Annotated in this window: 52 protein-coding genes; 28 read left to right on the forward strand and 24 right to left on the reverse strand. The window is 70.9% G+C overall.

The window, feature by feature from the left end; genetic code table 11:
• Nucleotides 1–297: 297 nt before the first annotated feature.
• Nucleotides 298–711 carry a gamma-glutamylcyclotransferase family protein gene (locus ABZS97_RS19435; protein ID WP_356139440.1) on the reverse strand — a complete coding sequence of 138 codons (414 nt, stop codon included), beginning with the start codon at nt 709–711 and terminating at the stop codon, nt 298–300.
• Entirely contained in the window at nt 708–1070 is a 363-nt protein-coding gene (cutA, locus tag ABZS97_RS19440; protein WP_356139442.1) for a divalent-cation tolerance protein CutA, read from the reverse strand. Before cutA ends, ABZS97_RS19435 begins: the two co-directional genes overlap by 4 nt.
• A 174-nt stretch (nt 1071–1244) precedes the next feature.
• Here cutA and ABZS97_RS19445 point away from each other — a divergent pair, with 174 nt between their 5' ends.
• Nucleotides 1245–2906 carry a M4 family metallopeptidase gene (locus ABZS97_RS19445; RefSeq protein ID WP_356139444.1) on the forward strand — a complete coding sequence of 554 codons (1662 nt, stop codon included), beginning with the start codon at nt 1245–1247 and terminating at the stop codon, nt 2904–2906.
• An 88-nt stretch (nt 2907–2994) separates the two neighbouring features.
• Here ABZS97_RS19445 and ABZS97_RS19450 read toward each other — a convergent pair whose 3' ends face one another.
• Both ABZS97_RS19450 and ABZS97_RS19455 read right to left on the reverse strand, forming a co-directional pair.
• The gene (locus ABZS97_RS19450; RefSeq protein WP_356139447.1) at nt 2995–3438 is read right to left on the reverse strand and encodes an ASCH domain-containing protein; all 444 of its coding nucleotides are present in this window, start codon (nt 3436–3438) and stop codon (nt 2995–2997) included.
• A 105-nt stretch (nt 3439–3543) separates the two neighbouring features.
• Nucleotides 3544–4188: an NAD(P)H-dependent oxidoreductase gene (locus ABZS97_RS19455; RefSeq protein ID WP_356139449.1), complete on the reverse strand. Its 645-nt coding sequence runs from the start codon at nt 4186–4188 to the stop codon at nt 3544–3546.
• 313 nt (nt 4189–4501) lie between these two features.
• Between ABZS97_RS19455 and ABZS97_RS19460 the strand changes: the two genes are divergently transcribed.
• A complete protein-coding gene (locus ABZS97_RS19460) occupies nt 4502–5047 on the forward strand; it encodes a hypothetical protein (RefSeq protein ID WP_356139451.1) in 546 nt (181 codons plus the stop codon).
• A gap of 113 nt (nt 5048–5160) precedes the next feature.
• The gene (locus ABZS97_RS19465; protein ID WP_356139453.1) at nt 5161–5823 is read left to right on the forward strand and encodes a class F sortase; all 663 of its coding nucleotides are present in this window, start codon (nt 5161–5163) and stop codon (nt 5821–5823) included.
• A 51-nt stretch (nt 5824–5874) separates the two neighbouring features.
• Here ABZS97_RS19465 and ABZS97_RS19470 read toward each other — a convergent pair whose 3' ends face one another.
• From ABZS97_RS19470 to ABZS97_RS19485, 4 genes are all read right to left on the reverse strand, one after another.
• On the reverse strand, nt 5875–6657 hold the full coding sequence (locus tag ABZS97_RS19470; protein WP_356139455.1) for a TSUP family transporter: 783 nt from the start codon (nt 6655–6657) through the stop codon (nt 5875–5877).
• Between the two features lie 60 nt (nt 6658–6717).
• Entirely contained in the window at nt 6718–7374 is a 657-nt protein-coding gene (locus tag ABZS97_RS19475) for a response regulator transcription factor (protein ID WP_356139458.1), read from the reverse strand.
• A gap of 64 nt (nt 7375–7438) precedes the next feature.
• Entirely contained in the window at nt 7439–8719 is a 1281-nt protein-coding gene (locus ABZS97_RS19480) for a sensor domain-containing protein (protein ID WP_356139460.1), read from the reverse strand.
• A 48-nt stretch (nt 8720–8767) separates the two neighbouring features.
• Nucleotides 8768–9277 (reverse strand): sensor domain-containing protein, encoded by a 510-nt coding sequence (locus ABZS97_RS19485; protein WP_356139462.1) that lies wholly within the window; start codon nt 9275–9277, stop codon nt 8768–8770.
• 290 nt (nt 9278–9567) lie between these two features.
• On the opposite strand from ABZS97_RS19485, the gene ABZS97_RS19490 reads away from it, so the two are divergent.
• The 5 genes from ABZS97_RS19490 (at nt 9568) to ABZS97_RS19510 (ending at nt 15286) form a co-directional block, all read left to right on the forward strand.
• Nucleotides 9568–10800, forward strand: coding sequence for an FAD-dependent oxidoreductase (locus tag ABZS97_RS19490; RefSeq protein WP_356139463.1), 1233 nt, complete (start codon nt 9568–9570; stop codon nt 10798–10800).
• Nucleotides 10800–13418, forward strand: a complete 2619-nt coding sequence (gene nirB / locus ABZS97_RS19495; RefSeq protein WP_356139465.1) for a nitrite reductase large subunit NirB — start codon at nt 10800–10802, stop codon at nt 13416–13418. Before ABZS97_RS19490 ends, nirB begins: the two co-directional genes overlap by 1 nt.
• The gene (gene nirD, locus ABZS97_RS19500; RefSeq protein WP_356139468.1) at nt 13415–13765 is read left to right on the forward strand and encodes a nitrite reductase small subunit NirD; all 351 of its coding nucleotides are present in this window, start codon (nt 13415–13417) and stop codon (nt 13763–13765) included. Before nirB ends, nirD begins: the two co-directional genes overlap by 4 nt.
• An 89-nt stretch (nt 13766–13854) precedes the next feature.
• On the forward strand, nt 13855–14439 hold the full coding sequence (locus ABZS97_RS19505; RefSeq protein ID WP_356139470.1) for a TetR/AcrR family transcriptional regulator: 585 nt from the start codon (nt 13855–13857) through the stop codon (nt 14437–14439).
• 82 nt (nt 14440–14521) lie between these two features.
• Nucleotides 14522–15286, forward strand: coding sequence for a glucose 1-dehydrogenase (locus tag ABZS97_RS19510; RefSeq protein ID WP_356139472.1), 765 nt, complete (start codon nt 14522–14524; stop codon nt 15284–15286).
• A gap of 181 nt (nt 15287–15467) precedes the next feature.
• On the opposite strand, the gene ppdK is transcribed toward ABZS97_RS19510, so the two are convergent.
• Both ppdK and ABZS97_RS19520 read right to left on the reverse strand, forming a co-directional pair.
• Nucleotides 15468–18233, reverse strand: coding sequence for a pyruvate, phosphate dikinase (gene ppdK / locus ABZS97_RS19515; protein WP_356139474.1), 2766 nt, complete (start codon nt 18231–18233; stop codon nt 15468–15470).
• A 405-nt stretch (nt 18234–18638) separates the two neighbouring features.
• Complete coding sequence (locus ABZS97_RS19520) at nt 18639–19868, reverse strand: ROK family protein (protein ID WP_356139476.1); 1230 nt, start codon at nt 19866–19868, stop codon at nt 18639–18641.
• A 293-nt stretch (nt 19869–20161) separates the two neighbouring features.
• Here ABZS97_RS19520 and ABZS97_RS19525 point away from each other — a divergent pair, with 293 nt between their 5' ends.
• Nucleotides 20162–21685 (forward strand): hypothetical protein, encoded by a 1524-nt coding sequence (locus ABZS97_RS19525; protein ID WP_356139531.1) that lies wholly within the window; start codon nt 20162–20164, stop codon nt 21683–21685.
• Complete coding sequence (locus tag ABZS97_RS19530; protein WP_356139478.1) at nt 21682–23619, forward strand: glycogen debranching N-terminal domain-containing protein; 1938 nt, start codon at nt 21682–21684, stop codon at nt 23617–23619. The genes ABZS97_RS19525 and ABZS97_RS19530 overlap by 4 nt, the downstream gene beginning before the upstream one ends.
• 568 nt (nt 23620–24187) lie before the next feature.
• On the opposite strand, the gene dusB is transcribed toward ABZS97_RS19530, so the two are convergent.
• Nucleotides 24188–25348, reverse strand: coding sequence for a tRNA dihydrouridine synthase DusB (gene dusB / locus ABZS97_RS19535; protein ID WP_356139480.1), 1161 nt, complete (start codon nt 25346–25348; stop codon nt 24188–24190).
• Nucleotides 25349–25456: 108 nt separating this feature from the next.
• Here dusB and ABZS97_RS19540 point away from each other — a divergent pair, with 108 nt between their 5' ends.
• Nucleotides 25457–26902: an MFS transporter gene (locus tag ABZS97_RS19540; protein ID WP_356139482.1), complete on the forward strand. Its 1446-nt coding sequence runs from the start codon at nt 25457–25459 to the stop codon at nt 26900–26902.
• On the opposite strand, the gene ABZS97_RS19545 is transcribed toward ABZS97_RS19540, so the two are convergent.
• Nucleotides 26891–27877, reverse strand: coding sequence for a helix-turn-helix transcriptional regulator (locus tag ABZS97_RS19545; RefSeq protein ID WP_356139484.1), 987 nt, complete (start codon nt 27875–27877; stop codon nt 26891–26893). The two genes, ABZS97_RS19540 and ABZS97_RS19545, sit on opposite strands and share 12 nt — an antisense overlap.
• 125 nt (nt 27878–28002) lie before the next feature.
• Between ABZS97_RS19545 and ABZS97_RS19550 the strand changes: the two genes are divergently transcribed.
• From ABZS97_RS19550 to ABZS97_RS19560, 3 genes are all read left to right on the forward strand, one after another.
• Nucleotides 28003–29430 carry an MFS transporter gene (locus ABZS97_RS19550; protein ID WP_356139533.1) on the forward strand — a complete coding sequence of 476 codons (1428 nt, stop codon included), beginning with the start codon at nt 28003–28005 and terminating at the stop codon, nt 29428–29430.
• A 92-nt stretch (nt 29431–29522) separates the two neighbouring features.
• Complete coding sequence (locus tag ABZS97_RS19555) at nt 29523–30044, forward strand: MarR family winged helix-turn-helix transcriptional regulator (protein WP_356139486.1); 522 nt, start codon at nt 29523–29525, stop codon at nt 30042–30044.
• 76 nt (nt 30045–30120) lie between these two features.
• Complete coding sequence (locus ABZS97_RS19560) at nt 30121–30327, forward strand: hypothetical protein (RefSeq protein ID WP_054235491.1); 207 nt, start codon at nt 30121–30123, stop codon at nt 30325–30327.
• Between the two features lie 130 nt (nt 30328–30457).
• On the opposite strand, the gene ABZS97_RS19565 is transcribed toward ABZS97_RS19560, so the two are convergent.
• Complete coding sequence (locus ABZS97_RS19565) at nt 30458–31840, reverse strand: glycine--tRNA ligase (RefSeq protein WP_356139488.1); 1383 nt, start codon at nt 31838–31840, stop codon at nt 30458–30460.
• A 131-nt stretch (nt 31841–31971) separates the two neighbouring features.
• On the opposite strand from ABZS97_RS19565, the gene ABZS97_RS19570 reads away from it, so the two are divergent.
• From ABZS97_RS19570 to ABZS97_RS19585, 4 genes are read left to right on the forward strand one after another with little or no spacing between them, the layout of a single operon-like run.
• Nucleotides 31972–32928, forward strand: a complete 957-nt coding sequence (locus ABZS97_RS19570) for a zinc ABC transporter substrate-binding protein (RefSeq protein WP_356139490.1) — start codon at nt 31972–31974, stop codon at nt 32926–32928.
• A gap of 25 nt (nt 32929–32953) precedes the next feature.
• Nucleotides 32954–33751, forward strand: coding sequence for a metal ABC transporter ATP-binding protein (locus tag ABZS97_RS19575; RefSeq protein ID WP_356139491.1), 798 nt, complete (start codon nt 32954–32956; stop codon nt 33749–33751).
• The gene (locus ABZS97_RS19580; protein WP_356139493.1) at nt 33751–34659 is read left to right on the forward strand and encodes a metal ABC transporter permease; all 909 of its coding nucleotides are present in this window, start codon (nt 33751–33753) and stop codon (nt 34657–34659) included. The genes ABZS97_RS19575 and ABZS97_RS19580 overlap by 1 nt, the downstream gene beginning before the upstream one ends.
• Nucleotides 34660–34717: 58 nt before the next feature.
• The gene (locus ABZS97_RS19585; RefSeq protein WP_356139495.1) at nt 34718–35134 is read left to right on the forward strand and encodes a transcriptional repressor; all 417 of its coding nucleotides are present in this window, start codon (nt 34718–34720) and stop codon (nt 35132–35134) included.
• 19 nt (nt 35135–35153) lie between these two features.
• Here ABZS97_RS19585 and ABZS97_RS19590 read toward each other — a convergent pair whose 3' ends face one another.
• On the reverse strand, nt 35154–35714 hold the full coding sequence (locus ABZS97_RS19590; RefSeq protein WP_356139497.1) for a YcxB family protein: 561 nt from the start codon (nt 35712–35714) through the stop codon (nt 35154–35156).
• 274 nt (nt 35715–35988) lie between these two features.
• On the opposite strand from ABZS97_RS19590, the gene ABZS97_RS19595 reads away from it, so the two are divergent.
• Nucleotides 35989–38385 (forward strand): M4 family metallopeptidase, encoded by a 2397-nt coding sequence (locus ABZS97_RS19595; RefSeq protein WP_356139499.1) that lies wholly within the window; start codon nt 35989–35991, stop codon nt 38383–38385.
• Here ABZS97_RS19595 and ABZS97_RS19600 read toward each other — a convergent pair.
• Genes ABZS97_RS19600 through ABZS97_RS19625 form a run of 6 tightly spaced genes read right to left on the reverse strand, consistent with a single transcriptional unit; the run spans nt 38372 to nt 41599 of the window.
• Entirely contained in the window at nt 38372–38920 is a 549-nt protein-coding gene (locus ABZS97_RS19600; RefSeq protein WP_356139501.1) for a YcxB family protein, read from the reverse strand. The two genes, ABZS97_RS19595 and ABZS97_RS19600, sit on opposite strands and share 14 nt — an antisense overlap.
• 4 nt (nt 38921–38924) lie before the next feature.
• Entirely contained in the window at nt 38925–39776 is an 852-nt protein-coding gene (locus ABZS97_RS19605; protein ID WP_356139503.1) for an isoprenyl transferase, read from the reverse strand.
• 35 nt (nt 39777–39811) lie between these two features.
• Nucleotides 39812–40558 carry a DNA repair protein RecO gene (gene recO / locus ABZS97_RS19610; RefSeq protein WP_356139505.1) on the reverse strand — a complete coding sequence of 249 codons (747 nt, stop codon included), beginning with the start codon at nt 40556–40558 and terminating at the stop codon, nt 39812–39814.
• Nucleotides 40555–40710: a hypothetical protein gene (locus tag ABZS97_RS19615; protein ID WP_356139506.1), complete on the reverse strand. Its 156-nt coding sequence runs from the start codon at nt 40708–40710 to the stop codon at nt 40555–40557. Before ABZS97_RS19615 ends, recO begins: the two co-directional genes overlap by 4 nt.
• Nucleotides 40711–40732: 22 nt before the next feature.
• Nucleotides 40733–41347, reverse strand: coding sequence for a DUF1266 domain-containing protein (locus ABZS97_RS19620; RefSeq protein ID WP_356139508.1), 615 nt, complete (start codon nt 41345–41347; stop codon nt 40733–40735).
• Between the two features lie 36 nt (nt 41348–41383).
• Nucleotides 41384–41599, reverse strand: a complete 216-nt coding sequence (locus ABZS97_RS19625; protein WP_356139535.1) for a hypothetical protein — start codon at nt 41597–41599, stop codon at nt 41384–41386.
• Nucleotides 41600–41938: 339 nt separating this feature from the next.
• On the opposite strand from ABZS97_RS19625, the gene ABZS97_RS19630 reads away from it, so the two are divergent.
• Together ABZS97_RS19630 and ABZS97_RS19635 are read left to right on the forward strand one after the other, a co-directional pair.
• The gene (locus ABZS97_RS19630) at nt 41939–42772 is read left to right on the forward strand and encodes a helix-turn-helix transcriptional regulator (RefSeq protein ID WP_356139510.1); all 834 of its coding nucleotides are present in this window, start codon (nt 41939–41941) and stop codon (nt 42770–42772) included.
• Entirely contained in the window at nt 42754–43053 is a 300-nt protein-coding gene (locus tag ABZS97_RS19635; RefSeq protein WP_356139512.1) for a DUF397 domain-containing protein, read from the forward strand. Before ABZS97_RS19630 ends, ABZS97_RS19635 begins: the two co-directional genes overlap by 19 nt.
• Here ABZS97_RS19635 and ABZS97_RS19640 read toward each other — a convergent pair.
• On the reverse strand, nt 43020–43676 hold the full coding sequence (locus tag ABZS97_RS19640) for a response regulator transcription factor (RefSeq protein WP_356139514.1): 657 nt from the start codon (nt 43674–43676) through the stop codon (nt 43020–43022). The genes ABZS97_RS19635 and ABZS97_RS19640 overlap by 34 nt on opposite strands.
• Nucleotides 43673–44881, reverse strand: coding sequence for a sensor histidine kinase (locus tag ABZS97_RS19645; RefSeq protein WP_356139516.1), 1209 nt, complete (start codon nt 44879–44881; stop codon nt 43673–43675). The genes ABZS97_RS19640 and ABZS97_RS19645 overlap by 4 nt, the downstream gene beginning before the upstream one ends.
• 133 nt (nt 44882–45014) lie before the next feature.
• Here ABZS97_RS19645 and ABZS97_RS19650 point away from each other — a divergent pair, with 133 nt between their 5' ends.
• Together ABZS97_RS19650 and ABZS97_RS19655 are read left to right on the forward strand one after the other, a co-directional pair.
• Nucleotides 45015–45929: an ATP-binding cassette domain-containing protein gene (locus ABZS97_RS19650; protein WP_356139518.1), complete on the forward strand. Its 915-nt coding sequence runs from the start codon at nt 45015–45017 to the stop codon at nt 45927–45929.
• Complete coding sequence (locus tag ABZS97_RS19655; RefSeq protein ID WP_356139520.1) at nt 45926–46771, forward strand: ABC transporter permease; 846 nt, start codon at nt 45926–45928, stop codon at nt 46769–46771. The genes ABZS97_RS19650 and ABZS97_RS19655 overlap by 4 nt, the downstream gene beginning before the upstream one ends.
• On the opposite strand, the gene ABZS97_RS19660 is transcribed toward ABZS97_RS19655, so the two are convergent.
• Nucleotides 46746–47195: a protein phosphatase gene (locus ABZS97_RS19660; protein WP_356139521.1), complete on the reverse strand. Its 450-nt coding sequence runs from the start codon at nt 47193–47195 to the stop codon at nt 46746–46748. The two genes, ABZS97_RS19655 and ABZS97_RS19660, sit on opposite strands and share 26 nt — an antisense overlap.
• 35 nt (nt 47196–47230) lie before the next feature.
• Nucleotides 47231–47971, reverse strand: coding sequence for a FadR/GntR family transcriptional regulator (locus ABZS97_RS19665; protein ID WP_356139537.1), 741 nt, complete (start codon nt 47969–47971; stop codon nt 47231–47233).
• A 275-nt stretch (nt 47972–48246) separates the two neighbouring features.
• On the opposite strand from ABZS97_RS19665, the gene ABZS97_RS19670 reads away from it, so the two are divergent.
• Genes ABZS97_RS19670 through ABZS97_RS19690 form a run of 5 tightly spaced genes read left to right on the forward strand, consistent with a single transcriptional unit; the run spans nt 48247 to nt 54850 of the window.
• Complete coding sequence (locus ABZS97_RS19670; protein ID WP_356139522.1) at nt 48247–49878, forward strand: ABC transporter substrate-binding protein; 1632 nt, start codon at nt 48247–48249, stop codon at nt 49876–49878.
• Nucleotides 49879–49896: 18 nt separating this feature from the next.
• Nucleotides 49897–50859: an ABC transporter permease gene (locus ABZS97_RS19675; protein ID WP_356139523.1), complete on the forward strand. Its 963-nt coding sequence runs from the start codon at nt 49897–49899 to the stop codon at nt 50857–50859.
• Nucleotides 50856–52847, forward strand: a complete 1992-nt coding sequence (locus ABZS97_RS19680) for a dipeptide/oligopeptide/nickel ABC transporter permease/ATP-binding protein (protein ID WP_356139524.1) — start codon at nt 50856–50858, stop codon at nt 52845–52847. The genes ABZS97_RS19675 and ABZS97_RS19680 overlap by 4 nt, the downstream gene beginning before the upstream one ends.
• Nucleotides 52844–53905 carry an ABC transporter ATP-binding protein gene (locus ABZS97_RS19685; RefSeq protein WP_356139526.1) on the forward strand — a complete coding sequence of 354 codons (1062 nt, stop codon included), beginning with the start codon at nt 52844–52846 and terminating at the stop codon, nt 53903–53905. The genes ABZS97_RS19680 and ABZS97_RS19685 overlap by 4 nt, the downstream gene beginning before the upstream one ends.
• A gap of 9 nt (nt 53906–53914) precedes the next feature.
• Nucleotides 53915–54850 (forward strand): dihydrodipicolinate synthase family protein, encoded by a 936-nt coding sequence (locus tag ABZS97_RS19690; protein ID WP_356139529.1) that lies wholly within the window; start codon nt 53915–53917, stop codon nt 54848–54850.
• Nucleotides 54851–55000: the final 150 nt, after the last annotated feature.

The following is a 55000-nucleotide window of genomic DNA, read 5'->3' on the forward strand; positions in this document are numbered from 1 at the left end:
GGCACGGCACGGGGTGCGGCACGCGGCACGGCACGGGGTGCGGCACGCGGCACGCGGCACGCGGCACGCGGCACGCGGCACGCGGCACGCGGCACGCGGCACGCGGCACGGGCGCAGCACAGGGTGCGGCACGGGCGCAGCACAGGGTGCGGCACGGGGTGCGGCACGCGGTGCGGGCCCACCCACAGCCGTCCCACCGTTCTTCACCCACGCCGGGATCGCCACCACCCCGGCCACGGCGCAGCCGGTCCGCGTCCCTTCCCCGGGCCACCTGCCCAACTCCGGCCGAGGCGTAGTTCAGCCATGGGCGGCCCGCCAGTCGCCGCCCTCGATCAGCCTGCCGCGCGCCCGGAGTCGGGCGGCGACGGCGGGGGCGGCCACGTACACCCAGGCGCGCACGTCCGTGCCGTCCGGGCGCTCGACCTCCCGGGCCACCCGCTCGTACAGGTTGCCGGGGCCGCCCGGCACGAACTCCTCCAGCCGGTCGAGCGCACCGAGCAACTCCTCGTACGCCTCGGGCAGGGCGGTCACCAGTTCCCCGCACACCACCCCGCCCGGTTCCTCGACGGCGTACGGATAGCCGGGCCCGTCGTACAGCACCGCGCCGGTGAGCCGTCCGGGCTCCTCGGCCGCCGTACGCTCGCGCAGGAAGAGGTCGTGGTTGTGCTCGCCGGGGAGCAGGGTGCCGTAGACGAAGAAGGGCACGGTCACCCGCCAGCCTCCCCGGCGGCCTCCGCGGAAGCCTCCTCGGTGGTCTCCTCCTCGACCCACCGCAGATAGTCGGCGCTCCCCCGCACGATCGGCGTCGCGATGATCTCGGGGGTGTCGTAGTCGTGCGCGTGGCGCAGATACGACTCCAGGTCGTCATAGCGCGCGGCGGTGGTCTTGAACAGCACCTGCCACTCGGCGGCGGTCTCCACGACCCCCTTCCAGCGGTAGACGGACGTCACCGGCCCCGAGATCTGCGCGCAGGCCGCGGCCCGGGTCTCCACCGCGCCCCGGGCGAGCGCCTCCGCCTTCTCCGCGGCATCGGTGGTGGTCAGAACGGTGAGCCAGTCGACGGTGGCCATGGTCGAACTCCCTTCAAAGCCTTCGCAGAAACGATTCTCGCTCCCCAAACACCGCCAGACACCCACACACATCCGCCAGTGCGCGCTATGGACATGACATGTCATGGCCCCTTAACTCTCAGTCGACATCAGCGCCGCCCCCACGCGCCCCGAGGCGCCTTCCCGAGGAGACCGATGAGTCGGACAGGGCAGATACCGCAGATACGGCACATCCGAGGTTCTCGTCTCGCCGCGGCCGGCGTGGCCGTCACCACGGCCGCACTGCTGACCGCCGCGCTCTCCCCCGTCGCCACCGCGGCCGACAGACCGACCAGGGCCACCGCGCTCGACAACGCGGCGTCGGTACTCGTGGACTACGCCGCCCGTCTGGGCCTCACCTCCGCGCAGGGCACCGCGGTCCGGGACGTGGTCGTCGACGCGGACGGCACCCAGCACGTCCGCTACGACCGCACGTATCGCCAACTCCCGGTGCTGGGCGGTGACTTCGTCGTCCACCTGGCACCGAACGGCTCCTACCGCAGCGCCGACCGCGCCACCCGGAGCCCGCTCTCCCTCTCCACCGTCACGCCCGCGCTCGCCGCGCCGAAGGCGGCCGACCTCGCGGTGAACGCGCTGCGCGCCGCGAACCTCGGCGAGACGCTGAAGAAGGTGACCGCCAAGCCCCAGCTGGTCGTTGACGCCCTGCACGGCGCGCCGAAGCTCGCCTGGCGCACCGAGGCGGTCGCGCAGGACTCGCTCGGCAACCCGGTCGCGCGCACCGTGCTCACCGACGCCCGCACGGGTGCCCAGATCGACGCGTGGGACAGCATCGAGACGGCGACGGGCGACGGCAAGTCGCTGTACGGCGGCACGGTTGCGCTGGAGACGACCCTGTCCGGGTCGACGTACCAGCTGAAGGACCCGACGCGCGGCAACACCTATACCGGCGACGCCGCGAACAAGACGGACCTGTGCATCTTCGGGATCTGCATCAGCCGGGCCCCCGCGACGCTGTTCACGGACGCGGACAACCACTGGGGCACCGGGACGACGGCGGACCGCTCCACCGCCGCCGTGGACGCGCAGTACGGCACGAACGTGACCTGGGACTACTACAAGAACGTGCACGGCCGCAGCGGCATCGCGGGCGACGGCAAGGGCTCGTACAACCGCGTCCACTACGGCACGAACTACAACAACGCCTTCTGGGACGACAGTTGCTTCTGCATGACGTACGGCGACGGTGACGGGACCACGCTCGGCCCGCTCGTCGGGCTCGACGTGGCCGGACACGAGATGTCGCACGGCGTGACGTCGAAGACCGCGGCGCTGACGTACTCGGGCGAGTCCGGCGGCCTCAACGAGGCGACGTCCGACATCTTCGGCACCCTCGTCGAGTTCTACGCGAACAACTCCTCCGACCCCGGCGACTACCTCATCGGCGAGAAGATCGTCCGCTCCGGCTTCGGCAAGCCGGCCCTCCGCTTCATGGACAAGCCGTCGAAGGACGGCAACTCGGCGGACTGCTGGAGCAGTTCGGTCGGAAACCTGGACGTGCACTACTCCTCGGGCGTCGCCAACCACTTCGCGTACCTGCTCTCGGAAGGCAGCGGCGCGAAGACCGTCAACGGCGTCAACTACGACTCCCCCACCTGCAACGGCTCGACGGTCAACGGCATCGGCCACGACAAGCTCGGCAAGATCTGGTACCGCGCCCTGACCGTCTACATGACGTCCTCGACGAAGTACGCGGCCGCCCGCACGGCGACCCTGAACGCGGCGAAGGACCTGTACGGGGCGGGCAGTACGGAGTACAACGCGGTGGCGGCGGCGTGGAGTGCGGTGTCCGTGAGCTGACCGACCCCGCGAACAACGCCCTCGGGAGCAGCCCGGGACCGCTCCTCGCGACGCAGTGCGCGAGGAGCGGTCCGCTGCGACCCTCCGCTCAGTCCGTGTCGGAACAGAGGTCCTTGACGACGCGGAAGCGTTCGAGGACGGTCAGGGTCGTGTCGTCGACGGTGAAGCCGGGGTCGTCCATGGCCGCGCGCATCTCGTCGCTGTGCCAGAACGACTCATGGTTCGCCCGCCATTCGGCCACGTCGGCGTCCCCCTCGCCCTCGTCCACCACATGGGCGAAGTCCACCTCCGCGAGCGGCACGACCCGGATGCCGGTCGTCTCGATGACCGCGACCGCGCGATCGTCGGAGTCCACCACGACCGAGCGGCTCCCGACTTCGGGCAGCGGATCACCCTCGTGCTCATAGTCGGCGACGAGCCCCGTCGTGGAGGTCTTCGAGCCGTCGAGAATCGCCGCGACGAGACGGTCGCGCAGCGGCCCGGGGAAGCCGAACTCCGCCTTGCGGAGGGAGGAGATGGGGTCGGATGTCATAGGGGCACGGTAGCCAGTCGGCCCGCGCGGGCCACATCGGTTTTACGGCGGGCCCGAGCCCTGCTTGTGAGCCCCCTGCGAAGAGGCCTCCACCGCGAACAAGCCCTACGCCGCGTAGGACCGCACCCCCCGAGCGTCCCTCAGCGCCCGCCCCCACCACACCAGCTGGTCCAGCATGGTCTTCGCCGCGGCGGCCGGGGCGACGGTGTCGCGAGGTCGGCCCGTTTCGTCGAAGAGGGCGCTCGCCCCGTGGAACGACACCGTGTCGCGGACCGTGACCGCGTGGAGTTCGGCGAAGACCTGGCGGAGGTGTTCGACGGCGCGGAGGCCTCCCGAGATACCGCCGTAGGAGACGAGGGCGACGGGTTTGGCGCGCCATTGCGTGTAGTGCCAGTCGATGAGGTTCTTCAGGCCCGCGGGGAAGGAGTGGTTGTACTCGGGAGTGAGGACGACGAACGCGTCGGCGGCGTCCAGCTTCGGCGTGACCTCGGCGAGCGCGGCGGACGCCTCGGGCGAGCGGGCGAAGCTCATCGGGAGCGCGACCTCGGCGACGTCGATGACATCGACTGCGAGATCGTCGCGCTCGCGCACCTCCCCGAGCAGCCACTCGGCGACGACGGGACCGAAGCGGCCCTCGCGATTGCTGCCCACGACGACGGCGACGCGCAGCGGGCCCGGGGATGCGGAGGAAGCGGAGGAACCGGAGGAGGCCTGAGAAGCGGCGGAAACGTCCGCGGTGTTGTTCTTCATGCCGCCCAGCCTCGTACCTCAATCAACCTTGAGGTCAAGCCCGCCCCGCCGCCCCCCGGTCACCCGTTCACACGCGCCCCCCTCGCCCTTCGGGTTCTCCTCCCCGGCCCCTCTGCCGCACGCCGATGACCTGCTGGAACGGCCCGGCGCCCGCCGCCCGCACGCCCGCCCTGACGCCCGTTCACATCATTTCTGACGCACCCTCAGGAAGCGGACCCGCCCATGTGCCACTTACCTCGGTAGGACAGGGGCACGACCGACGCAGTGGCACATGGGGGTGCCGCGGGCCGCGCCCTCTCGGAGGAGCACCACGATGCGACGCACCGCCAGACGTACCGCCGGACGTCTCGCCCGGCCGCTGACCGGTACCGCGCTCGCCTTCGCCGCCGCGGGCCTCGCCGCCGCGCCCGCGTACGGCGGCGACACCGGCACCCTCGAGGTGTACCCCTCCACCGTCGTCCCGGGCGGGGAGGTCACGGTGAACACGGCGGCGTGCGGTGCGGACGGCACGGCGGCGGGCGACGCCAGCGCGGTGGGCGCGGGCACGTTCACCCTGGCGCCGAGCACGCACCACGAGGACGCGGTCGGCCAGTTCAAGGTGCCGCCGAGCGCGCAGCCGGGGACGTACGAGATCGTCGTGAAGTGCTCCGAGGGCGACACGCAGGTCACGGGTGACCTGATGGTGACGCTGACTTCCACGAAGGAGCAGGTGCACCCGAGAGGAAGTGTGAAGACGGGGGTCGGCGGCGCACTCGGCCCCGACCCCGTGCAGACCGCGGCGGGAGTGGCGGCGCTGGCCGTCGCCGCCGCGGGCGGTACCTGGCTCCTGCATCGCCGGGCGAGAGGCGACGGGATCTGACGGACACCCTCCGCTGTCCGTCCACCGGTACCGCCATCCCCTCCCCCTCCGGGTCCGACGCCCCTCGCGGCCCGGAGGGGGCGCGGGACCCAGTGACCCCAGAGGAGGAACACGTGCGCAGGTTCGGCAACACCGCCATAGCTTCCGTCACGGTGGTCGCCCTCTGCACCGGCGCATGGCTGCTGCGCAGCGGCGCCCAGACGCACGCACCGCCGCAGCCGTCGGCCGCGCAGGCGTCCACCGCACCGGGCCCGGGCACGGGCGGCACCGGCCCGGGCACCGATCACGGCGGTGCCCACTCCCACAAGCCCTCCGCGCTGCCCCCCTCCCCGCCCGACCGCATCCGCATCCCCTCCATCCATGTGAACGCCCCGCTGATGGGCCTCGGTCTCACCCCGCAGGGCAGCCTGGACGTCCCGCCGGCGGCGAAGAAGAACCTCGCGGGCTGGTACGAGGCCGGCACCACCCCCGGTGAGACGGGGACCGCGATCGTCGCGGGGCACGTCGACAACGCCGAGGGTCCCGCCGTGTTTTACGACCTCGGCGCCCTGAAGAAAGGAAGCACGATCGAGGTGGAGCGCCGCGACGGCGGCACGGTCCGCTTCTCCGTCGACGCGGTGGAGGTGTACGACGCCCGGAACTTCCCCGACGAGAAGGTGTACGGCGCCGCCCACCGCCCCGAGCTGCGCGTGATCACGTGCGGCGGAGGCTATTCGAAGGCGACCGGCTATCAGGGGAACGTCGTCGTCTTCGCCCACCTGACGGGTACGCACTGACCCGCTGACGGGCACGCACTGACCCGCTGACGGGCGCCCGCTGCCCCCGCGTCAGGCCACCCACTGGTTGTACGCAAGGTTCGCCACCAGCGCGAACACCACCGTCAACAGCACGACCCGGACGAACCCGCTCCCCTTCTTCAGGGCGGTGTGCGCGCCCACCATGCCGCCGACGAGGTTGAACACGGCCATCAGCGCGGCGAGCTGCCAGAACACCGTGCCCTTCCAGGCGAAGGTCGCGAGGGCTCCGGCGTTGGTGCAGCAGTTGACGATCTTGGCGGTGGCGGAGGCGGTCACCAGGTCCAGGTGGAGGAGCGCGGTCAGCGCGAGCACCAGGAACGTACCGGTGCCGGGCCCGATGAGACCGTCGTAGAAACCGATGCCGAGGCCCGCGAGACCGATGGCGGCGAGGATGCGGCGTGCGGAGACGGGCGCGGTCGAGGGTGCGGTGCCGAAGGCGGGGCGCAGGATCACGAAGGTGCCGACGCCGAGCAGCACGACCATGACGACCGGCTTCAGTACGTCGGTGCTGAGGCCGGCGGCCACGAACGCGCCGGCGGTGGAGCCGGCGAGCGCGGCGAGCCCGATGCGTACGGCGATCCCCACGTCGACCCTGGTCTTGCGCGCGTAGGTCACGGCGGCGCCCGAAGTGCCGACGATGGCCACGGCCTTGTTGGTGCCGAGGGCGAACGACGCGGCGGTGCCGCCGGGCAGCCCGAGCAGCAGCACCGGGAGCAGCAACAGCCCGCCGCCCCCGACCACGGCGTCGATCCAGCCGGCCGCGAGCGCGGCGACGCACAGCAGAACGACCATGGTCAGCGATATGTCGGGCATGATCGCGACCCTATGGACGGGATAGGTGTGCCGTCCATGAACCTGAGGGTCTTCTGAGGTTCAGCTCGCCGTCTCGGAGGCCTTGAGATAGCGCAGCACCGCCAGCACCCGCCGGTTCCCCGTCTCCGAGGGCGGCAGGTCGAGCTTGGCGAAGATGTTCGCGATGTGCTTCTCGACGGCTCGCTCGGAGACGGTGAAGGTCGCGGCGATGGCGTGGTTCGTGCGGCCCTCGGCCATCAGCGCGAGCACCTCGCGCTCGCGCGGGGTGAGCGTGTCCAGGGTCCTGGCCCGGCGGCTCGCGCCGAAGAGCTGCGCGACCACCTCGGGGTCGAGGGCCGTACCGCCCCCGGCGACCCGCTCCATCGCGGCCACGAACTCGCCGATGTCGACGACCCGTTCCTTCAGCAGATACCCGAACCCGGCGGGGTCGCCGAGCAGCTGGGCGGCGTACGCGGTCTCCACGTACTGCGAGAAGATCAGCACCCCGAGGCCCGGGTGATCCCGCCGCAGCCGTACGGCGGCCCGGACGCCCTCGTCGGTCTGGGTGGGCGGCAGCCTGATGTCGACGACGGCGACGTCCGGGCCGTGCTCGGCGACGGCGGCGAGCAGCGCCTCGGCGTCCCCGACGGCCGCCGCGACCTGCACACCGCGCAGCTGAAGGAGCTGGACGAGCCCGTCACGCAGAAGGGCCGAGTCCTCGGCGATGACGACGCGCACGGAAGCTCCTGTTCAGATGTACGGCCCAGGTGTACGGCCCAGGTGTACGGCTCGGATCCATGGGTCAGGCGTACGGCAGCTCGACGGTGACCACCGTAGGCCCTCCGGGCGGGCTGTCGCAGGTAAGTGTGCCGTCGACGGTGCGGACCCGGGTGAGCAGCCCGGTCAGCCCCGAGCCCGCGCCGATGACGGCACCCCCGCGCCCGTCGTCGTGGACGCGCAGCCGCAGCAGCCCGTCCCGGGCGGTCACCTCCACCGCGACCGTGGACGCCCCGCTGTGTTTCGTGGCGTTGGCGAGGAGCTCGGCGGTGCAGAAGTAGGCGATCGACTCGACGGCGGGGCTCGGGCGGTTGTCGATCCGGGCGGTGACCTCGACGAGGAGGGCGCTGTCGGCGGCGAGGGTGGCGAGGGCGGTGTCGAGGCCCTGGTCGAGTACGGGCGGGTGGATGCCCTTGACCAGGTGGCGCAGGTCGGCGATGGCCTGGGTGGCGTTGCCCTGCGCGGTGTCGACGACGGTGAGGAGCCGCTCCGGGGAGGCGCCCGCCCCGATCAGCTCGCGGATCATGGTGAGGTGCATGGCGAGGCCGACGAGCCTGGCCTGTGCGCCGTCGTGCAGGTCGCGTTCGATGCGGCGCAGGGTCGCCACCGCGTCGTCGACGGCGTCGGCGCGGGTCTCCTCCAGGGTGCGGATGCGGCGGTCGGCGGCGTCGGGGCCGAGCAGGGCGGTGAGCAGCAGGCGGTGCGGAGTGAGCGCCCTGCCCAGCAGCCAGGAGGCGGTGGCCAGGAGCAGCAGGCCGAGGGCGACGGGGATCAGCCAGCGCGGCCAGGAGTCCACCTGGAAGCCGAAGAACTCCAGCGAGACGCGCCGCTGCGTGCCGTCGGCAGCCCGCTCAGTCTGGTAGTTCCACCGTTTGAACAGCGGATGCAGGGTGAGCAGCACCCCGTAGGCGTAGCCGACGACGACGGCGACGTACGCGAGGACGCCGGTGAAGGGCGTCGTCAGCGCGCAGGCGACGGCGCGCCATCCGGTGCGGTCGGCGAGCACGGCCCGCCGCCAGCCCAGCAGCCCGGTGCTCGCGCGCCGCTCCGGCTCCTCGATCTCCCACCCCAGCAGGCGCCGCGCGAGTGCGCGTTGCAGCCTGCCCAGCGCGAGCGCTCCGCGCACGGTGGCCGCGACGAGCCACAGCCCCAGGGTGGTCACCGACAGGACGCCGCCGACCAGCAGCCCGGCCAGGGTCAGGGAGAACCCGGCCAGGGCGAGCGGAAAGGCGATCACTCCGTACAGGAGCGCCGCGAGGGCCCTGCGCCCGAAGGGGAAGGCCACGAGTGCGCGAAGGCGGTGCATGTCATCAACCTAGGAGAGACGGTCCGGGAGGGGTCCGAGTCGGACGGCCTACGAGAGGAGCGCCCTCGCGAGGCGGGCCTGCACGGCTGCCATTCCCCGACCCACCCACGGCATGATCAGCAGGAAGCCGAGCCCGCCGACGACGGCGTGGAAGGCCCAGGCGCCCGCGAAGGTGGGGCCTCCCCAGGCGTCGGAATAGTCGGAGCCCGCGCGCAGCGGCCAGCCGAGGTTCATCGGGACGATGGACCAGCCGTACACGGTGACGGCCAGCACCAGGAGGTTGAGCGGCGTCGCGACCAGGGCATGCACCAGCCCGCGCCCCGTGCCCCGGACCTCCACGCCCAGGAACCGCCGGACCAGCTCCCGCTGCCGGCGCCCGCCGCTGCGCCCGACGAGGGAGAGTGGGACGCACGCCACACCCACCGGCAGCGCGAGCAGCGCGTAACCGGCCCGGCGCCACGTCCCGGCGGTGAACGGTTCGCGCACGAGCCGCCAGGCCCGCAGCGAGGCGGTGTCGCGAACCGGGGTGCGAACCTGGAGGTTCCGGGTGGCGGTCATGGTGTGTCCCCCTGGTGAGAGTCGGGTGTGAGCCGGGCGTGAGCTGGTGGGATCCGACCTCTCCAGGGTTCCGTCCGCGCGGGCCGTACACGATGGTGCCTGCACGGAACCCGTCGGTTCGGTTAACCCCACCCCGTACCTCCCCGGCGTATCCCGCCGCACCTCACAGCACGCCACCGGCGCGTGTCCCGAACCCTCACACTCCCGTCGTGCTCTCGCTGAGGGCAGCGTTCCTCGTGGGAAACAGAGGTGATGCTGCCGGGTAACACCGGCATCGCACGCTGCGGTACATGACCTCGAATACGCGTGTGGTGGTGATCGGCGCCGGGCTCGCGGGCGTACGTCTCGCCCGGCGACTGGGTGAGCTCGGCGTGCCGGCGCTGCTGGTCGGCGAGGAGGAGCACAGCCCGTACAACCGGGTCCTGCTCGCCGAGGTGCTGGCCGGCCGCTACGCCCCCGAGGTGATCGCGCTGCCGACGCCCGCGCAACTGACCCGCGCCCGGGTGGCCGGCATCGACCGTGCCGAGCGGCAGGTGACGTGCGCCGACGGTTCGGTGATCGGATACGACACGCTCGTGCTGGCCACCGGCTCGAACGCCGTGCTTCCGCCCCTGCGCGGCCTGTTCACCCCCGACCACGAACTCCCCGACGGCGTCCACGCGTTCCGCACGATGGACGACTGCCTGGGCCTGTCGAAGGCCGTACGGCCGGGCATGCGGGCGGTCGTCATCGGCGGCGGGCTCCTCGGGGTGTCGGCCGCCCGTGCGCTCGCCGAGCGCGGCGCGCAGGTCGTCCTCGCGCAGCAGTCCGAGCGGCTGATGGAGCGTCAACTCGACCCCGGCGCCTCCCACCTGGTGCTGCGGCACCTGGAGGAGCTGGGCGTCGAGGTGCACACGGAGTGCCGGGTGCGCGACGTGCGCTGCGTCGGCGGCATGGTCCGTTCGGTCGAGATGGCCGACGGGTACGCCCTCGACGCGGACCTGGTGGTCCTCGCCTGCGGGGTCCACCCGCGTGTGGGCCTCGCGCAGATCGCCGGGCTCGATGTCCGCAAGGGCGTCGTGGTCGACGACGAACTCCGTACGTCCGACCCGCACATCCGGGCGATCGGCGACTGCGCGCAGCACGCGGACACGGTGTACGGGCTCGCGACTCCCGCCCTCGAACAGGCCGATGTACTGGCCGAGTTGCTGGCGAGCGAGGCCGGACACCCCGCGAACGGGACCGCCCGCTACACCGGCACCCGTTCCCTGACCCGGCTCACCCTGGCCGGCCAGGACTTCCTGGATCTCGCCGCCTTCGGCGAGCCCACCCCGCGTCCCGGCGACGACGTGATCCAGCTCGCCGACGCCACGCGCGGCACGTACCGCAGGGTCGTCGTCCGCGACGACCGCCTGGTCGGCGGCGTACTCGTCGGCGAACTCGGCACCGTCGGCGCGCTCGCGCGCGCCTGGGAGGGAGCAGAGCCGCTCCCCTCCGACGGCGGCCCTCTGCTCCACCTGCTCACCAACGATGGAGGCTCCTGATGACCACGACCGCAATTGTTGGGGACCAGCCCCGCCCCACGATCGTGCTCGTCGGCCATGGCATGGTCGGCCAGCGCTTCCTCGAAGCGCTCGCCGGGCGCGGCCTGACCGCCACGCACCGTGTGGTCGTGCTGTGCGAGGAGCCTCGCCCCGCGTACGACCGGGTCCACCTCACCTCGTACTTCTCCGGCACCACGCCCGAGGAACTCTCCATGACGGACATGGAGTTCATCAGCGAGCACGGGATCGAGCTGTACGTCGGCGACCCCGCGCAGTCGATCGATCGGGAGGCCCGCAAGGTGACGGCCCGGTCCGGTCTGGCCGTCGACTACGACGTCCTCGTCCTGGCCACCGGCTCCTTCCCGTTCGTCCCGCCCGTCCCGAACAAGGACGCCGAGGGCTGCTTCGTCTACCGCACGATCGAGGACCTCCTCGCGATCGAGGCGTACGCGAAGTCGAAGGCGACGACGGGCGCGGTCGTCGGCGGCGGTCTGCTGGGCCTGGAGGCGGCGGGCGCGCTCAAGGGTCTCGGACTCACCTCCCACATCGTGGAGTTCGCGCCCCGGCTGATGCCCGTCCAGGTCGACGAGGGCGGCGGAGCCGCGCTGCTGCGCACCATCGAGAACATGGGCCTGAGCGTCCACACCGGGGTGGGCACCCAGGAGATCGTGGTCGGCGAGGACGGCGCGGTCACCGGCATGAAGCTGTCCGACGGCTCCGAACTCGCCACCGACCTGGTGGTGTTCAGCGCCGGTGTCCGCCCCCGCGACCAGCTGGCCCGCGAGTCCGGCCTGACGGTCGGCGAGCGCGGCGGCATCACGGTCGACGAGCAGTGCCGCACGGTCAGCGACCCGCACGTGTTCGCGATCGGCGAGTGCGCGCTGGCGGCGGACGGGCGGGTGTACGGCCTGGTGGCCCCCGGTTACGAGCAGGCCGAGACGGTCGCCGCGACCATCGCCGCGGACGAGTCGGAGCAGCTGACGTTCACCGGCGCCGACCTTTCCACCAAGCTCAAGTTGCTCGGCGTCGACGTGGCGTCCTTCGGCGACGCGCACGGCACCGCCGACGACTGCCTGGACGTCGTCTACTCCGACTCCCGCTCCGGCCTGTACAAGAAGCTGGTCATCGGCCGCGACGGCACGCTGCTCGGCGGCATCCTGGTCGGCGACGCGGACGCGTACGGCACGCTCAAGGCGTTCACCGGCTCCGTCCCGCCGGTCTCGCCCGAGTCGCTGGTGCTGCCCGCCGGCGCCGGCGAGTCCGTCCAGCTCGGTCCGTCCGCGCTGCCGGACGACGCGATCATCTGTTCCTGCAACAACGTCCGCAAGGGCACCATCCGCGACGCGGTCACCGAGCACAACTGCACCACCGTGCCCGAGGTGAAGAAGTGCACCAAGGCCGGTACGACGTGCGGCAGTTGCGTCAAGGTGCTCGGTCAGCTGGTCACCGCGGAGCTGGAGGCCGGCGGCGTCGAGGTCGACAAGGGCCTGTGCGGCTGCTTCTCGCAGACCCGCGAGGAGCTCTACGAGATCGTCCTCGCCCTGCGCATCAACACCTACCAGGACCTGCTGGACCGCTACGGCCGCGACAACGCCAAGGGCGGCGACGGCTGCGAGGTCTGCAAGCCGGCGGTCGGCTCGATCATCGCCTCCCTCGCCCCGACGATCGGCGCGAGCGGCTATGTCCTGGACGGCGAGCAGGCGGCCCTGCAGGACAGCAACGACCACTTCCTCGCCAACCTGCAGAAGAACGGCTCGTACTCGGTCGTCCCGCGCATCCCCGGCGGTGAGATCACCCCCGAGGGCCTCATCGTGATCGGCGAGGTGGCCCGCGACTTCGGCCTCTACACGAAGATCACCGGCGGCCAGCGCATCGACATGTTCGGCGCACGCGTCGAGCAACTCCCGCTGATCTGGGCGAGGTTGGTGGACGCCGGCTTCGAGTCGGGACACGCGTACGGAAAGTCGCTGCGCACGGTCAAGTCCTGCGTGGGGCAGACCTGGTGCCGCTACGGCGTGCAGGACTCCGTCCGCATGGCGATCGACCTGGAGCTGCGCTACCGGGGGCTCAGGTCCCCGCACAAGCTCAAGTCGGCGGTCTCCGGGTGCGCCCGCGAGTGCGCGGAGGCCCAGTCGAAGGACTTCGGCATCATCGCCACCGCCAACGGCTGGAACCTGTACGTCGGCGGCAACGGCGGCGCGACCCCGCGCCACGCGGACCTGCTCGCGCAGGATCTGTCGGACGCCGAACTGGTCCGCCTGATCGACCGGTTCCTGATGTTCTACATCCGCACCGCCGACCGCCTGGAGCGCACGTCGACCTGGCTGGAGCGGATCCCCGGCGGCCTCGACCACGTGCGGGACGTGGTGGTGGAGGACTCGCTCGGCATCTGCGAGGAGCTGGAGTCCCTGATGGCCGCGCACGTCGCGAACTACGCCGACGAGTGGGCGACCACCATCACCAACCCCGACAAGCTCGCCCGGTTCGTGTCCTTCGTGAACGCGCCCGACACCCCCGACCCGGTCGTCGGCTTCGTCCCCGAGCGCGACCAGATCAAGCCCGACCTGCCGCTGCTGACCATCGGCCACCGTCCCCTGGAAGGGAGCGCCCAGCGATGACCCTGGCACTCGAAACGACCGACCTGAAGATCCAACTGCAGCTCGACGAGGGCTGGTTCACAGTCTGCGACCTGAGCGCACTGCTGCCGGGCCGCGGCGTGGCGGCGCTGCTGCCGGACGGCCGTCAGGCGGCCCTGTTCCGGGACCGCGCGGGAGAGCTGTACGCCATCGACAACCGCGACCCTTTCGGTGGCGCCGCCGTCCTCTCCCGTGGGCTGACGGGCACCCACCAGGGCCGCCCGTTCGTGGCCTCCCCGCTCCTCAAGCAGCGCTTCGACCTGGCGTCGGGGCAGTGCCTGGACGACGAGACGGTACGCGTCGCCACGTACGAGGTCCGGGCCTCGTAGAGCCGCCGCCCGACCGAACACTCTGTCTGACCGAACCTGACCGAACCCTCGCTTGACTGATCGTTCCAGAAATACCTAGGCTGCACGGTGTGGCCAGGACCAAGGAGTTCGATCCCGAAGCCGCGCTGCAGGCAGCCCTGGAGCTGTTCTGGCAGCGCGGCTACGAGGCGACGTCGATGTCCGACCTCGTCGAGCGCCTCGGCGTCGGCCGGGCCAGCATCTACGCGACCTTCGGCAACAAGCACGAGCTGTACCTGAAGGCGCTGGAGCGCTACCAGCAGGCACGTGACCCGCTGCTGCTGCGGGAGCTGTCCCAGCCGGGGCCGGCACTGCCCGCCGTCCGCGCGGTGGTGCGTCGTTTCGCCGACGAGGCGGCGACCGAAGGAAAGCGCCTGACCGGCTGTTTCGTCACCAACACGGCCGCAGAGCTCGCTCCCCACGATCCGGCCGCGGCCCGCCGGGTGGAACACAGCTGGGATCACATCGAGACGCTGTTCCACTCGGCGCTGGTGCGCGCCCAGGCCCAGGGGGAGCTGGCCGCCGACCGCGATCCGCTCGCCCTGGCCCGCATGCTGCTGGTGCTCCTACAGGGCCTGCGGGTCGTCGGCAAGGCGTCCGCGGACCCGGCCCGCGTCCGGGACGCGGCAACCCAGGCACTGACACTGCTGCACTGAATCCGGCACCTCGGCACCTCCGACGAGGTGCCTTTCCTACGCCTCCATATTGAACCGATCGGTCAAGAAAAAAGGGGAGACCATGACCAGCCGCTTCTCCGGCAGGACCGCCCTCGTCACGGGTGCCGGTACCGGCATAGGCCGTGCCACCGCCCTCGCGTTCGCCGCCGAGGGAGCGCAGGTCGTCGTGGCAGGACGCCGACCGGAACCGCTCGACGAGACCGTCCGCCTGATCGAGGAACACGGCGGCAAGGCCCTCGCGGTGACCGCCGACGTCTCGCGCCCGGCCGACGCCCAGGCCCTGGTCCGGGCGGCAGTGGACCGCTTCGGCTCGCTCGACGTGGCGGTCAACAACGCGGGCGTCTTCCGCGGCGGCCGCCCCCTGACCGAGCTGTCCGAGGAGGACTGGCGGACCCAGCTCGACATCAACGTCACCGCTGTGTTCCTCGCGCTCCGGGCCCAGGTGCGGCAGATGCGCACCCAGCCGTCCGGCGGCGCGATCGTCAACATCGCCTCCAACCTCGGCATCCACACCCGCCGCCCGGGGGTCGCCGCGTACGCCGCCTCCAAGGCCGCCGTCACCGCGCTCAGCCGGGCCGCCGCCCTGGACCACATCCGCGACGGCGTCCGTATCAACGTGGTCAGCCCAGGCGCCACCGCGACCGCCATGTCGCTGCGCCCGGGCGAGACGGAGGCCGACCGCGTCGAGCGGGTGAAGGGCGAACTGCCGCTCGGCCGGATCTCCGCCACCGAGGAGACGGCCGCCGCCGTCCTCTACCTGGCCTCCGCCGACGCGGCCTCCGTCGTCGGCACGGACCTGGTCGTCGACAGCGGCGGCTCCCTGTAACTCGGAGCAGTTCGGACCCGTCGGCCGGATCAGACCTTCAGGGCGTCGTACGTCACGCCCGGTGCGCGGCAGTACGAGAGGGGCGGCACCCCCGCACGGGTGCCGCCCCTCTTCTTTCGAACACCGGAGCCGTCGCCGATCGGTGAGGGTCGGGGACCGGCGGCGACTCCGGAGCTGTGGGTCAGCGGTGGTCGCTGCCCTTCGCCGTGCACGCCGCGCGGCCCGCCTCCAGACGCGCGACCGGAATCCGGAACGGCGAGCAGGAGACGTAGTCGAGTCCGACCTCGTGGAAGAAGTGGACCGACTCCGGGTCGCCGCCGTGCTCACCGCAGACGCCGAGCTTCAGGTCGGGACGCGTCTCACGGCCGGCCTTGACTGCGGACTTCACCAGCGAGCCGACACCGTCCCGGTCGATGGTCTCGAACGGGGAGACACCGAAGATGCCCTTCTCCAGGTACGCCGTGAAGAACGAGGCCTCCACGTCGTCGCGGGAGAAGCCCCAGACGGTCTGCGTGAGGTCGTTCGTGCCGAAGGAGAAGAACTCGGCGGCCTCGGCGATCTGTCCGGCGGTCAGCGCGGCGCGCGGCAGCTCGATCATCGTGCCGATGGCGAGCTTCAGCTCCGTGCCTGTGGCGGCCTGGACCTCCGCGATGACCTGGTCGGCCTCCTCGCGGACGATCTCCAGCTCCTGGACGGTGCCGACGAGCGGGATCATGATCTCGGCGCGCGGGTCGCCCTTGGCGTTCTTGCGCTCGGCGGCGGCCTCGGCGATCGCCCGTACCTGCATGGTGAACAGGCCGGGGATGACCAGCCCGAGACGGACGCCGCGCAGGCCCAGCATCGGGTTCGCCTCGTGCAGCCGGTGCACCGCCTGCAGGAGGCGCAGGTCGTTCTCGTTGGCGTCCTTGCGGGACTCGGCGAGCGCGACACGGACCGACAGCTCGGTGATGTCGGGCAGGAACTCGTGCAGCGGCGGGTCGAGGAGGCGGACGGTGACGGGCAGGCCGTCCATCGCCTTGAACAGCTCCACGAAGTCCGCCTTCTGCAGCGGCAGCAGCGCCTTGAGCGACTCCTCGCGTTCGGTGTCGGTGTCGGCCAGGATCAGCCGCTCCACCAGCTCGCGCCGGTCGCCGAGGAACATGTGCTCGGTACGGCACAGGCCGATGCCCTGAGCTCCGAACCGCCGTGCGCGCAGCGCGTCCTCGGCGTTGTCGGCGTTGGCACGCACCCGCAGGCGGCGGACCCGGTCGGCGTACCCGATGATCCGGTGCACGGCCTCGACCAGCTCGTCGGCGTCGTCGGCACCGGCGTGCATCCTGCCCTCGAAGTACTCCACGACCGGGGAGGGCACGACGGGGACCTCGCCGAGGTACACCTTGCCGCTGGACCCGTCGATGGAGATGACGTCGCCCTCCTCGACGACGTGCCCGCCGGGCACGGTCATCCGGCGGCGCTTGGTGTCGACCTCGAGCTCCTCGGCGCCGCAGACACAGGTCTTGCCCATGCCGCGCGCCACGACGGCCGCGTGCGAGGTCTTGCCGCCGCGCGAGGTCAGGATGCCCTCGGCCGCGATCATGCCGTCGAGGTCGTCGGGGTTGGTCTCCCGGCGGACCAGGATGACCTTCTCGCCGGAGCGCGACCACTTGACGGCGGTGTACGAGTCGAAGACCGCCTTGCCGACCGCCGCACCGGGCGACGCCGCGATGCCCCGGCCGACCTTCTCGACCTTCGCGTCCTCGTCGAAGCGCGGGAACATCAGCTGCGCGAGCTGGGCGCCGGTGACGCGCTGGAGCGCCTCGGCCTCGTCGATCAGACCCTGGTCGACGAGTTGCGTGGCGATGCGGAAGGCCGCACCGGCCGTGCGCTTGCCGACGCGCGTCTGGAGCATCCACAGCTGACCGCGCTCGATGGTGAACTCGATGTCGCAGAGATCCTTGTAGTGGTTCTCCAGGGTCTCCATGATCTGCATCAGCTGGTCGTACGACTTCTTGTCGATCTGCTCCAGCTCCGCGAGCGGGACCGTGTTGCGGATGCCCGCGACGACGTCCTCGCCCTGCGCGTTCTGCAGGTAGTCGCCGTACACGCCCTGGTGGCCGGAGGCGGGGTCACGGGTGAAGGCGACGCCGGTGCCGCCCCCGATCGATGTAGCCGTCGGGCCCAGGTTGCCGAAGACCATCGAGCAGACGTTGACGGCCGTGCCCAGGTCGCCGGGGATGCGCTCCTGGCGGCGGTAGAGCTTGGCGCGGTCGGTGTTCCAGGAGTCGAAGACCGCGTGGATGGCGAGGTCCATCTGCTCGCGCGGGTCCTGCGGGAAGTCGCGGCCGGCCTCGGTCTTGACGATCTTCTTGAACTTGGTGACGAGCTTCTTCAGGTCGGCCGCTTCGAGGTCGGTGTCGACCGTGACCTTCTTGGCCTCCTTGGCCGCCTCCAGGGCGTCCTCGAAGAGCTCGCCGTCGACGCCGAGGACCGTCTTGCCGAACATCTGGATGAGACGGCGGTAGGAGTCCCACGCGAAGCGGTCGTCGCCGGCCTGCTTGGCGAGGCCCTGCACCGACTTGTCGGAGAGCCCGATGTTCAGGACCGTGTCCATCATGCCCGGCATGGAGAACTTCGCGCCGGAACGGACGGAGACGAGCAGCGGGTTGTCGGCCTGCCCGAGCTTCTTGCCCATCGTCGCTTCGAGGGCGTCGAGGTGCGCACTCACCTCGTCACGCAGTGCCGCCGGCTCATCGCCACTGTCGAGGTACGTCTTGCACGCCTCGGTGGTGATCGTGAAGCCGGGAGGGACGGGAAGGCCCAGGTTGGTCATCTCGGCGAGGTTGGCACCCTTGCCGCCGAGCAGGTCCTTGAGGTCCTTGTTGCCTTCGGTGAAGTCGTAGACGAACTTCGCTGCGTGAACACCACTGTCGCCGCTCTCAGCTACGTGGGGATCTTTGTTTTCCGACACGGGTCCGACTCCTCGAGGACGCGGTGGCTGCCCTGACGACGGGGAACATACCCAGATCGAAGGCGTCTGGGTACGTCCACTTGCGCGTCATACGGCCGTAACCACTCGTCCGCCACCGGATCGAAAGTCAAGGACTGGCAAGTATGAGCGAGCCGATGTTTTCACCTCTTGAATGAATCAAGAACCGGAGACCCGCTATTCCGCTCACTTGAGCACCCTTCAGCACGCCTGAGTTCACCCCGTGAACGATCAAGGGGTGGCACTCAGTGCCACCCCTTAGGGAAGTGCATCCGCCCAAGATCCGCTCATCTGAGCGAAAGGCTTATCAAGCGTGGCGAGAATCACGCAGCTCGAAGCGACCGGATTTCACCATGCGGACCCCTCCCCGGACAGGAAACCGGGACGTCACACGCCGAGCGCGACCAGCCGTTCCTCGACCCGCTCGGGCGCGTACAGGTACTCCACGACCAGCGCCCCGGCCCCCACCAGCCCGGCCCGTTCGCCGAGCCGTGAGGTCACCACGTCCAGATGAGCGGTGGAACGGGGCAGCGCCCGCTGGTACAGCAGTTCGCGTACGCCCGTGAGGAAGGGAGTTCCGGCCAGATCGCCGGCGATCATCAGCACGCCGGGGTTGAGCAGGGTCACCACGGTCGCCAGAACGTCGCCCACGTGCCGTCCGGCCTCCCGGGCGAGCGCCATCGCCTCCGGGTGCCCGGAGGCCAGCAGCTCGCGCACATCCGAGCCGGACGCGGCCGGCACCCCCGCCTCGGCGAGCCTTCGCGCGACGGCGCCACCGCTCGCCACGGCGGCGAGACAGCCGTAGGACCCGCACTTGCACAGCGCGTCGGCGCCCTGCGGCACACGGATGTGCCCGATGTCCCCCGCGCCGCCGTCGATGCCCCGGTAGACGGACCCGCCGACCACGACCCCGGCGCCGATACCGGTCGACACCTTGACCAGTGCGAAGGCCGAGCAGTCCGGGTATCCGGTGCGCTGTTCGCCGTACGCCATCAGGTTGGCGTCGTTGTCCACCAGGACGGGGAGGTCGGGGCGGGCACCCGTGTGCTCGGCGAAGGCGCGGCCGAGGCGCCCTCTTATGTCGTAGCCGTCCCAGCCGGGCATGATCGGCGGCTGCACGACACGGCCGGTGTCGCTGTCGACGGGCCCCGGCACCGCGAGCCCGATCCCGCACACCGCGCCCACCGGCCGCCCGGCCTTCTCCACCAGCTCGGCGAACCAGCGCCCGAGTTCGCCGAGCACGGCGTCGGGGCCGTCCTCGACGACCAGGACACCGGAGCGCTCGGCCAGGATCTCGCCGGTCAGGGTGAGCACGGCGGCGCGGGCGTGCCGGGTATCGAGGTCGGCGGCGAGGACGATCGCGTGGGCGTCGTCGAATTCGAGAGTGATGGAGGGGCGGCCGCCCAGCGGGGAGTCGACCGGACCGCCGGCGCCCTCGCGCAGCCAGCCCGCACGGAAGAGCCGGTCGAGCCGCTGGCCGACGGTGGCCCGCGACAGACCGGTGGCCTGTTGCAGCGCGCCGCGCGTCGTGGCCCGGCCGCTGCGCACCAGTTCGAGCAGTTCTCCGGCGCTCGCCTGATTCCCGGCTCTCACTGTTCTGTCCGCCCTTCCTGTCATGCGCACCCTCTTGCGTTCCTCAACTCTGCATTACATATTGAGTTTTGCGTGTTAAATAGACGTAACCCTACGGTAGCTACTGCCTAACCGGCCGACCGGACGTCATCGGGGAGACCTGAGTGGACCGCACGACCCAGCTCACCGCGCAGCGCACGGGCCACACCGCCCCCGCGCGCACCACGGGCGATCCCCTGCGCACCTCCCGCTCACCGTCGCCGGCCGGTCCGGGTGAGATCGTCCGATCCGGGACCGATGTATACGATCCGGCGACACCGACGGGACCGTCGGCTTCGCTGCACCGGCGGGCGGCGCGGGTCCTCGAGGACAACTGGACGGGCACGTCCACGGTCCCCTCGCGCGGCCTGTACCCGCACCAGTGGTCGTGGGACTCGGCGTTCATCGCGATCGGCCTGCGCCACCTCTCCCCACTGCGGGCGCAGACGGAGCTGGAGACGCTGCTCGACGCCCAGTGGGCGGACGGCCGCATTCCGCACATCGTCTTCAACCCCTCCGTCCCGCTCGACGCGTACTTCCCGAGCCCCGACTTCTGGCGCTCCTCGACCGCGGGGCGCGCTGCGGGCGCCCCGCGCACCGTACAGACCTCGGGCATCGTGCAGCCACCGGTGCACGCGCTCGCCGCGTGGCTGGTGCACCGGGCCGACCCGGGCCTGTCGCGGGCGCGCGGCTTCCTCCCCCGGATGTATCCCCGCCTGGCGGCCTGGCACCGCTATCTCCTGCACCGCCGGGACCTGGGCGGCGGCGGCCTCGCCTCCGTGGTCCACCCCTGGGAGCAGGGCATGGACAACAGCCCCTGCTGGGACGCCCCGCTCAGCCGGATCACCCCGGCCCCGCCACGCTCCTTCCGCCGCGCCGACCTCGACCACGGGGCCGCCGAGGACCGGCCGACGGACCTCGACTACGGCCGGTACGTACGCCTGGCGGCCGACTACCGCGACGGCGGATACGCCGACGGGGGCGGGGAGTTCGCGGTGGAGGACCCGGCGTTCAACGCCCTGCTCATCGCCTCGGAACACGCCCTGGCACGCATCGCACAGGAACTCGGCGCGGCGGGCACGGCCCGGCACGCCCGCGCCGAACGCCTGACGGCGGCACTGGTGGAACGGCTGTGGGATCCGGCGGAGGGCATGTTCTTCTGCCGCGACGTGTACGCGGACCGCACGGACGGCGACCGGCCGGCGGAACACCTCGATCGGCAGCCGGGACGCCGTGGTCGGCGGGCGGGGGACTCGGACCGGCGCGGGAGCCGGGGGGCGGCGGAGCGGGACGGGTGCGCCGGGGCACTGATCCCCGAGCGCGGTGTCACGGGGCTCGTCCCGCTCCTGCTGCCCGCGCTGCCGCGCTCCGTCGCCGCCACGCTCGTCCGCACCGCCGAGGGGCCGCACTTCGGCCTCGGCGGCGCCACCCGGCTCGTCCCGAGCTACGACCTGACCGGCGAGGCCTTCGACCCGCACCGCTACTGGCGCGGCCCGGCCTGGTTCAACACGAACTGGCTGCTGGAGCGCGGGCTGCGGCTGCACGGCGAGCACGGGCGCGCGGAGGCACTGCGGGCCGCGCTGCTCGGCACGGCCGACGAGTCGGGGTTCGCGGAGTACGTGGACCCGTACACCGGCGAGGGCTGCGGCGCCCGGGGCTTCAGCTGGACGGCCGCGCTGACGCTGGACCTGCTGCACGACCCCTCGGGGGCGGAGCCCGTCGTGTCCCGCACGGGGCCTGGCGCGTTCGACACGGCACACGGCGCATCACAGAGGTGGCACGGCTCATCCGAGACGGGCACCAAGGGAGGGGACCGGGGATGACGGACCGGCAGCATCTGCTCGTGCACGGCGGGACGTTCGCCGCCGTGGGCGACGGCGGGGACATCAGCGGAGTGCGCGGCGGCAGCTCTCCGGACGGCTTGTTCGTACGGGACGCCCGCCATCTCAGCCGCTGGCAGCTGACCGTCGACGGCGCGGTGCCCGAAGCGCTCACGCCGGTCGCGGACGGCGACACGGCGCGCTGTGTCCTGGTGCCCCGCGGCGGCCGTACGGAACCGCCCGCGTACACGCTCTTCCGTGAACAGGCCGTGTCCGACGGCGCGTTCGTGGAATCCCTGCGCGTCACCAGCAACCGCCCGGCACCCACCACGGTCCGCATCGCGGTCACCGCGGACGCCGACTTCACGGACCAGTTCGAACTGCGCTCGGACTACCGGACGTACGCCAAGAACGGCGTCGTCCGCCAACGCCAAGTCCTCGACGACGGAGTGGAGTTCAGCTACCGGCGCGGTGAATGGCGCTCCCGTACGACGGTCACGTCCGACCCCGTTCCCGAGGCCGTGGAGGAGACCGGGACGGGCGCCCGCCGCCTGGTCTGGACCCTGGACCTGGAACCGCACGCCTCCGCGGAACTCTCCCTGCGCGTGGCGGCGCAGCCGCACGGCACCTCGCGCCCCCCGGAGGTTCCCGCGTCCCCCGCCGCCGCGACGCAGCAACTCCTCTCCCTGGAGGACGAGTTCACCACCGGCGTCCCCTTCCCCACCGGCTGGCCGGAACTGTCCGCGGCCTGCTCCCGGGGCCTGTCCGACCTGGCGGTGCTCCAGGTCCCGGCGACCGGCCCGGACGGCGAGGAGCTGATGGTCCCCGCGGCCGGAGTCCCCTGGTTCCTCACGCTGCTCGGCCGGGACGCCCTCCTCACCTCCCTCTTCACGCTCCCCTACCGCCCCGAACTGGCCGCCGCCACCCTCCCCGCGCTCGCCGCGACCCAGGCGACCGAGACCGGCGCGGGAACGGTGGCCCAGCCGGGCAAGATCGTGCACGAGGTACGGCACGGCGAGCTGGCCCACTTCGGGCAGGTGCCCTACGGCCGCTACTACGGCTCGGTGGACGCGACCCCGCTCTTCCTCGTCCTCCTCGGCGCCTACACGGAACAGACCGGCGATGTGACCCTGGCCCGCCGTCTGGAACCGCACGCGCGGGCGGCGATCGGCTGGATGCTGGACCACGGCGGCCTGACCTCCCGCGGCTACCTCGTCTACCGCGCGGACGGCGGCGGCCTCGCCAACCAGAACTGGAAGGACTCCCCGGGCGCCATCTGCTCGGCTGACGGCAGCCGCCCCACCGGGTCGGTGACGGCCTCGGGCGCCCAGGGGTACGCGTACGACGCCCTGCGCCGTACCGCCCAGCTCTCCCGTACGGTCTGGGGCGACGAGGTGTACGCGGCTCTCCTCGAACAGGCCGCCGGTGACCTCCGCGACCGCTTCCAGCGGGACTTCTGGATGCCCGAACACTCCTTCCCCGCCCTGGCGTTGGACGGTGACGGCCACCAGGTCGACGCGCTGGCGTCGGACGCGGGCCATCTCCTGTGGTCCGGGCTGCTGGACAAGGAGTACGGCGAACTCGTGGGCCGCCGCCTTCTGGAGCCGGACTTCTTCTCCGGCTGGGGCGTCCGCACGCTCGCCTCCGGCCAGCCGGCGTACCACCCGCTCTCCTACCACCGCGGCTCGGTCTGGCCGCACGACAACGCCCTCATCGCGCTGGGTCTCGCCCGTTACGGCCTCCACGACGAGGCCCGTACGGTGGCTCACGCCCTGGTCGACGCCGCCACCGCCGCCGGCCACCGCCTTCCGGAGGTCCTCGCGGGCTACGGCCGCGACACCCACCCCGAGCCGGTCCCCTACCCTCACGCCTGCGTACGCGAGTCCCGCTCCGCCGCGGCCCCGCTGGCCCTGCTCACCGCCGTGGGCGGCGCGTAACGCCTCCGCCGAAGCCACCGGCCCCGGGGCACCGTTCCCTTCCACGCTCACCCGGGGGTGGGTGGGCAAACCCCTCTCACCCCTGGTCTGAAACGCTCACCCGGGGTGGGCGGGCAAACCCCGGGCACCCCCTTGCTTTGCTCGGTTACCCGGGGTTGATGCCGGCCGGGGGTGGGTCACGCAGCCCGGCGTTCACGGGGTGCCGCTGCGCCCACCCGTGCCGCCCCTAGCGGCACGATTGCCCGCAGTTGGGCGCGGCTTCGCCGGCCACCCGGCGTCACACACACCCGCCGCTGCTGGGTGGGCAGCCGTCCCAGCCACACGCGCGCCCGCAGCGTGGGCGGGCAGCCGCACAATTGCCCGCAGCTTGAGCGACTGCCACCCGCAGTCGCGTACGCGCGAAGGGTCCGTGCCGGTACGTCTCTGCCCGTCGCGTAGCCGGCCCCCAGCCAAGTCACGCCGTGCTCGGGTGCCGGGCAGTACGCCCACGCGGCGACGGGCAAGACGTACCGGCACGGACCCGACCCACAACACACCCCCCTGCGAACGGCGCCCACGCCAGCAAGAGTCACCCCCCGGACGTATCCAGCTCCGCATCCTCACTGACGCCCGCGCAGTCGTACGGATCCTTGAGCCAGCCGTCCGGCAGGACCACCCGGTTGTTGCCCGACGTACGCCCACGTGGGCCGTCCGCGCCCGTCGCCGGCCAGGCCTGGTCGAGGTCCAACTCGTCCAGCCCTGAACGGAGTTCGGACAGCGCCGAGGTGATGGCCAGCCGCTTGCGCATCTCGGAGCCGACGGCGAACCCCTTCAGATACCAGGCCACGTGCTTACGGAAGTCGATGACACCCCGTGCCTCGTCCCCGATCCACTCACCGAGCAGCGTCGCATGCCGCACCATGACATCCGCGACCTCCCGCAACGTCGGACGCGCGTAAGCCTCCGGCTCCCGCCCCTCGAACGCCGCCACCAGGTCCCCGAACAGCCAGGGCCGCCCCAGGCACCCGCGCCCGACGACCACCCCGTCGCACCCGGTCTCCCGCACCATCCGCACGGCGTCCTCGGCCGACCAGATGTCCCCGTTGCCGAGCACGGGAATCTCCGGCACATGCTCCTTCAGCCGCGCGATCGCGTCCCAGTCGGCCGTACCGCCGTAGTGCTGCGCCGCCGTCCGCCCGTGCAGCGCGATCGCGGTGACGCCCTCCTCGACGGCGATCCGCCCGGCGTCGAGGTAGGTGATGTGATCGTCGTCGATGCCCTTGCGCATCTTCATCGTGACCGGCAGATCGCCCGCCCCCGACACGGCCTCCCGCAGGATCGCCCGCAGCAGGTTCCGCTTGAACGGCAGCGCGGACCCGCCGCCCTTGCGGGTCACCTTGGGCACGGGGCACCCGAAGTTCAGGTCGATGTGATCGGCGAGCCCCTCCTCCGCGATCATGCGGACGGCTTTCCCCACCGTGGCCGGGTCGACGCCGTACAGCTGGATCGACCGCGGCTTCTCAGTCGCGTCGAAATGGATCAGCTGCATGGTCTTCTCGTTGCGCTCGACCAGCGCACGCGTGGTGATCATCTCGCTGACGAAGAGCCCCTTGCCACCACTGAACTCCCTGCACAGCGTGCGGAAGGGCGCGTTGGTGATCCCGGCCATGGGCGCGAGAACGACGGGTGGCTGGACGGTGTGCGGACCGATCGACAGCGGGGACACGGGAGCGAGAACGGGCGTGGGCATTCCCCCATTGTCACGCACGCGGGGAGGTGCCCGGCGAAGTTGCCGGGCAATGATCATGTAACACTCATTAGTTAGACGCACTATCGAAACGGGCGTACGATGACGCGCATGCCCGAGCTCAGCCACCGCCGCCGCATGCTCGTGCTCGCGATCTGCTGTATGAGCCTGCTGATCGTGAGCCTCGACAACACGGTGCTCAACGTCGCCCTGCCCTCGATGCAGAAGGACCTGCACGCGAGCGTGGCAGGCCTGCAGTGGACGATCGACGCGTACACCCTCGTCCTCGCCTCCCTGTTGATGCTGGCGGGCTCGACGGCCGACCGCATCGGCCGTAAGAAGATCTTCAAGGCGGGCCTGGTCCTGTTCACCGTCGGCTCGGTCCTCTGCTCCCTCGCCCCGAACCTGGAGTCGCTGGTCGCCTTCCGCATGGTGCAGGCGGTCGGCGGCTCGATGCTGAACCCGGTGGCGATGTCGATCATCACGAACACGTTCACGGACCCCCGCGAGCGGGCCCGGGCGATCGGCGTGTGGGGCGGCGTGGTCGGCATATCGATGGCGGCCGGCCCGATCGTGGGCGGACTGCTCGTCGACTCGGTCGGCTGGCGCTCGATCTTCTGGATCAACCTCCCGGTGGGCCTCGCGGCTCTGCTCCTGACCCTGCGCTACGTCCCCGAGTCCCGCGCCCCCAAGGCCCGCCGCCCCGACCCGTTCGGCCAGTTCCTGGTGATCGCGCTGCTCGGCTCGCTGACGTACGCGATCATCGAGGCACCCAGCTCCCCCGCCCTGCGGACGCTCGCCTTCGCCGCCGTCGCCCTCGCCGCGCTGGCCGGCCTGCTCCGCTACGAGCCCCGCCGCACCGAACCCCTCATCGACCTGCGCTTCTTCCGCTCGGCACCGTTCAGCGGAGCAACGGTCATAGCGATCAGCGCGTTCGCGGCGCTGAGCGGCTTCCTCTTCCTCTCGACGCTCTATCTGCAGAACGTACGGGGCCTGGACGCGCTGCACGCGGGCCTGTGGATGCTGCCGATGGCGGTGATGTGCTTCGTGTGCGCGCCGCTGTCGGGACGACTGGTCGGCAGCCGCGGTCCGCGCCTCTCGCTGCTGATCGCGGGAGTGGCGACCACGGCGAGCGGAGTGCTGTTCGCTGGCTTCGAGGCGGAGACCTCGAACGTCACGCTCGTCCTCGGATACGTCCTCTTCGGCGTCGGCTTCGGCTTCGTGAACGCCCCCATCACCAACACGGCCGTCTCCGGGATGCCGCGCTCCCAGGCGGGCGTGGCCGCGGCGGTGGCGTCGACCAGCAGGCAGATCGGCGGCACGCTCGGCGTGGCCGTGATCGGCGCGGTACTGGCTTCCGGGGTGGGCTCGTCCCCGTACCGGGACGTGTTCGTGTCGGCGGCCCGCCCCGGCTGGTGGATCATCACGGCGTGCGGCCTCGCGGTGCTCGTCCTGGGTGCGCTGACCAGCGGAAAGTGGGCCCGAAGGACGGCGGAGCACACGGCGGAGCGCCTCCAGGAGAGGGAAATCGGCCAACCCGCCGCTTCACGAGCCTGACCCGCCCCCCACCCCCGCGCCGGCACCCTCCCGCTCCCCCTCCAGCGCGATCCGCCGAAGCCGCTCCAGCCGCGCCCGGGACTCCTCGTCGGCAGGCGCGTACGTCACCATGCGGGGCCCGCTGTGCGGTCCGAGCCACAGGTCGGTGTGGTCGAGGGTGAGCAGCCCGACGTGGGCGTTGCGGAACTGCTTGCGTTTGGTGCGGGCGCCGATGACCTCGTGCCGCTCCCAGGCCTCCCGGAACTCCGGGGACTCGGTGTTCAGCCGCTTGAGCAGGATCTTCCAGGCGGGCTCGGCGAGATGGTCGGCCATCGCGCCGCGGAACTTGGCGGCCATGAGCCGCATGGTCTCCTCGCGCTGGACGAGGGACGCCTGCCAGTCCTGGTTGGTGTAGCACAGGAGCATGCAGTTGCGGTCCGCCACCGGCACGGCGTCGAGGTCGCAGAGCAGCAGCCGGTAGGTGCTGTTGTACGCGAGGATGTCGTAGCGGCTGTTCTGAATGCAGGCGGGGATCGGCTCCAGCTGCTGCAGCAGGATGCGCTGCGCGTCGGTGACCGAGGGGCAGCTCGCGCCGGGCGCGGGGTCGACGGACGCGGCGAGGTTGAAGAGGTGGGCGCGTTCGTTGACGTCGAGCAGCAGCGTGCGGGCCAGCGCGTCGAGCACCTGGACGGAGACCTGGATGTCCCGCGCCTGTTCCAGCCAGGTGTACCAGGTCACGCCGACCGCGGAGAGCTGTGCGACCTCCTCGCGGCGCAGGCCCGGGGTGCGCCGGCGGCGGCCGCGGGGCAGGCCGACCTGCTCGGGGGTGATGCGTTCGCGGCGGCTGCGCAGAAACGCGGCGAGCTCGTGCCGCCGGATCTCGGACGCCACGGACGCCGAGGGCCCCGAGGGCGCCGAACCCGCGGGGGCGTCCGAACGCACCGACGCCTGTGCCGTATGTGCTGCCACCTGTGCCCTGTCTGCCACGGTCGTCATCCCCCCAGCCTGCCTGACCCCTCACCCTGTTTCCAGGTACCGGTTCTACCAGGATAAAGAGACTCTGGTACCAGCCTGAGCACCGAGCGACGCTGTCCTACGTGACCGAAACCCGAACCGGACCCATCACACCCACACCCACACCTACACCAGTCCGCCCGGCCGCCGCCCCACCCGTCCTCGGCGGCCTCGGACTCTTCACCGTGCTGCTCGGTGCGGCACTTCCGCTCATCGACTTCTTCATCGTGAACGTCGCCCTGCCGACGATCGGCCGGGACCTGCACGCGAGCGAGGCCGTCCTCGAACTCGTCGTCGCCGGGTACGGAGTCTCGTACGCCGTCCTCCTCGTCCTGGGCGGGCGCCTCGGCGACCTCTTCGGGCGCCGTCGGCTCTTCCTCGGCGGCATGGCCGCCTTCGGCGTCACCTCGCTCGCCTGCGGCCTCGCGCCGAGCGCCTGGACCCTGGTCGCGGCGCGTGTGGCGCAGGGCGCGGCGGCCGCGGCGATGCTGCCGCAGGTGCTCGCCACCATCCAGTCGACGACCACCGGTCCGCGCCGCGCCAAGGCCATGGGCCTGTACGGCGCCACAGCCGGGCTCTCCATGGTGGCGGGCCAGATCCTGGGCGGCGTACTGGTGGCCGCCGACATCGCGGGCACGGGATGGCGCTCGGTGTTCCTCGTGAACGTGCCCGTCGTGGTCGTCGGCCTGTCCCTGGCCGCCCGCGCCGTGCCCGAGACGCGCTCGCAGCGCCCGGAGCCGATCGACGGCGCCGGCACGGTGCTGCTCGCCGTGGCGCTGCTGACGCTGCTGGCCCCGCTCACCGAGGGCAGGGCGGCGGGCTGGCCGCTGTGGACCTGGGTGGCGCTGGCGGCGTTCCCGTTCGCGGCGGCGGCGTTCTACTTCGTGGAGCGCCGAAAGGACCGCAGCGGCCGTACGCCGCTGGTGCCCCCGAGCCTGTTCGCCACGGTGTCGCTGCGCCGGGGTCTGATCCTGATCGTGCCGTTCTCGATCGGCTTCAGCGGCTTCATGTTCGTGATCGCGGTGGCGCTCCAGCGCGGTGCGGGCCTCGGCCCGGTACCGGCGGGTCTCGCACTCGCGCCGATGGCAGTCGTCTTCTTCGTCGTCTCGCTCTGCGGTCCGCGGCTCGTCGCCCGGTACGGCACCCGCGTGGTGACCGTCGGCGGTCTGATCCAGGCGATCGGCGTGGCCCTGCTGGCACTCGCCGCGTGGCGGTCGTGGCCGGACCTGGGAGTGCTGGAGCTGCTGCCGGGCGCCGCGGTGGCGGGCGCCGGTCAGGCCCTCCAACTCCCCGTCATCTTCCGGATCATCCTCTCCGAGGTCCCGCCCGCACGGGCCGGTGTCGGCAGCGGCGTGATGATCACCACCCAGCAGTCGGCCCTGGCCCTCGGTGTGGCGACCCTGGGCACCCTCTTCCTCGGCCTGGTACCGGGCATGGGTATGCGGGACGCCCTCGTGACGACCCTCCTCGTCCAGCTGGCAGCCGTGGCCCTGACCACGGCCCTCAGCCTGCGTCTGCCTCGAACGGTCAGCTAGGACCTGTCCGGCCGATCATGCCGCAGACGCGGGGTGTGGCACGCACATCGGCCGGACAGGTCCTGGGTCCGGGAGTTCACTAGGGTGACGGCATGGCAGTGACACGCGACGACGTTCCCTCCCGGGAAGCCGAGGAGGGTGACAGTGAGCCGGACAGGGCCCTGCGCCCGCCGACGCTCCTCGCCCTTCCCTCCTATCTGGCGGGCCACGTCGCCCGGATCGGCCATCGCGCGCTGGTCGAGGCGCTCAAGGAACACGACCTCCGTCTGCCGCACTTCGCGGTCCTCGCGGGCCTCGGGGACTTCGGCCCGCTCGCCCAGCACGAACTGGCCGACCGCCTCGACCTCAACCGCAGCCATCTCGTCGGCTATCTCGACGAGGTCGAGCGGCAGGATCTCGTACGGCGGGTACGGGACCCCGCGGACCGGCGGCGGCAGCGGGTCGCGCTCACCGCGGGCGGTGAAGTGCGGCTGGCCGAGCTGAAGACGGTGGCCGACCGCTCGCAGGCCGACTGCCTGGGCGCGCTGTCGGGGGCCGAGCGGGAGACCCTCACCGCGCTGCTGCGCCGCGTGGTGACGGTGGACGACGCGGGACGCGGAAACCCTTCCCGTTGATCTTGCCCATGCTGCACACTCCTTGCTGCGCAAGTGGCGCGGTACCGCGCGCCGCCACCCGGAGGCCGGAGGCGTCATGCTGCAGATCAACACGAGCAAGGTGAGCCGGTGGGACCAGCACGGCCGTGAGCACGTCGTCCATGTGCAACGTGCGGGCGTGCAGCGGACGATCAGATGCGACACCTGCGGCTGGCGCAAGGGCGCGCAGTTCCTGCCGTGGCTGAAGGCGGAGGAGCACCTCGCGGAGGCGCACCAGGCGACGGTGGACCCCACGGAGGGGTAGGGCGCCGGACATCCGGCGCCAACGTCGAGGCACCGCAAGGCTGTTGGGGCGCCGGAAGAAACACCGGACGGAATGCCCGAAGCCCCCGGTTCCGTGCGGAACCGGGGGCTTCGGGACGAACGCGGAGGTGTCAGCAGCCGATCAGGCGGCTGGCGAGGTAGCCCTCGATCTGGTCGAGGGACACGCGCTCCTGCTTCATCGAGTCGCGCTCGCGGACCGTCACCGCGTTGTCGTCGAGCGTGTCGAAGTCGACCGTGACACAGAACGGCGTACCGATCTCGTCCTGGCGGCGGTAGCGGCGGCCGATGGCGCCCGCGTCGTCGAACTCGATGTTCCAGTGCTGGCGCAGGGCCGCGGCGAGGCCCTTGGCCTTCGGGGAGAGCTCGGGGTTGCGCGAGAGCGGCAGGACCGCGACCTTCACCGGGGACAGGCGCGGGTCGAGGCGCAGCACCGTGCGCTTCTCCAGCTTGCCCTTGGCGTTGGGCGCCTCGTCCTCGACGTACGCGTCCAGCAGGAACGCGAGCATCGCGCGGCCGACACCGGCGGCGGGCTCGATGACGTACGGAGTCCAGCGCTCGCCGGCTTCCTGGTCGAAGTAGGAGAGGTCCTGGCCGGAGGCCTTGGAGTGCGCGGAGAGGTCGTAGTCCGTGCGGTTGGCGACACCCTCCAGCTCGCCCCACTCGTTGCCGCCGAACTGGAAGCGGTACTCGATGTCGGCGGTGCGCTTGGAGTAGTGGGAGAGCTTCTCCGCCGGGTGCTCGTACCAGCGCATGTTCTCCTCACGGAGACCCAGGCCGCGGTACCAGTTCCAGCGCTGCTCCATCCAGTACTCCTGCCACTTCTCGTCCTCGCCCGGCTTGACGAAGAACTCCATCTCCATCTGCTCGAACTCGCGGGTGCGGAAGATGAAGTTGCCGGGCGTGATCTCGTTGCGGAAGGACTTGCCCATCTGCGCGATGCCGAACGGCGGCTTCTTGCGCGAAGCGACCTGCACCTGGGCGAAGTTGGTGAAGATGCCCTGCGCGGTCTCGGGGCGCAGGTAGGCGACGGAGCCGCTGTCCTGCGTGGGGCCGAGGTGCGTGGAGAGCAGGCCGGAGAACTGCTTGGGCTCGGTGAACTGGCCCTTGTTGCCGCAGTTGGGGCAGTTGATGTCCGCGAGGCCGTTCTCCGGGGCGCGGTTGTGCTTCGCCTCGTAGGCCTCCTCCAGGTGGTCGGCGCGGTAGCGCTTGTGGCAGGAGGTGCACTCGGTGAGCGGGTCGGAGAACGTGGCGACGTGGCCGGAGGCGACCCAGACATCGGTGGCCAGGATCACCGACGAGTCGAGACCGACGACGTCCTCACGGGAGGTGACCATGTAACGCCACCACTGGCGCTTGATGTTCTCCTTGAGTTCGACGCCGAGCGGGCCGTAGTCCCAGGCGGCACGCTGTCCTCCGTAGATCTCACTACAGGGGAAAACGAAGCCACGGCGCTTGCTCAGGCTGACGATGGTCTCGATCTTGTCGGCGGCCACGGTGCTCTCTTCATTACGAACGGACGGCAGCGAATGACTCAGGTTACCGGCGGGGCCCACCCCTGTATCAAATCGGTTCGCCTCTAGATCGTTGTTGACAATCGTTTCCAGTTTTGTTGAAAATGACTGTCATGAACGTACGACGACGCCTCATATCCGGGTCCGCGGTCCTGGCGGCCACCGCCCTCGGGCTCGGAACCCTCTCCGCCTGCTCCGACTCCTCCGCGGCCGACAACGGCGGGAAGCTCGACGTCGTGGCGTCGTTCTATCCGATGCAGTACCTCGCCGAGCAGATCGGCGGGAACCTGGTGAGCGTCACCAGCCTCACCCAGCCCGGCCAGGAGCCGCACGACCTGGAGATCAGCGCGAAGCAGACCGCGCAGCTCCAGGAGGCGGACGCCGTGCTCTACCTGAAGGGCCTGCAGCCGGCCGTCGACGACGCCGTGGCGCAGTCCGAGGTCAGGACCAAGGTCGACGCCGCGTCGCTGACCAGCCTGGAGAAGCACGGCAACGAGGTCGGCGGGCACGCGGCCGAGCACGACGATCACGCGGGCGAGGAGTCCGGCGGCACCGACCCGCACATCTGGCTCGACCCCGTGAAGTACGCCGAGGTCGCGAGCGGGGTCGGCAAGGCCCTGGAGAAGGCCGACCCGGACCATGCGGCGGAATACAAGAAGAACACCGCGGCGTTGGTCAGGAAGCTCGACGGCCTCAACACCCAGTACGAGACCGGGCTGAAGAACACCGAGACGAAGGTCTTCATCACCACGCACGCCGCCTTCGGCTACCTCGCCGAGCGCTACGGCCTCACCGAGGAGGCCATCACCGGCCTGGACCCGGAGTCGGAGCCCAGCGTGAACCGTGTGAAGGCGCTTGAGAAGATGGCGAAGGCCGACGGCGTCACGACGGTGTTCTACGAGACGCTCGTGAGCGACAAGACCGCCAAGACCGTCGCCCAGGACGCGAACCTCAAGACGGACGTCCTCGACCCGATCGAGGGCATCACCGGCAAGTCCAGGGGCAACGACTACATCCAGGTCATGGAGTCGAACCTGAAGGCGCTGCGGACGGCCCTCGGCGCGAAGTGACCTACGAACGATGGAGGACGGCGGCATGAGCGAGTCCGTCATGAGCGAGTCCCTCGGGGACGAGCCCGTCATTTCCCTGCGCGGAGTGACCGCGGAACTCGGCTCGCGCCCCGTCCTGCGCGGGATCGACCTCACCGTTCACCGCGGTGAGGTCGTCGCGCTGCTCGGCGCCAACGGCTCCGGGAAGTCGACCGCCGTACGCAGCGTGATCGGTCAAGTCCCGGTCAGCAGCGGCGAGATCGAGCTGTTCGGCACCCCGCGGCGGCGTTTTCGTGAGTGGCGGCGCGTGGGATACGTGCCGCAGCGCACCACGGCCGCGGGCGGCGTGCCCGCCACAGTGAGCGAGGTCGTGTCCTCCGGCCGGCTCTCCCGCAGCCGCTTCGGCGTGCTGCGCAGGGCCGACCGTGAGGCCGTACGCAACGCCCTGGAGCTGGTCGGGATGGCGGACCGGGCCAAGGACCCCGTGGAGGCCCTCTCCGGCGGCCAGCACCAGCGGGTGCTGATCGCCCGCGCCCTCGCCTCCGAGCCCGAGCTGCTGATCATGGACGAGCCGATGGCCGGCGTCGACCTGGCCAGCCAGGAGATCCTCGCGCGGACCCTGCGCGAGCAGGTCGCCCGGGGCACCACCGTGCTGCTCGTCCTGCACGAGCTGGGCCCCCTGGAGCCGCTGATCGACCGTGCGGTCGTCCTGCGCGACGGCTGTGTGCTGCACGACGGCCCGCCGCCCAAGGCCGTCGGCCAGCACGCCCTGCCCGGCCACGACCACGTCCACCCGCACGCGGCGTCGGACTCCGAACCGATCCGGACGGGACTGCTGAGCTGATGGACATCCTCGACTACGCCTTCATGCAGCGGGCGCTGCTGGCCGCCGTCCTCGTCGGCATCACCGCCCCCGCGATCGGCATCTTCCTCGTCCAGCGCCGCCAGGCCCTGATGGGCGACGGCATCGGTCACGTGGCGATGACGGGTGTCGGCCTCGGCTTCCTGCTGTCCAGTTCGCCGGTGTGGATGGCGACGGCCGTCTCGGTCGTCGGCTCGGTCCTGATGGAGCTGATCCGCTGGTACAGCAGGACGCGCGGCGACATCGCGCTCGCGCTGCTCTTCTACGGCGGCATGGCGGGCGGCGTGATGCTGATCAACCTGGCGCCGGGCGGCTCCACGTCCAACCTGAACTCGTACCTCTTCGGCTCGCTGTCCACGGTCTCGGAGCAGGACGTGACGGCGATCTCCCTGCTCGCGGCCTTCGTGGTGCTGGTCACCGTCGGGCTGCGCCGCCAGCTGTTCGCGGTCAGCCAGGACGAGGAGTTCGCGCGGGTGACCGGGCTGCCGGTGCGCGCCCTGAACCTGCTCACGGCCGTCACCGCGGCGGTCACCGTGTCGGTGGCGATGCGGGTGGTCGGGCTGCTGCTGGTCTCCGCGCTGATGGTGGTGCCGGTGGCCGCCGCGCAGCAGCTCAGCCGCAGCTTCGCGGCGACGTTCGCGATCGCCGTGGCCATCGGCGTCGCGGTGACGCTGGGCGGCACCACGACGTCGTACTACAAGGACGTTCCGCCCGGGGCGACGATCGTGCTGATGGCGATCGGTGTCTTCCTGCTGCTCAACGCGCTCGCGGCCCCGCTGGCCCGGCGCAAGGCGCGGGCCCTGGCGGCCGAGCAGGCGGCGGCCGGCGCGGACCCGGCGGAGTGTGCGATTCCGGCCACCCGCGCTCCGACGGGAAAGGTCGGCGTCTGACCGCGCACAGTCCGGCCTGGCACAATGGCCGGGCAAGGGCAGACGTGAGGAGGCAACGGTGACAACCGCTGGATCGCCCGTACGCGGCCGTTCCACCCGGCAGCGTGCCGCCGTGGCGGCGGCGCTCGACGAGGTGGACGAGTTCCGCAGTGCGCAGGAGCTCCACGACATGCTCAAGCACAAGGGCGACTCGGTCGGGCTGACCACCGTCTACCGCACGCTCCAGTCCCTCGCCGACGCCGGCGAGGTCGACGTCCTGCGTACCTCCGAGGGCGAGTCCGTCTACCGGCGCTGTTCCTCCGGTGAGCACCACCACCATCTCGTCTGCCGGGTCTGCGGCAAGGCGGTCGAGGTGGAGGGTCCGGCCGTGGAGAAGTGGGCCGAGGCGATCGCGGCGGAGCACGGCTATGTGAACGTGGCGCACACCGTGGAGATCTTCGGCACATGCGCCGACTGCGCGGCGGCGAAGGGCTGACGCCACCGCCCCTCGGATTTCAGACGCGGGTCAGGTTGCGGTCGAGGAGGGCCCGCAGCCGGTCCACGTCGGCGGGGTGCTGCACGGCACGCTTGGGCAGCACGGTGAAGCCGACGGCGTTCCTGTCGGCGCTGAACAGGGCGAAGACGTCCGCGGTCTCGCGGTAGCGGGGCTGTGCGACCCAGTTGACGGTGGCCGTGGTGTTGTCGGTGGCCACGGCGACCCCGGCGTCCGTTACGGTCACCCGGAAGGTGCCCTGCCGCTCGGCGAGGCGGAAGACCTGCCGCGCCTGGAGCCAGGGCGTCAGGGAGAGCAGCGCCACCGTGCCGACGATCCAGATCAGCGGGAACATCTCCACTCTGTTCCCGGCCAGCGCGACCCCGGCCTCCGCGAGAACGAAGACGGCCGCGAAGCCGATCACCCAGAACCTTGTACGGCCCGCCCGGCTGATCCGCCTGCGCGCTCGCAGCGCCGACGTGAAGTCCGCGACGCTCGGCAGGTACGCCAGTTCGACCGATTCCTGCACGTCCGGCCGCACATTCTGCTGCGCGCCCTGTGCGGCTTCCCCACCCATGTCCATGAGCCGGGATCGTAATGCCCTTCGTCGAGCGCCCTCGGCGAGGGGTGCGGTAGAGGGATAACCCTCGACTCATCCCGCTACCGCTGACATGCGCTGGTCAATCGTGCGACCCTCCCTCCAGTTCTCACACAGGTCCCGCACACACCCGGACCCAGCCTGGGTACTGCACGGCACCGCCCCGCACCGCACTGCTCAGCTCGTCCCGGGCAGCACACCTCCGTCTGCCCGGGCTGTCACCGGTCGCCGAGGCGCGGCCGTCGCAGTAGGAGTACGAGTGAGACGAACCCCCCGTAGAGCGGCCGCGGCCGGAGCCCTGGTGGCCGCCGCCTCCCTTCTGACCGTCGGTATCCAGACGGTCCCGGCGACCGCCAAGCCCGCCGCCCCCCACCCCAGCCCCCTGCGCACCGGGGGCCTGGAGGCGAAGCTCACCCCCGCCCAGCACGCGACGCTGCTGAAGAGCGCGTCGAAGAAGACCACGGCGACCGCGCGGTCGATCGGTCTGGGCACCAAGGAGAGGCTGGTCGTCAAGGACGTCGTCAAGGACAACGACGGCACCGTCCACACCCGTTACGAGCGCACCTACGCCGGTCTGCCGGTGCTCGGCGGTGACGTGATCGTGCACACCCCGCCGGCCTCCCTGGCCTCCGGCACGGTGAGCACCACGTTCAACAGCAAGCGCACCGTCAAGGTCGCCACGACCACCGCGGCCGTCACCAGATCCGCCGCGCAGAGCAAGGCGCTCAAGGCCGCCAAGGACCTCAAGGCGGACAAGCCCACCGCCGACAGCGCCCGCAAGGTGATCTGGGCCGGCAGCGGCACCCCGAAGCTCGCCTGGGAGTCCGTGATCGGCGGCTTCCAGGACGACGGCACGCCCAGCAAGCTGCACGTCATCACCGACGCGACCACCGGCAAGGAACTCCACCGCTACCAGGGCGTGGAGACCGGCACCGGCAACACCCAGTACAGCGGCACGGTGTCGCTGAGCACGACCCTGTCCGGGTCGACGTACCAGCTGTACGACACCACGCGCGGCGGCCACAAGACGTACAGCCTCAACAACGGCACGTCGGGCACCGGCACCCTGATGACGGACTCCGACGACGTGTGGGGCACCGGGTCCGGGTCCAACACCCAGACCGCGGGCGCGGACGCGGCCTACGGGGCCCAGGAGACCTGGGACTTCTACAAGAACACCTTCGGGCGCAGCGGCATCAAGAACGACGGGGTCGCGGCGTACTCGCGCGTCCACTACAGCTCGGCGTACGTCAACGCCTTCTGGGACGACGACTGCTTCTGCATGACCTACGGCGACGGTTCGGGCAGCACGCACGCGCTCACCTCGATCGACGTCGCGGGTCACGAGATGAGCCACGGTGTCACCTCCAACACCGCGGGCCTGGACTACAGCGGTGAGTCCGGCGGTCTCAACGAGGCGACCTCCGACATCTTCGGCACCGGCGTGGAGTTCTACGCCAACAACTCCTCCGATGTGGGCGACTACCTCATCGGGGAGAAGATCGACATCAACGGCGACGGTTCGCCGCTGCGTTACATGGACAAGCCGAGCAAGGACGGCGGCTCCGCGGACAGTTGGTACTCCGGGGTCGGCAACCTGGACGTGCACTACTCCTCGGGCCCGGCGAACCACATGTTCTACCTGCTCTCCGAGGGCAGCGGCAGCAAGGTCATCAACGGCGTGACCTACAACAGCCCGACCTCCGACGGCGTGGCCGTCGCGGGCATCGGCCGGGCCGCGGCCCTGCAGATCTGGTACAAGGCGCTGACGACGTACATGACGTCCAGCACCAACTACGCCGGGGCGCGCACCGCCGCACTGAACGCCGCGACGGCGCTGTACGGCTCCGGCTCCACCCAGTACGCGGGGGTGGCGAACGCCTTCGCCGGCATCAACGTGGGCAGCCATGTCACCCCGCCGACCAGCGGTGTGACGGTCACCAACCCGGGCAGCCAGTCGTCGACCGTCGGCACCGCGGTGAGCCTGCAGGTCTCGGCGAGCTCGACCAACAGCGGCTCCCTGTCGTACGCGGCGACCGGCCTGCCGACGGGCCTGTCGATCAACAGCTCCACGGGCGCCATCACCGGCACCCCGACGACGGCCGGCAGCTACAGCACCACCGTCACGGTGACCGACAGCACCGGCGCGACCGGTACGGCGTCCTTCACCTGGACCGTCAGCTCCACCGGTGGCGGTTCCTGCACCTCGGCGCAGCTGCTGGGCAACCAGGGCTTCGAGTCCGGCAACACCACCTGGACGGCCACCAGCGGAGTGATCGACAACTCCAGCAGCGAGGCGGCCCACGGCGGCTCCTACAAGGCGTGGCTCGACGGGTACGGCTCCACGCACACCGACACGCTGTCCCAGTCGGTGACGATCCCGAGCGCCTGCACCGGCACCACGTTCACGTTCTACCTGCACATCGACTCGGCGGAGACGACCACCAGCACGCAGTACGACAAGCTGACGGTCACCGCCGGTTCGACGACTCTGGCGACCTACTCGAACCTCAACAAGGCGACCGGGTACGTCCAGAAGTCGTTCAGTCTCTCGGCGTTCGCCGGTTCCACGGTCACCCTGAAGTTCAGCGGCGTCGAGGACTCCTCGCTGCAGACGAGCTTCGTGGTCGACGACACGGCGGTCACCACCAGCTGACGCTGTCGCGTCGGGCCAGGTTGCGGTCGAGAACCGACCGCAGCCTGGCCACGTCCGCGTCGGCGCCGCGTTTCGGCAGCAGGACCGGCACGGGCGAGGCCGGGTCGAGGAGGACGAAGGTGCGGCGCGTCTCGGCGCAGCGCTTCACCTCGGCCCAGCGGGTCATGGTGCCGGCGCCCCGGTCGGTGGTGACCCGCACGCCCCACCCGTCCACGAGCGTGCGGTGCTCGCCCCGCGCCGCCGCCCGCCGATGGAAGTGGTGGGCCTGCAGCCACGGCAGCACCACCATGCCGAGCAGGGCCGCGCCCGGCATGGCGAGGGCCATCGGCCGTACGGTGCCGCCGAGGAACAGGGGCACCGCGCCGACGAGGATCCCGAGCCCGGCGGAGCCGAGGAGCAGCCGGCGGGCGAGGCGACCGGCGGCCGAGGCCTTCGCGTGGGCGCGGAACGCCTCACGGAACTCCCCCGCCGTCGCGACGTACACCAGCTCGACTCTCTGCCGGTCCCCGTCCCCGTCCCCGTCCCCGTCGGCCATCGGTTCAGCCCTCCTCGGGCCGGCCCTTCATGGCCTCTTCCATCTCCACGAGCTTCTCGTTGGGGACGGCGCCGCCGAAGCGGCGGTCGCGCTGCGCGAACTCGACGCAGGCGCGCCACAGGTCGCGGCGGTCGAAGTCGGGCCACAGCACGTCCTGGAAGACCATCTCGGCGTAAGCGCTCTGCCAGAGAAGGTAGTTGGAGGTGCGCTGCTCACCGCTCGGCCGCAGGAAGAGGTCCACGTCCGGCATGTCCGGGTAGTAGAGGTACTTCGCGAACGTCTTCTCAGTGACCTTCGACGGGTCGAGCCGTCCGGCCTTCACGTCCTCCGCGAGGGCGAGGGCCGCGTCCGCGATCTCGGCACGGCCGCCGTAGTTCATGCAGAAGTAGAGCGTGAGCCTGTCGTTGTCCTTGGTCTGCTCCTGGGCGATCTGGAGCTCCTTGGCGACCGACTTCCACAGCTTGGGCATCCGGCCCACCCAGCGCACCCGGATGCCGAGGGCGTCGAGCTGGTCGCGGGTCTTGCGGATGAAGTCCCGGTTGAAGTTCATCAGGAAGCGCACCTCGTCCGGCGAGCGCTTCCAGTTCTCGGTGGAGAAGGCGTACAGCGAGATCGCGCCGACGCCCATCTCGATCGCGCCCTGCAGTACGTCGAGCACGCGCTCGGCGCCGACCTTGTGCCCCTCGGTGCGCGGCAGCCCGCGCTCCTTGGCCCAGCGTCCGTTGCCGTCCATGACGATCGCCACATGGTTGGGGATCAGCTCACCCGGGAGCTTCGGCGCGCGGGCGCCCGACGGGTGCGGCTCCGGCGTTTGGTACTCGCTGCGCCGGCGCCCCAGGAACCCGCGTACGACCATGTGCTTCTCGTCTCCCTCTTGCTTGTGTGTGGTGCTTACTTCTCTACGAAACGCAGGGAGCGCAGACCGCGCTCAAGGTGCCAGTGCAGGTACGCCGACACCAGCCCGCTGCCCTCCCGGACATGCCGCGGCTCGCACGCGTCCGCGGTCTCCCAGTCTCCCGTCAGCAGTGCGCCGAGGAGTTCGAGGGCCCCTGCCGAGGGTACGACGCTGCCGGGCACCCGGCAGTCGGCGCAGACGGAACCTCCCGCGGCGACCGAGAAGAACCGATTCGGTCCCGGCATACCGCACTTCGCGCAGGCGCTGAAGCTGGGCGCGTAGCCGTTCACGGCGAGGGAGCGCAGCAGGAAGGCGTCCAGGACGAGGTGCGGTTCGTGCTCGCCGCGCGCGAGGGTGCGCAGCCCGCCGACGAGCAGCAGGTACTGCTGCACCGCGGGCTCGCCCTCGTGGTCGGTGAACCGCTCCGCCGTCTCCAGCATCGCCGTACCGGCCGTGTACCGCGCGTAGTCGGTGACGATCCCGCCGCCGTACGGAGCGATCGTCTCGCTCTGCGTGCACAGCGGCAGCCCGCGCCCGACCAGCTCGCTGCCCCGCGCGAAGAACTGCACGTCGACGTGGGAGAACGGTTCGAGCCGCGCCCCGAACTTCGACTTGGTCCGCCGCACACCGCGCGCTACGGCGCGTACGCGGCCGTGACCGCGGGTGAGCAGGGTGATGATCCGGTCCGCTTCACCCAGCTTCTGGGTGCGCAGCACGATGCCGTCATCCCGGAAGAGACTCATCGCGCACCCCCGCGGGCGTCCTGCTGGGGGTACGGCCCGCGGCACAGCCGCAATCGGACGGGGTGTCCCCCGGGAGAACGCAGCATGATCCGGTCCGCTTCACCCAGCTTCTGGGTGCGCAGCACGATGCCGTCGTCGCGGAACAGGCTCATGGGGCCATTCTCGCGTACGGAATCAGCGAGCGTGGTCGGGGCGGCCGATCGTCTCCCACGGGGCCATGTTCCAGGGGCTGGACCTGTTCGCCGGATCCAGCAGCGACCTCAGATGCGCGTCGGACACCGCCTGCGGCGCGGGCGGGTCCGGGTCCCCCCTGTCCTGGAGGTTGTCGCGCCAGACCATCCGCCCCAGCAGGTAGTGCTCGGCGTACTCCTTCCACGAGGTGTACGACCGCACCACCGACGGCACGATGTTCTTCAGCGCCGTCCATGTGTCGGCCTCGCTCAGCATCCCTGCCGCGAAGCCCCTGCGGGAGATGTCCACGTACAGGCCCGCATCCCACGCGAGCGGCTCCACGCCGAGCCGCCGCCGCGCCCCCGCGCGGTAGCCGCTCCGCGCGAGGTCGTCGAGCCGGTCGACCAGTTCGGCACGCGAGGTGATCTCCCACTGGTCGGCCAGCCACCGGCGGGCCTGCTCGTCGTCGATGCGGGTGAACGGGTACAGGGTCGTCCGCGAGGCGTCCCGGTCCCGGTTCACCGGGGCGCTCAGCGACACCATCCACAGCTGGTGCATGGTGAGGGGAACGGGGTACTTGCGCACGGCCTTCGGCCCGCGACGGTTCCATATCGCCATGCGGCCGCACCCTACGTCACCCCGGGTACGGCCCGGTCAAGGGACCTCACCGCGGCTGCGCGCATTGGCGTACGCCGTCGCCGCGCTGAGCCGTTCCGCCAGGGTCGCCCTGCGCACGTCCTCCGGTGCGCAGTCCCACTCCCTGCCGCCGCCGTACGGTCTCAGCTGGACGTACGGTCCCTCGTGCCCCATGACCACTCCCACTCTTCCGGTACGGGTGTCCACCACGTACGAACTGACCGGCGGCTTCACCGCAGCGCCGCCAGGAGCTTCGCCGCCGTGTCGAGGGAACATCCGCCCAATTCCACCAGCGGACAGGGTGCCTCGCGCGCCAAAGTCGCTGGGTCGATCCGCAGTGACGGCAACTTAATTCCGGCCTTTGCGAGTACCGACCGCAATTCCTTCACAATGTCCTCCGCCTCCTCGACACAGAGCGTCGAGTGTCGTCCCCCGAGTAGTACGTTTTCTTCCGTCACCGTGCTCCCCTTCTCCTTTGAGTTTCACGCTTCGCATCTCCACGATGACGCTCTGCGCCTACACTCGGCAGGAGTCTGTCCGCTACAAGTGCGGCGCAGCGCAGGGGGGTTGGCCATGGCCAATGGTTCACGACAGGCGGCCTGGGAGTTCTTCGGCGCGGAGCTGAAGCGGCGCCGCGAGGACGCGGGGCTCACCCAGGTGGAGCTGGGGACGAGGGTCTTTGTCTCCGGGGGCTACATCGGACAGTTCGAACAGGCTATTCGGAAGCCGCAGTTGGATGTGGCGGTGCGGATTGACGAGATCCTGCAAACCGACGGCATTTTCGAGCGGCTATGGCGAAAGCTCATCAAGGATCAGCCGTATACCGAGTACTTCGCGCACGTGGTGGAACTGGAACGGCTGGCGACGAAGATCTGCCAGTACGCACCAGCGGTGGTACCGGGACTCCTCCAGACGCGGGAGTACGCGCGAGCGATGTATCTGGCGGGCAATCCGCTCGCTGTTGACGAGTACATCGAAGAGCTGGTCAATGCGCGCATGGACCGAACACGGCTGCTCAAGGACGCTACACGACCCATGTATTGGGCGGTCCTCCATGAGACGGTCCTGCGCATCGTCGTCGGTAGCGCGGCGGTCATGGCACACCAGTTGGACCGCATTGCGGCACTGGCGCGAGAGCGCAAGGTGGTGCTGCAGGTGCTGCCGTTCGCAGCGGGGGCGCACCCTGCCATGGGCAAACTGATGACACTCATGGAGTTCGAGGACGCTCCGCCAACCCTCTATACAGAAGGCGTGTCTTCGGGGAATCTGCTGGACGAACCAGCAGTGGTGAAGCGGAACCAGTCGTCTTACGATCTCATCAGGGCCGTCGCGATGTCGCCGGAGGCGTCCCTATCTCTGATCGAGTCGGCAGCGGAGGACCACAGACGATGCGCGAGTACGACCTGAGCAACGCCCGCTGGCGCAAGAGCAGCCACAGCAGCGGAGACGCCGGGGAGGAATGCATCGAGGTCGCCTACGACTTCATCGGCGCCGCCCAGTGGCGCAAGAGCAGCCACAGCGGCGGCAGCGGCGGGGAGGCCTGCGTAGAGGTAGCCGACGGCCTCCCCGGTGTCGTCCCCGTCCGCGACAGCAAGGTCCAGGACGGCCCCGTCCTCCTCATCGGCGCCCCCGCCTGGACCGCTTTCGTCGATGGTCACCTCGTGACGGAGACCAACCCCGCCTCGTAGGCGATGATCACCAGCTGGACCCGGTCCCGCGCGTCCAGCTTGGACAGCAGGCGGGTCAGGTACGTCTTGGCCGTGGCCACGGTGATGAAGAGCTGTTCGGCTATCTCCGTGTTGGAGAGGCCGCTGCCGACAAGGGTGAGGACCTCGCGCTCACGCTCGGTGATGGCGGTCAACGAGCGCCGCACCCGCGCCTGTTCGGGGCGGGCGGCGAAGTCCTGGATGAGGCGGCGGGTCACGCTGGGGGCGATCAGGGCGTCACCGGCCGCGACCACGCGGATCGCGGCGAGGATGTCGTCGAGGCCCATGTCCTTGACGAGGAAACCGGCGGCGCCCGCGCGCAGCGCCCCGTAGACGTAGTCGTCGTCGTCGAAGGTCGTGAGGACGACGATGTGGGTGTCGCCGGTGCCGGCGGTGATGCGGCGCGTCGCCTCGATGCCGTCGACGCCGGGCATGCGGATGTCCATGACGACGACGTCGGGGCGGAGTTGCTCGGCGAGGCGGACGGCCTCCTCGCCGTTCGCGGCCTCGCCGACCACCTCGACGTCTTCGATGTCGGCGATGACCATGCGCAAGGCGGTGCGTATGAGCTGCTGGTCGTCGGCGAGGACGACGCGGATCGTCATCGGGCGACCGCCTCGGCCGGCGCGGGGACAGGCAGGCGGGCCGTCACGCGGAAGCCGCCCGAGGGGCCGGGCGCTGCGGTGAACTCGCCGTGCAGCAGGGCGACCCGCTCGCGCATGCCGGCCAGCCCGAACCCGGTGTCGGTGGTCGTGCCACGGCCCCGGCCGCCGTCGGCGATCTCGATGGAGAGGGCGTCGTCGTCGCCGTAGCCGATGAGGACCTCGCAGGAGTCGGTGGCGGCATGCCGTACGACGTTGGTGACGGACTCCTGGATGATGCGGAACGCGGACAGGTCGATGTCCGGCGGGAGTTGGCGGCGCTCGCCCTTCCAGTGGACGTCCACCCGGACGCCCGCGGCGGTCGTCGCGGCGGCGAGACGGTCGACGTCGGCGAGGCCCGTCGCCTCCAAGGCGGGGCCGTGGTCGGCCTGGCGGAGGGCCACGAGCATGCGGCGCAGGCCGGAGAGGGTCTCACGGCCCGCGTTCTCGACGGCGGACATGGCCTCGCGGGCGGCGTCGGGCTGCGTGGTGACGACACGGGCCGCCGCGCCCGCCTGGAGGGCGATGATGCCGATGCTGTGGGCGACCATGTCGTGCATCTCGCGGGCGATGCGCAGCCGTTCGGTGGTGACGGCCTGCTCGGCGGCCTGCGCGCTGAGCCTGTCGGCGTACTCGCGGGTGCGGTGGGTCGCGTTGCCGAGGAGCCAGGCGATGACGGTGATGAGGGCGACGGCCAGTTCGGCCGACATACCGGCGTCCCAACCGCGCAGGAGCCGTACGGACACCCAGCCCACCAGCGTGGCGAGCGCGAGGGAGAGGGCGATGACGCCGGTGCGGCGGCGCTGCTGGGCCGCGATGAAGTACAGGGCGACGTCGACGGCGACGAACTGGGCGAGCGGGATCCCGCCGACGCCCAGGGTGGTCGTCACAAAGCCTGCGGAGGTGAGTTGCAGGGCGAGAGCCCGCAGGGGGCGTCGGCGCAGGATGCGGCCGCCGTACAGGGCCATCGCACCGGACAGCGCGAGGAACGTCAGGCCGTCCCAACGGTAGAGCTGGGCTGCGGGCCACTGGCCGGGCTCGTACTCACCGGGCAGCCGGAAGGTCGTCAGGAGCGTGAACAGCGTGCTCGCGCACCAGGTCGCGGCCACCCAGCCACCCGGCGGCACGCGCTTGAGCAGGGGAAGCGGCGGAGACGGCGTGACATGCATGGCGCGATCGTAGACGCGGGGATGCGGGCGGTCATCGGCCCGCGGACGTACAACCGGGGTCGACACCCGCGGCGGGCGAATGTCGACGGCGGGGCGATGCCCGGCCGGTGCCGCGGGCGAGACGGTGTCGCATGTGATCGAAGTCAACGAGCTCACCAAACGGTACGGCCCCGCCCTGGCCGTGAACCGCCTCTCCTTCACCGTCCGTCCCGGCCGGGTCACCGGCTTTCTCGGCCCCAACGGCGCGGGCAAGACGACGACGCTGCGCATCCTGCTGGGCCTGATCGAGGCGAGCGGCGGCACGGCGACCATCGACGGGCAGCCCTTCCGGCACCATCCGCGCGGCCTGCGGCACGTGGGCGCACTGCTCGACGCGGGCGATGTGCACGGCGGACGCAGCGCACGCGCCCATCTGGCGGCGCTGGCGCGCAGCAACCGCATTCCGCGCGGGCGGGTGGACGAGGTGCTGGAGGAGGTGGGGCTCGCGGGTGCGGCGGCCAAGCCGCGCATCGACGGGTTCTCGCTGGGCATGAGGCAACGCCTCGGTATCGCGACGGCGTTGCTCGGCGACCCGCCGGTGCTGCTGTTCGACGAGCCGCTCAACGGGCTCGACCCGGAGGGCGTGTTGTGGGTGCGCGGGCTGTTTCGCCGACTGGCCGGCGAGGGGCGGACGGTGTTCGTCTCCAGCCATCTGATGTCCGAGATGGAGCACACGGCGGACGACCTGATCGTCATCGGACGCGGGGAGCTGATCGCCGCGGAGAGCCTGGCGGAGTTCGCGGCGCGCGGCAGCCGCACGACCGTGACCGTGCGCACGCCGGACGCGACCGCGCTGGCGTCCGTGCTGTCCGCCGAGGGCGCGGCGGTGGCGCCGTACGACGACCGCACGCTGAAGGTGACGGGCTTGAGCGCCGCCCGTATCGGTGAACTCGCCTTCCACCACCGGGTGTTGCTCGAAGAGCTGACCCCGCAGGCGGCTTCGCTCGAAGCGGCCTTCATGGCACTGACCGCCGACAGCGTCGAATACCTGGCCGGGGAGTCCCGATGACGACAGCCGCCGTACCCCTGCGCGCAGCCGAGCCGCGCGCCCGCTTCACCGACCTCCTCGCCGCCGAGTGGATCAAACTCCGCTCGCTGCGCTCGACCTACTGGGCGCTCGGGGCCAGCGCCTTCGCGATCATCGCCTTCAACACGAACGCGGCCCGCACGGACCTCTATCCCGTGGACACCGCGGCCCAGCGGGCGGAACACGTGGAGATGGCGCTGCGCGACGCCTTCACCCAGGGCGCCGCCCTGATCATGGTTCTGGCGGTGGCGAGCATCGGTGCGATCACGGTCGTCGGCGAGTACGCGACGGGTCTGATCCGTACGACGTTCGCCGCGGTTCCGGCCCGCCGCTCGGTGATGGGGGCGAAGCTCACGGTCGTGACGGCCGTGATGACGATGTACGGCGCCGTCGTCGCCGCGGCTTCCTTCGCGGCGACCCAGGCGATCCTGTCCGGCCGCGGCGCCGATGTCCCGCTCAGCCAACCCGGCGCCCTGCGCGTCGTCGTGGCGTCCGCGCTCCTCGCCCCGGTCAGCGCCCTGGCGGGGATGGCTCTGGGCGCCCTGATCAGGCACAGCGCGACGACGATGGTCCTCATCACCGGCGTTCTGCTGCTCCTGCCGTCCTTCATCACCGACCGCTACCGCTGGACGGCGGCCATCCGCAACGCCCTCCCCTTCAACGCCTGGTCCCGCCTGGCCGACATGGCCTACGGCCACAACCGGCACATGCTGTTCCCCCGCTACTACCCGCACACCCTCACCGGGAGCTGGATCGTGTACGGGGCGTGGGCCCTCGTGTCGGCGGTCGTCGTGGTGGTCATGGTGGACCGGCGGGACCTGTGAAGCGCCGGACGTAGCGCCGCTGCCAGGGCGTCTCCACGGCATGCCGGTCGTAGTGGCGGCGTACGAAGTCCACCGCCTCGTCGGCCGGTACGCCGTCCAGCACGGCCAGACAGGCCAGGGCCGTCCCGGTGCGGCCGCGGCCGCCACCGCACGCGATCTCGACGCGTTCGCCGGCGGCCCGCTCCCAGGCACCGGCGAGCAGCTCGCGGGCCCGCCCGCGGTCGCTCGGCAGGCGGAAGTCCGGCCAGCGCAACCAGTCGGCGGGCCAAGGGACTTGGGGAGGTTGCTTGCCGAGGAGGTACACCGCGTACGTGGCGGCCGGGGCGTCCGCCGGGAGGGGGTGGCGCAGGGCGCGGCCGCGGACCAGACGTCCGGAGGGCAGCCGCAGGACGCCGGGGTCGTCGGGGTTCCACCGCTCGCTCATGCCCGAAGCCTACGAGGCGCCCCGGCAGGCCCTGCTCAGCCGACGCCGCGCGATTCCTGGGCCGCCCGCGCCTCGATGCCGCGGAAGTGGTCCGCCATGGCCTTCTGGGCGCCCTCGACGTCCCGGGCGCGCAGCGCGGTGACGATGTCGCGGTGGCGGCGGACCGTCACCTCCGGGGCCGGGTCGTCGGTCCAGCCGCGCACGCCGGCGACCCGGCGGAAGACGGTCCAGAACGCGCCGAGGAGCTGGGGGACGAGGGCGTTGCCGAGGGAGGCGTACAGCAACTCGTGGAACTCGTGGTCGAGTTCGGGGAAGGGGCGGCCTTCGCGGCCTGCCGCGTCCATGGCGTCCACGACCGCTTCGAGCTGGTCCAGCTCCGCTTCGGAGAGGGTGGCCGCGACCCGGCGGATCAGCCCCTCCTCCATGACCTCGCGGACCTGAAGAATTTCGGCCAACGCGCCTGTCTCGGCGTCTGGTTGGGCGAGCGTGCGGAAGGTGAGCCCGTCGACGAGCGGGTTCATGGAGGCGTGGCCGACATACGTGCCGTAGCCGTGCCTGATCTCGACTATGTCGAGCGCCTGCAGGGCCTTGAGGGCTTCACGGACGGAGTTGCGGCTCACGCCGAGGTCGGTCATCAGCTCGGTCTCGGTGGGCAGCGGCGCGCCTGCCGGGAGCCTGCGGTCGAGGATCAGCTGCATGACCTCGTGCTGGATCTGACTGCTCACCCGCCGTTCGGACCTCCGGCGGTTTCCGGTCTCCTCGGACATGCGCCGCATCGTACGCTCGCTGGACATCGGACGTCCCACCTCCGGGCCAATCAGGTACCGGCTACCCGCAATTCACGCCGTCATTGGTCGCACCTGTGGAAGATACGCCATTCGTGTGCGATCCCTTGACCGGCCTCGCGCCGCCTTCCTATGGTCACGCTGCCGCCTATGACGTAGGACGTCGTATCTCCCGCCTCTCACGGGGATCGATCCCCCACCGGACCACTTCGGACCACTTCCCCGCTGGACCACTCCCTGCTGGACCACCCCCTGCTGGAGGAACCGTGCGCGACGTGAACCCCGACGGACCGGCGCTGCACCGCCGGTCGTTCCTGAAGTACACCGGCGCGCTGGGTGCCGCCGCAGCCCTCACCTCCTCGCTCTCCGCCTGCTCGTCCGGACCGGAGTCCACCAACGACACCAGTGGCGGCAAGGGCGGGAGGAACGGCACGCTGACCGCCGTCATCGGCTACGGAAACGACGGCACCTGGGACCCCACCCAGACCGCGTCGGCGTTCTGCATGGCCGCCAACAACCACATCTACGAGGGTCTCCTCGACACCGACCCGATCTCCCGCGAGCCGTACGCGGCGCTCGCCACCGAGGTGCCCGCCGACCTCTCCGGCACCTCCTGGAAGTTCACGCTGCGCGCGGGCGCCAAGTTCCACGACGGCAAGCCCGTCACGGCCGACGACGTGGTGTTCGTCTTCGACCGGATCCTCGACCCGAAGACACAGACCCTGGCCAAGGGCTTCTTCGCGCCGTGGCTGAAGCAGGTCAGGAAGATCGACGCGCAGAACGTCGAGCTCGTCCTCAAGTTCCCCTTCCCCGAAGGGATTTCACGACTCACACTCGCCAAGATCATGCCGAAGCACGTGTTCTCGAAGCCGGGCGCCTGGGACGACGCGATCAGGGGCAAGGCGGTGGGCTCGGGCCCCTACCGGCAGACCGCCCACCACCCGAAGTCGAACACCACCTTCGAGGCCTTCGCCGACTACAACGGCCCGCGCGAAGCGGCCTTCAAGAAGATGAACTGGCTGACCATCGTGGACGCGGCCCCCCGCGTGGCGGAGATCTCCGGCGCGAGCGCCGGTGCGCAGATCGCCGACAACATCCCGTACGCCAACATCGGACAGCTGAAGAAGAGCGGGCTGACGGTCGCGGGCGGCGCCGGGATGAACAACCTGTTCCTGATGTTCAACACCAAGCACAAGCCCTTCGACGACGTACGGGTGCGACAGGCGCTGCACTACGCCATCGACACCGGCAAGATGATCGAGGTCGCCCTCAAGGGCCACGGCAAGCCGTCGAGTTCGTTCCTGAACGAGGCCAACCCCGCCTACCGGCCCGCGAAGACGGTCTACGACTACGACCCCGAGAAGGCCAAGCAGCTTCTCAAGGAGGCCGGGGTCAAGGGCTTGAAGATCGAAATCCTTGCGGTGAACGTCAGTTGGATCGTGGACTGCCTGCCCACCATCAAGGCTTCCTGGGACGCGATCGGCGTGCAGACCACGCTCTCGCCGCAGGAGACCACCGCCGTCTTCACCAAGATGGACCAGAAGCAGGACTACCAGGTGGTCGCCGCCGCCTCCAACCCCAACCAGTTCGGCCTCGACGCCGACCTGATCATGCACTACAACTACGGCCCCCAGAACATCTGGATGCAGTACTCCCGCTGGGCCGACAACCCGGTGGCCAAGAAGCTCTTCAAGGACATGGACCGGGCAACCCAGGAGCCGGACGCCGACCGGAAGAAGTCGATGATCCAGGACTACATCGACACCGTCGCCGAACAGGCCGTGCTCTACCCGGTGGTGCACAACGAGCTGATGACGGCATGGGACCCGAGGAAGCTCACCGGCATCCGCGCCCAGCCCTACCCGGGCATCAACCTGCTCCAGGCCAAGTGGGTTTAGGAGTACGGGAGTCGCCCAGTGATCGCCATCGCCAGAATCCTGGCCCGCCGTATCGCCCTGCTCGTGCCGCTGATGCTCGGCATCGTGCTCTTCGTCTTCCTCGTCATGCGGTTCTCCGACGTCGACCCGGCGTCGGCGTTCTTCCAGGGCGCGAACCCAACGCCGCAGCAACTCCACGACTTCCGGCAGCAGAACGGGCTGCTCGACCCGCTTCCGGTCCGCTACGTCGACTTCGTGGGCGATCTGGTGCACGGCGACATGGGCACCAGCGCACTGACCCGGGCGCCGGTCGTCGACCAGGTCACCACCGCGCTGCCGCTCACCCTCCAGCTCACCTTCCTGGGTCTGGGCATCGCGGTGGTGCTCGCGCTGCTCGGCGGGGTGACCGCCGCGATCTACCGCGACCGGGTGCCCGACCAGGTCATCCGGGTCGTCTCGCTGACCGGGGTCGCGGCCCCCGGCTTCTGGCTGGCGCTGCTGATGATCCAGTACCTGGCCGTCGACCGGGGCTGGTTCCCGACCGGTGGATACATCAACCCCGGTGACTCGCTGAGCGGTTGGCTCAAGACGATGACGCTCCCGGCCCTCGCGCTGTCGCTCCCGGTCGCGGCCCAGCTGACGCGGATCGTGCGCACAGCCGTGGTCGAGGAGCTGGACAAGGACTACGTCCGCACGGCGATCGGCAGCGGCCTGCCCCCGGTCGTGGTCGTCGGCCGCAACGTGCTGCGCAACGCGCTCATCAACCCGCTGACCGTGCTGGGACTGCGCGTCGGCTATCTGCTGGGCGGCGCGGTCGTCATCGAGACGATCTTCTCGCTGCCCGGCATGGGGAAGCTGATGATCGAGGCCGTGAAGAACGGCGACCCGGCGGTCGTGCAGGGCGTCGTCCTGACGACCGCCACCGGTTTCGTGGTCGTGAACCTCGTGATCGACCTCCTGTACCTGCTGGTCAATCCTCGACTGAGGGACGCGGCCCGATGATCACTCGCAAGGGCCTCGCCGAGGCCCTCTCCCGCCCCGGCATCCGGCTGCGCGGCCTGCGCCGCCTTCCGATCCTGTCCCGTGTCGCCCTCTGCTTCCTGGCGGTCGTCGTCCTCGCGGCCCTCTTCGCACCGCTGCTCGCCCCGCACGACCCGCTCGACCAGCAGCCGCAGACGGACGGCACCGGGCACCCCTCCGGCAGCCACTGGATGGGTCAGGACAGCCTCGGCCGGGACATCCTCAGCCGGCTGATGTACGGCGCCCGCTGGTCCCTCGCCATCGGCTTGGGCGCAACGGCGCTCGCCCTCGTCGTGGGAGCGCTGCTCGGCGCGGTCGCGGCGACCTCGCGCAAGGCGGTCGACGAGACGCTGATGCGCTGCCTGGACGTGGTGATGGCCTTCCCAGGCATCGCGCTCGCGGCGGTCCTGGTCGCCGTGTTCGGCGGCGGCCTCACCGTGCTGATCTGCGCGATCGCGTTCCTGTTCACCCCGCCGGTGGCCAGGGTCGTCCGGGCCAACGTCCTCGACCAGTACGGCGAGGACTACGTGACCGCCGAGCGCGTGATCGGCGCCCGCACCCCGCACATCGTGCTGCGGCACGTGGCGATCAACTGCGCCGCCCCCGTCCTGGTGTTCTGCACCGTGCAGGTCGCCGAGGCGATCGTCTTCGAGGCGTCCCTGTCGTTCATCGGCGCGGGGGTGCGGCCGCCCGACCCGTCGTGGGGCAGCGTGATCGCCGACGGCAAGAACATGGTGCTGACCGGCGGCTGGTGGGCGACCGTCTTCCCCGGTCTGCTGATGCTGATCACCGTCCTGTCGCTGAACATCCTCTCCGAGGGCGTCTCCGACGCGTGGGCGGCGCCCGCGGCACGGGAGGTGGAGGCCGACACCTCGATCGCGCGGGACCGGCTGGAGGCACCGGAGCCGGGCAGCGGCGCCGTCCTGCCCCTGCCGGGCCTCACCGAGGCGGCCCGCAGACTGCGCGCACGCGCCCGGCCGCTGCCGTCCGGCCGGCCCGTCCTGTCCGTCGAGAACCTCGCCATCGGCTTCGACGCCCGGCACGGCGGGGTGGACATCGTCGACGGCATCAGCTTCGACGTGCACCCCGGTGAAGTCCTCGGCCTGGTCGGCGAGTCGGGCTGCGGCAAGTCGCTCACCGCGCTGACGGTGATGGGCCTGGAGCCGAAGGGGGCCCGGGTGCGCGGCCATGTCCGGTTCGGGCAGCGGGAGTTGCTGGCCGAACCGATGCGCGTGAGGCGTCGGCTGCTCGGCCACGAGATGGCGATGGTCTACCAGGACGCCCTGTCCTCCCTGAACCCGGCCATGACCATCCGGGCCCAGCTCAAACAGGTCGTGCGCAGGGGCGGAAAGCGGTCCCCGGCCGCCCTCCTTGAGCTGGTCGGCCTCGACCCGGAGCGCACCCTGCGCAGCTATCCGCACGAGCTGTCCGGCGGGCAGCGCCAACGCGTCCTGATCGCCATGGCGTTGTCCCGCAGCCCCCGGCTGATCGTCGCCGACGAACCGACCACGGCCCTCGACGTCACCGTCCAGGCCCAGATCATCACCCTTCTGCTGGGCCTGCGTGAGGAGTTGGGGTTCGCGCTGATCCTCGTCTCGCACGACCTGGCACTCGTCGCGGACGTCACGGACCGGGTGGTCGTGATGTACGGCGGACAGATCGTGGAGACGGGGGTGACGGCGGACCTCGTGGAGGCCCCGGCCCACCACTACACCCGCGGGCTCCTGGGCAGTGTCCTGTCGTTGGAGTCGGCCGCCGCGCGCATGACGCAGATCAAGGGGGTCGTCCCCTCCCCCGCGGACTTCCCGGCGGGCTGCCGGTTCGCCGACCGCTGTCCGCTGTCCGACGAGGTGTGCCGTACGACGACACCCGTCCTGCTGGGCACCCGGACGCACACGGCGGCCTGTCACCATCCGGCGGTCGACCTGGCCGCGCAGGCCACGAGCACGGGAAGCGAGGCCGTCACATGACCGGCGCAGCCACCACCGCCACCCTCATGACGGTGTCCGACGCCCACGTCGTCCACAAGGCGCGCACCGGCGGCCTGCTCGCCCGCGACCGGGTGTACGCCCTGACCGGCGCCGACCTCACCATCTCGCCCGGCGAGACGGTGGGCGTGGTCGGCGAGTCCGGCTGCGGCAAGTCGACGCTGGCCAAGGTGCTGGTGGGCGTGCAGCGGCCGACGTCCGGCACGGTGTCCTTCCGTGGCCGCGACCTGTGGTCGATGAAGCCCGCCGAACGCCGCGCGACGGTAGGCCGCAGCACCGGCCTGATCTTCCAGGACCCCTCGACCGCCCTGAACCGCCGCCTCCCCGTCCGGCGGATCCTCCGGGACCCCCTGGACGTGCACCACCACGGCACGAAGTCCGAACGGGAGGAGCGGGTAAGGGAGTTGATGTCACTGGTCGGACTGCCCCGCGGTCTGGCCGACGTCCTGCCGGGCCAGCTCTCCGGCGGCCAGCGGCAACGCGTCGCCATCGCACGGGCCCTGGCCCTCGACCCGGACCTGGTGGTGGCGGACGAGCCGACGAGCGCCCTGGACGTGTCCGTACGCGCGCAGATCCTCAACCTCCTCCTGGACCTCAAGCAACGGCTGGGGCTGGCCCTGGTCTTCGTCTCGCACGACATCCAGACCGTACGCAGGATGAGCGACCGCGTGATCACGATGTACCTGGGCCGGATCGTCGAGGAGGCCCCGGCCCACGAGGTCACGGACGCCTCCCGTCACCCGTACACCCGCGCCCTGTTCTCCGCGACCCCCGGCCTCCTCGACCCCATCGACCCGATCCCGCTGGTCGGGCCGGTCCCCTCGGCGACCCACCCGCCCAGCGGCTGCCCCTTCCGTACGCGCTGCTGGAAGGCCGAGGACGACTGCGCCGCCGTCATGCCGGACTTCGCCGCCGCGTCGTCCCCGGACCACCGCTTCCGGTGCCACCATCCTGTGCAGGAGGGCCAGTCGACGCGTGATCTCGTGTCGCAGGCCTCGGCCACCGCCATGGCCGGCATCCCCGCCCAGCACCAGCCCTAGGGAGCCTTCATGCCGATCCCCGCCCCGCTGACCGGTGTCGTCCCGCCCGTCTGCACCCCCCTGACACCGGACCACGAGGTGGACGTCCCCTCGCTCATCAGGCTCGTGGACCATCTGGTGGAGGGCGGGGTGCACGGGCTGTTCGTGCTCGGCTCGACATCGGAGGCCGCGTTCCTGACCGACGCGGACCGCCGGCTGGTGGTGGAGACGGTCGCCGGGCACATCGGCGGTCAACTCCCGGTCCTGGCGGGCGTGATCGACATGACCACGCCCCGCGTACTGGCCCACGTCGCCGCCGTCTGCGCGGCGGGCGCGGACGCGGTCGTCGCCACCGCGCCCTTCTACACCCGTACGCATCCCGCGGAGGTCGCCCGCCACTACCGCCTGCTCGCCGCCCGCTCACCCGTGCCGGTCTTCGCGTACGACATCCCGGTGGCCGTCCACACCAAGCTCGGCGCCGACCTGGTCCTGGAGCTGGCGTCGGACGGCGTGCTGGCCGGTCTGAAGGACTCCAGCGGCGACCTCGGCGCCTTCCGCTCGGTCGTCACGGGCGCCCGTGCGCACCCGGAGATCACCGGGTTCTCCCTCCTCACCGGCTCCGAACTGATCGTCGACTCCGCGCTGGCGCTCGGCGCGGACGGGGTGGTGCCCGGACTCGGGAACGTCGACCCTGCCGGGTACGTGCGCCTGGACCGGCTCTGCCGCGAGGGCGACTGGGCTCGTGCCCGCGCCGAGCAGGAGCGGTTGTGTGCGCTGTTCGGGATGGTGGACGTGGGCGACCGGGGGCGGATGGGGGCCGGTTCCTCCGCGCTCGGGGCGTTCAAGGCGGCGCTGTACCTGCGGGGGGTCATCGCCTGCGCGGCGACGGCGGATCCTCAAGTCCCCCTGTCGGAGGGGGAGGTGGAGCGGGTGGGGAAGTATCTGGCGGCGGCGGGGTTGCTGTAGCGGTTCTCTCGCCCCCTCTCCCCCTGCATCGCGCTGACGCGCTCGTCCTCAAACGCCGGACGGGCTGAAAACTCTCCGGCCGGCGTAGAAAATCAGCCCCTCCGGCGTTTGAGGAGCGGGGGTCCAGGGGCGGAGCCCCGGAAGACGGGA

It is taken from the genome of Streptomyces sp. NPDC005485 (genome assembly GCF_040606085.1).
Lineage (GTDB): Bacteria > Actinomycetota > Actinomycetes > Streptomycetales > Streptomycetaceae > Streptomyces.

Excerpts from the sequence above, each read along its gene's own strand:
- ABZS97_RS19620 (WP_356139508.1), bottom strand. The coding sequence starts at position 41,347 with ATGGCGATATGGAACCGTCGCGGGCCGAAGGCCGTGCGCAAGTACCCC.
- ABZS97_RS19460 (WP_356139451.1), top strand. The coding sequence starts at position 4,502 with ATGCGACGCACCGCCAGACGTACCGCCGGACGTCTCGCCCGGCCGCTG.
- ABZS97_RS19490 (WP_356139463.1), top strand. The coding sequence starts at position 9,568 with ATGACCTCGAATACGCGTGTGGTGGTGATCGGCGCCGGGCTCGCGGGC.
- ABZS97_RS19455 (WP_356139449.1), bottom strand. The coding sequence starts at position 4,188 with ATGAAGAACAACACCGCGGACGTTTCCGCCGCTTCTCAGGCCTCCTCC.
- ABZS97_RS19690 (WP_356139529.1), top strand. The coding sequence starts at position 53,915 with ATGCCGATCCCCGCCCCGCTGACCGGTGTCGTCCCGCCCGTCTGCACC.
- ABZS97_RS19540 (WP_356139482.1), top strand. The coding sequence starts at position 25,457 with ATGCCCGAGCTCAGCCACCGCCGCCGCATGCTCGTGCTCGCGATCTGC.
- ABZS97_RS19510 (WP_356139472.1), top strand. The coding sequence starts at position 14,522 with ATGACCAGCCGCTTCTCCGGCAGGACCGCCCTCGTCACGGGTGCCGGT.
- ABZS97_RS19655 (WP_356139520.1), top strand. The coding sequence starts at position 45,926 with ATGACGACAGCCGCCGTACCCCTGCGCGCAGCCGAGCCGCGCGCCCGC.
- ABZS97_RS19520 (WP_356139476.1), bottom strand. The coding sequence starts at position 19,868 with ATGACAGGAAGGGCGGACAGAACAGTGAGAGCCGGGAATCAGGCGAGC.
- ABZS97_RS19665 (WP_356139537.1), bottom strand. The coding sequence starts at position 47,971 with ATGCGGCGCATGTCCGAGGAGACCGGAAACCGCCGGAGGTCCGAACGG.
- ABZS97_RS19480 (WP_356139460.1), bottom strand. The coding sequence starts at position 8,719 with ATGCACCGCCTTCGCGCACTCGTGGCCTTCCCCTTCGGGCGCAGGGCC.
- ABZS97_RS19615 (WP_356139506.1), bottom strand. The coding sequence starts at position 40,710 with ATGAGCCTGTTCCGCGACGACGGCATCGTGCTGCGCACCCAGAAGCTG.
- ABZS97_RS19470 (WP_356139455.1), bottom strand. The coding sequence starts at position 6,657 with ATGCCCGACATATCGCTGACCATGGTCGTTCTGCTGTGCGTCGCCGCG.
- ABZS97_RS19590 (WP_356139497.1), bottom strand. The coding sequence starts at position 35,714 with ATGGACATGGGTGGGGAAGCCGCACAGGGCGCGCAGCAGAATGTGCGG.
- nirD (WP_356139468.1), top strand. The coding sequence starts at position 13,415 with ATGACCCTGGCACTCGAAACGACCGACCTGAAGATCCAACTGCAGCTC.
- ABZS97_RS19600 (WP_356139501.1), bottom strand. The coding sequence starts at position 38,920 with ATGGCCGACGGGGACGGGGACGGGGACGGGGACCGGCAGAGAGTCGAG.
- ABZS97_RS19680 (WP_356139524.1), top strand. The coding sequence starts at position 50,856 with ATGATCACTCGCAAGGGCCTCGCCGAGGCCCTCTCCCGCCCCGGCATC.
- ABZS97_RS19560 (WP_054235491.1), top strand. The coding sequence starts at position 30,121 with ATGCTGCAGATCAACACGAGCAAGGTGAGCCGGTGGGACCAGCACGGC.
- ABZS97_RS19555 (WP_356139486.1), top strand. The coding sequence starts at position 29,523 with ATGGCAGTGACACGCGACGACGTTCCCTCCCGGGAAGCCGAGGAGGGT.
- ABZS97_RS19530 (WP_356139478.1), top strand. The coding sequence starts at position 21,682 with ATGACGGACCGGCAGCATCTGCTCGTGCACGGCGGGACGTTCGCCGCC.
- cutA (WP_356139442.1), bottom strand. The coding sequence starts at position 1,070 with ATGGCCACCGTCGACTGGCTCACCGTTCTGACCACCACCGATGCCGCG.
- ABZS97_RS19685 (WP_356139526.1), top strand. The coding sequence starts at position 52,844 with ATGACCGGCGCAGCCACCACCGCCACCCTCATGACGGTGTCCGACGCC.
- ABZS97_RS19630 (WP_356139510.1), top strand. The coding sequence starts at position 41,939 with ATGGCCAATGGTTCACGACAGGCGGCCTGGGAGTTCTTCGGCGCGGAG.
- ABZS97_RS19545 (WP_356139484.1), bottom strand. The coding sequence starts at position 27,877 with ATGACGACCGTGGCAGACAGGGCACAGGTGGCAGCACATACGGCACAG.
- ABZS97_RS19660 (WP_356139521.1), bottom strand. The coding sequence starts at position 47,195 with ATGAGCGAGCGGTGGAACCCCGACGACCCCGGCGTCCTGCGGCTGCCC.
- ABZS97_RS19450 (WP_356139447.1), bottom strand. The coding sequence starts at position 3,438 with ATGACATCCGACCCCATCTCCTCCCTCCGCAAGGCGGAGTTCGGCTTC.
- ABZS97_RS19580 (WP_356139493.1), top strand. The coding sequence starts at position 33,751 with ATGGACATCCTCGACTACGCCTTCATGCAGCGGGCGCTGCTGGCCGCC.
- recO (WP_356139505.1), bottom strand. The coding sequence starts at position 40,558 with ATGAGTCTCTTCCGGGATGACGGCATCGTGCTGCGCACCCAGAAGCTG.
- ABZS97_RS19575 (WP_356139491.1), top strand. The coding sequence starts at position 32,954 with ATGAGCGAGTCCGTCATGAGCGAGTCCCTCGGGGACGAGCCCGTCATT.
- dusB (WP_356139480.1), bottom strand. The coding sequence starts at position 25,348 with ATGCCCACGCCCGTTCTCGCTCCCGTGTCCCCGCTGTCGATCGGTCCG.
- nirB (WP_356139465.1), top strand. The coding sequence starts at position 10,800 with ATGACCACGACCGCAATTGTTGGGGACCAGCCCCGCCCCACGATCGTG.
- ABZS97_RS19570 (WP_356139490.1), top strand. The coding sequence starts at position 31,972 with ATGAACGTACGACGACGCCTCATATCCGGGTCCGCGGTCCTGGCGGCC.
- ABZS97_RS19445 (WP_356139444.1), top strand. The coding sequence starts at position 1,245 with ATGAGTCGGACAGGGCAGATACCGCAGATACGGCACATCCGAGGTTCT.
- ABZS97_RS19635 (WP_356139512.1), top strand. The coding sequence starts at position 42,754 with ATGCGCGAGTACGACCTGAGCAACGCCCGCTGGCGCAAGAGCAGCCAC.
- ABZS97_RS19645 (WP_356139516.1), bottom strand. The coding sequence starts at position 44,881 with ATGCATGTCACGCCGTCTCCGCCGCTTCCCCTGCTCAAGCGCGTGCCG.
- ABZS97_RS19485 (WP_356139462.1), bottom strand. The coding sequence starts at position 9,277 with ATGACCGCCACCCGGAACCTCCAGGTTCGCACCCCGGTTCGCGACACC.
- ABZS97_RS19605 (WP_356139503.1), bottom strand. The coding sequence starts at position 39,776 with ATGGTCGTACGCGGGTTCCTGGGGCGCCGGCGCAGCGAGTACCAAACG.
- ABZS97_RS19640 (WP_356139514.1), bottom strand. The coding sequence starts at position 43,676 with ATGACGATCCGCGTCGTCCTCGCCGACGACCAGCAGCTCATACGCACC.